52 protein-coding genes and 2 pseudogenes (1 of these 54 running past the window's edge) are annotated in these 57671 nt (G+C 44.2%); 27 read left to right on the top strand and 27 right to left on the bottom strand.

Annotation, left to right across the window (positions count from 1 at the left end):
- Positions 1-1692: the 3' portion of an efflux RND transporter permease subunit gene (locus LEP1GSC047_RS03560; RefSeq protein WP_010413788.1), read on the top strand. The gene continues 1413 nt to the left of window position 1, outside the view; 1692 of the gene's 3105 nt are visible here — the last part of the coding sequence; the start codon falls outside the window, past its left edge; it ends in the stop codon at positions 1690-1692.
- A gap of 49 nt (positions 1693-1741) precedes the next feature.
- Here LEP1GSC047_RS03560 and LEP1GSC047_RS03555 read toward each other — a convergent pair whose 3' ends face one another.
- The 8 genes from LEP1GSC047_RS03555 to LEP1GSC047_RS03515 form a co-directional block, all read right to left on the bottom strand.
- Entirely contained in the window at positions 1742-2686 is a 945-nt protein-coding gene (locus tag LEP1GSC047_RS03555) for a hypothetical protein (protein ID WP_010413786.1), read from the bottom strand.
- Positions 2687-2985: 299 nt separating this feature from the next.
- Positions 2986-3762 carry a hypothetical protein gene (locus LEP1GSC047_RS03545; RefSeq protein WP_010413782.1) on the bottom strand — a complete coding sequence of 259 codons (777 nt, stop codon included), beginning with the start codon at positions 3760-3762 and terminating at the stop codon, positions 2986-2988.
- Positions 3763-3874: 112 nt separating this feature from the next.
- The gene (locus LEP1GSC047_RS03540; RefSeq protein WP_039934046.1) at positions 3875-4831 is read right to left on the bottom strand and encodes a class I SAM-dependent methyltransferase; all 957 of its coding nucleotides are present in this window, start codon (positions 4829-4831) and stop codon (positions 3875-3877) included.
- 114 nt (positions 4832-4945) lie between these two features.
- Entirely contained in the window at positions 4946-5908 is a 963-nt protein-coding gene (locus tag LEP1GSC047_RS03535) for an alpha/beta fold hydrolase (RefSeq protein ID WP_010413778.1), read from the bottom strand.
- A 1-nt stretch (position 5909) separates the two neighbouring features.
- Positions 5910-6707: an SDR family NAD(P)-dependent oxidoreductase gene (locus tag LEP1GSC047_RS03530; RefSeq protein ID WP_010413776.1), complete on the bottom strand. Its 798-nt coding sequence runs from the start codon at positions 6705-6707 to the stop codon at positions 5910-5912.
- Positions 6704-7555, bottom strand: a complete 852-nt coding sequence (locus LEP1GSC047_RS03525) for a metal-dependent hydrolase (RefSeq protein WP_010413774.1) — start codon at positions 7553-7555, stop codon at positions 6704-6706. The genes LEP1GSC047_RS03530 and LEP1GSC047_RS03525 overlap by 4 nt, the downstream gene beginning before the upstream one ends.
- Before the next feature lie 64 nt (positions 7556-7619).
- Entirely contained in the window at positions 7620-8573 is a 954-nt protein-coding gene (locus LEP1GSC047_RS03520; RefSeq protein WP_010413772.1) for a M24 family metallopeptidase, read from the bottom strand.
- Positions 8574-8649: 76 nt separating this feature from the next.
- The gene (locus LEP1GSC047_RS03515; RefSeq protein WP_373364542.1) at positions 8650-9729 is read right to left on the bottom strand and encodes an AraC family transcriptional regulator; all 1080 of its coding nucleotides are present in this window, start codon (positions 9727-9729) and stop codon (positions 8650-8652) included.
- Positions 9730-9878: 149 nt separating this feature from the next.
- Between LEP1GSC047_RS03515 and LEP1GSC047_RS03510 the strand changes: the two genes are divergently transcribed.
- On the top strand, positions 9879-11159 hold the full coding sequence (locus LEP1GSC047_RS03510; protein ID WP_020988216.1) for a citrate/2-methylcitrate synthase: 1281 nt from the start codon (positions 9879-9881) through the stop codon (positions 11157-11159).
- A 61-nt stretch (positions 11160-11220) separates the two neighbouring features.
- Here LEP1GSC047_RS03510 and LEP1GSC047_RS03505 read toward each other — a convergent pair whose 3' ends face one another.
- Entirely contained in the window at positions 11221-12207 is a 987-nt protein-coding gene (locus LEP1GSC047_RS03505; RefSeq protein WP_010413767.1) for a cytochrome-c peroxidase, read from the bottom strand.
- A 362-nt stretch (positions 12208-12569) separates the two neighbouring features.
- Between LEP1GSC047_RS03505 and LEP1GSC047_RS03500 the strand changes: the two genes are divergently transcribed.
- From LEP1GSC047_RS03500 to LEP1GSC047_RS03470, 7 genes are all read left to right on the top strand, one after another.
- Positions 12570-13454: a tetratricopeptide repeat protein gene (locus tag LEP1GSC047_RS03500; protein ID WP_010413765.1), complete on the top strand. Its 885-nt coding sequence runs from the start codon at positions 12570-12572 to the stop codon at positions 13452-13454.
- Positions 13455-13494: 40 nt separating this feature from the next.
- The gene (locus LEP1GSC047_RS03495; RefSeq protein WP_010413762.1) at positions 13495-14451 is read left to right on the top strand and encodes a DNA-processing protein DprA; all 957 of its coding nucleotides are present in this window, start codon (positions 13495-13497) and stop codon (positions 14449-14451) included.
- 14 nt (positions 14452-14465) lie between these two features.
- Positions 14466-15968 (top strand): HTTM domain-containing protein, encoded by a 1503-nt coding sequence (locus LEP1GSC047_RS03490; protein WP_010413760.1) that lies wholly within the window; start codon positions 14466-14468, stop codon positions 15966-15968.
- Between the two features lie 337 nt (positions 15969-16305).
- The gene (locus tag LEP1GSC047_RS03485) at positions 16306-22095 is read left to right on the top strand and encodes a beta strand repeat-containing protein (RefSeq protein WP_010413758.1); all 5790 of its coding nucleotides are present in this window, start codon (positions 16306-16308) and stop codon (positions 22093-22095) included.
- Positions 22092-22469, top strand: a complete 378-nt coding sequence (locus LEP1GSC047_RS03480; RefSeq protein WP_010413756.1) for a Bor/Iss family lipoprotein — start codon at positions 22092-22094, stop codon at positions 22467-22469. Before LEP1GSC047_RS03485 ends, LEP1GSC047_RS03480 begins: the two co-directional genes overlap by 4 nt.
- A complete protein-coding gene (locus LEP1GSC047_RS03475) occupies positions 22457-22774 on the top strand; it encodes an LIC_10461 domain-containing protein (RefSeq protein ID WP_010413754.1) in 318 nt (105 codons plus the stop codon). The genes LEP1GSC047_RS03480 and LEP1GSC047_RS03475 overlap by 13 nt, the downstream gene beginning before the upstream one ends.
- 375 nt (positions 22775-23149) lie before the next feature.
- On the top strand, positions 23150-23737 hold the full coding sequence (locus tag LEP1GSC047_RS03470; RefSeq protein ID WP_010413752.1) for a DUF2179 domain-containing protein: 588 nt from the start codon (positions 23150-23152) through the stop codon (positions 23735-23737).
- 42 nt (positions 23738-23779) lie between these two features.
- Here the strand turns inward: LEP1GSC047_RS03470 and LEP1GSC047_RS03465 are convergent, their stop codons facing one another.
- Both LEP1GSC047_RS03465 and LEP1GSC047_RS03455 read right to left on the bottom strand, forming a co-directional pair.
- Positions 23780-24310 (bottom strand): SET domain-containing protein, encoded by a 531-nt coding sequence (locus LEP1GSC047_RS03465; RefSeq protein ID WP_010413750.1) that lies wholly within the window; start codon positions 24308-24310, stop codon positions 23780-23782.
- Between the two features lie 398 nt (positions 24311-24708).
- Complete coding sequence (locus LEP1GSC047_RS03455) at positions 24709-25281, bottom strand: hypothetical protein (RefSeq protein WP_010413745.1); 573 nt, start codon at positions 25279-25281, stop codon at positions 24709-24711.
- 422 nt (positions 25282-25703) lie between these two features.
- On the opposite strand from LEP1GSC047_RS03455, the gene LEP1GSC047_RS03450 reads away from it, so the two are divergent.
- A complete protein-coding gene (locus tag LEP1GSC047_RS03450) occupies positions 25704-26108 on the top strand; it encodes a GreA/GreB family elongation factor (protein ID WP_010413743.1) in 405 nt (134 codons plus the stop codon).
- 304 nt (positions 26109-26412) lie between these two features.
- Here the strand turns inward: LEP1GSC047_RS03450 and LEP1GSC047_RS03445 are convergent, their stop codons facing one another.
- From LEP1GSC047_RS03445 to LEP1GSC047_RS03435, 3 genes are all read right to left on the bottom strand, one after another.
- Positions 26413-26733: a HigA family addiction module antitoxin gene (locus LEP1GSC047_RS03445; RefSeq protein ID WP_010413741.1), complete on the bottom strand. Its 321-nt coding sequence runs from the start codon at positions 26731-26733 to the stop codon at positions 26413-26415.
- A gap of 9 nt (positions 26734-26742) precedes the next feature.
- Positions 26743-27024, bottom strand: coding sequence for a type II toxin-antitoxin system RelE/ParE family toxin (locus tag LEP1GSC047_RS03440; RefSeq protein WP_010413739.1), 282 nt, complete (start codon positions 27022-27024; stop codon positions 26743-26745).
- A gap of 401 nt (positions 27025-27425) precedes the next feature.
- Positions 27426-29663, bottom strand: a complete 2238-nt coding sequence (locus LEP1GSC047_RS03435) for a carbonic anhydrase (RefSeq protein WP_010413737.1) — start codon at positions 29661-29663, stop codon at positions 27426-27428.
- A gap of 210 nt (positions 29664-29873) precedes the next feature.
- On the opposite strand from LEP1GSC047_RS03435, the gene msrA reads away from it, so the two are divergent.
- A complete protein-coding gene (gene msrA / locus LEP1GSC047_RS03430; protein ID WP_373364543.1) occupies positions 29874-30449 on the top strand; it encodes a peptide-methionine (S)-S-oxide reductase MsrA in 576 nt (191 codons plus the stop codon).
- 33 nt (positions 30450-30482) lie between these two features.
- Here msrA and LEP1GSC047_RS03425 read toward each other — a convergent pair whose 3' ends face one another.
- Positions 30483-32396, bottom strand: coding sequence for a PAS domain S-box protein (locus LEP1GSC047_RS03425; RefSeq protein WP_010413732.1), 1914 nt, complete (start codon positions 32394-32396; stop codon positions 30483-30485).
- A 94-nt stretch (positions 32397-32490) separates the two neighbouring features.
- Entirely contained in the window at positions 32491-33552 is a 1062-nt protein-coding gene (locus LEP1GSC047_RS20775; RefSeq protein WP_010413730.1) for a PAS domain S-box protein, read from the bottom strand.
- 740 nt (positions 33553-34292) lie between these two features.
- On the opposite strand from LEP1GSC047_RS20775, the gene LEP1GSC047_RS03415 reads away from it, so the two are divergent.
- The 8 genes from LEP1GSC047_RS03415 to LEP1GSC047_RS03375 all read left to right on the top strand — a co-directional run bounded on the left by LEP1GSC047_RS03415 (position 34293) and on the right by LEP1GSC047_RS03375 (position 39287).
- A complete protein-coding gene (locus tag LEP1GSC047_RS03415) occupies positions 34293-34922 on the top strand; it encodes a glutathione S-transferase family protein (protein WP_010413728.1) in 630 nt (209 codons plus the stop codon).
- Positions 34923-35132: 210 nt separating this feature from the next.
- Positions 35133-35432 (top strand): nucleotidyltransferase family protein, encoded by a 300-nt coding sequence (locus tag LEP1GSC047_RS03410; protein WP_010413726.1) that lies wholly within the window; start codon positions 35133-35135, stop codon positions 35430-35432.
- Positions 35422-35772 (top strand): HepT-like ribonuclease domain-containing protein, encoded by a 351-nt coding sequence (locus tag LEP1GSC047_RS03405; RefSeq protein ID WP_010413724.1) that lies wholly within the window; start codon positions 35422-35424, stop codon positions 35770-35772. Before LEP1GSC047_RS03410 ends, LEP1GSC047_RS03405 begins: the two co-directional genes overlap by 11 nt.
- 629 nt (positions 35773-36401) lie before the next feature.
- Positions 36402-36680: a type II toxin-antitoxin system RelE/ParE family toxin gene (locus LEP1GSC047_RS03400; protein ID WP_308447606.1), complete on the top strand. Its 279-nt coding sequence runs from the start codon at positions 36402-36404 to the stop codon at positions 36678-36680.
- Positions 36680-36970, top strand: coding sequence for a helix-turn-helix transcriptional regulator (locus LEP1GSC047_RS03395; protein ID WP_010413718.1), 291 nt, complete (start codon positions 36680-36682; stop codon positions 36968-36970). The genes LEP1GSC047_RS03400 and LEP1GSC047_RS03395 overlap by 1 nt, the downstream gene beginning before the upstream one ends.
- A 293-nt stretch (positions 36971-37263) precedes the next feature.
- Positions 37264-37545, top strand: a complete 282-nt coding sequence (locus tag LEP1GSC047_RS03385) for a type II toxin-antitoxin system RelE/ParE family toxin (protein WP_020988203.1) — start codon at positions 37264-37266, stop codon at positions 37543-37545.
- Positions 37546-37556: 11 nt separating this feature from the next.
- Positions 37557-37859: a HigA family addiction module antitoxin gene (locus tag LEP1GSC047_RS03380; RefSeq protein ID WP_010413714.1), complete on the top strand. Its 303-nt coding sequence runs from the start codon at positions 37557-37559 to the stop codon at positions 37857-37859.
- A 357-nt stretch (positions 37860-38216) separates the two neighbouring features.
- The gene (locus tag LEP1GSC047_RS03375) at positions 38217-39287 is read left to right on the top strand and encodes a PA0069 family radical SAM protein (RefSeq protein WP_010413712.1); all 1071 of its coding nucleotides are present in this window, start codon (positions 38217-38219) and stop codon (positions 39285-39287) included.
- A gap of 103 nt (positions 39288-39390) precedes the next feature.
- Here LEP1GSC047_RS03375 and LEP1GSC047_RS03370 read toward each other — a convergent pair whose 3' ends face one another.
- Positions 39391-40590 (bottom strand): hypothetical protein, encoded by a 1200-nt coding sequence (locus tag LEP1GSC047_RS03370; protein ID WP_010413710.1) that lies wholly within the window; start codon positions 40588-40590, stop codon positions 39391-39393.
- 425 nt (positions 40591-41015) lie between these two features.
- Here LEP1GSC047_RS03370 and LEP1GSC047_RS03365 point away from each other — a divergent pair, with 425 nt between their 5' ends.
- The 3 genes from LEP1GSC047_RS03365 (at position 41016) to LEP1GSC047_RS03355 (ending at position 44454) form a co-directional block, all read left to right on the top strand.
- Complete coding sequence (locus LEP1GSC047_RS03365) at positions 41016-41846, top strand: hypothetical protein (protein WP_010413708.1); 831 nt, start codon at positions 41016-41018, stop codon at positions 41844-41846.
- A gap of 118 nt (positions 41847-41964) precedes the next feature.
- Positions 41965-42882: a hypothetical protein gene (locus LEP1GSC047_RS03360; protein ID WP_020988207.1), complete on the top strand. Its 918-nt coding sequence runs from the start codon at positions 41965-41967 to the stop codon at positions 42880-42882.
- A gap of 66 nt (positions 42883-42948) precedes the next feature.
- Positions 42949-44454 (top strand): sensor histidine kinase, encoded by a 1506-nt coding sequence (locus tag LEP1GSC047_RS03355; protein WP_238325515.1) that lies wholly within the window; start codon positions 42949-42951, stop codon positions 44452-44454.
- Here the strand turns inward: LEP1GSC047_RS03355 and LEP1GSC047_RS03350 are convergent.
- Both LEP1GSC047_RS03350 and LEP1GSC047_RS03345 read right to left on the bottom strand, forming a co-directional pair.
- Entirely contained in the window at positions 44451-45098 is a 648-nt protein-coding gene (locus LEP1GSC047_RS03350) for a DedA family protein (protein WP_010413702.1), read from the bottom strand. The genes LEP1GSC047_RS03355 and LEP1GSC047_RS03350 overlap by 4 nt on opposite strands.
- Before the next feature lie 41 nt (positions 45099-45139).
- Positions 45140-45487 (bottom strand): hypothetical protein, encoded by a 348-nt coding sequence (locus LEP1GSC047_RS03345; protein ID WP_010413700.1) that lies wholly within the window; start codon positions 45485-45487, stop codon positions 45140-45142.
- Between the two features lie 151 nt (positions 45488-45638).
- Here LEP1GSC047_RS03345 and LEP1GSC047_RS03340 point away from each other — a divergent pair, with 151 nt between their 5' ends.
- From LEP1GSC047_RS03340 to LEP1GSC047_RS21570, 4 genes are all read left to right on the top strand, one after another.
- The gene (locus tag LEP1GSC047_RS03340; RefSeq protein WP_010413698.1) at positions 45639-46499 is read left to right on the top strand and encodes a prohibitin family protein; all 861 of its coding nucleotides are present in this window, start codon (positions 45639-45641) and stop codon (positions 46497-46499) included.
- Between the two features lie 37 nt (positions 46500-46536).
- Positions 46537-47652, top strand: a complete 1116-nt coding sequence (locus LEP1GSC047_RS03335) for a serine hydrolase domain-containing protein (protein ID WP_020988213.1) — start codon at positions 46537-46539, stop codon at positions 47650-47652.
- Positions 47649-48017: a hypothetical protein gene (locus LEP1GSC047_RS03330; RefSeq protein WP_010413696.1), complete on the top strand. Its 369-nt coding sequence runs from the start codon at positions 47649-47651 to the stop codon at positions 48015-48017. The genes LEP1GSC047_RS03335 and LEP1GSC047_RS03330 overlap by 4 nt, the downstream gene beginning before the upstream one ends.
- A gap of 381 nt (positions 48018-48398) precedes the next feature.
- Complete coding sequence (locus LEP1GSC047_RS21570) at positions 48399-48536, top strand: hypothetical protein (protein ID WP_155825646.1); 138 nt, start codon at positions 48399-48401, stop codon at positions 48534-48536.
- A gap of 247 nt (positions 48537-48783) precedes the next feature.
- Here LEP1GSC047_RS21570 and LEP1GSC047_RS21565 read toward each other — a convergent pair whose 3' ends face one another.
- The 7 genes and pseudogenes from LEP1GSC047_RS21565 to LEP1GSC047_RS03285 all read right to left on the bottom strand — a co-directional run bounded on the left by LEP1GSC047_RS21565 (position 48784) and on the right by LEP1GSC047_RS03285 (position 55273).
- A complete protein-coding gene (locus tag LEP1GSC047_RS21565; protein ID WP_020988225.1) occupies positions 48784-48951 on the bottom strand; it encodes a hypothetical protein in 168 nt (55 codons plus the stop codon).
- Between the two features lie 884 nt (positions 48952-49835).
- Complete coding sequence (locus LEP1GSC047_RS03315; protein WP_010413692.1) at positions 49836-50450, bottom strand: DUF4352 domain-containing protein; 615 nt, start codon at positions 50448-50450, stop codon at positions 49836-49838.
- 282 nt (positions 50451-50732) lie between these two features.
- Positions 50733-52304, bottom strand: coding sequence for an IS66 family transposase (gene tnpC / locus LEP1GSC047_RS03310; protein ID WP_020988220.1), 1572 nt, complete (start codon positions 52302-52304; stop codon positions 50733-50735).
- Positions 52305-52345: 41 nt separating this feature from the next.
- Positions 52346-52696 (bottom strand): IS66 family insertion sequence element accessory protein TnpB, encoded by a 351-nt coding sequence (tnpB, locus tag LEP1GSC047_RS22465; protein WP_010410257.1) that lies wholly within the window; start codon positions 52694-52696, stop codon positions 52346-52348.
- Positions 52697-52698: 2 nt separating this feature from the next.
- Positions 52699-52962: an IS66 family insertion sequence element accessory protein TnpA gene (gene tnpA, locus LEP1GSC047_RS03300; protein ID WP_010410263.1), complete on the bottom strand. Its 264-nt coding sequence runs from the start codon at positions 52960-52962 to the stop codon at positions 52699-52701.
- A 768-nt stretch (positions 52963-53730) separates the two neighbouring features.
- Positions 53731-54532 (bottom strand): annotated as a pseudogene (locus LEP1GSC047_RS21560) (IS5 family transposase).
- Positions 54533-54811: 279 nt separating this feature from the next.
- Positions 54812-55273 carry a hypothetical protein gene (locus tag LEP1GSC047_RS03285; RefSeq protein WP_010413688.1) on the bottom strand — a complete coding sequence of 154 codons (462 nt, stop codon included), beginning with the start codon at positions 55271-55273 and terminating at the stop codon, positions 54812-54814.
- Positions 55274-55656: 383 nt separating this feature from the next.
- On the opposite strand from LEP1GSC047_RS03285, the pseudogene LEP1GSC047_RS03280 reads away from it, so the two are divergent.
- A pseudogene (locus LEP1GSC047_RS03280) lies at positions 55657-56133 on the top strand (transposase); the annotation flags it as partial.
- A gap of 58 nt (positions 56134-56191) precedes the next feature.
- Here the strand turns inward: LEP1GSC047_RS03280 and LEP1GSC047_RS03275 are convergent.
- Positions 56192-57397, bottom strand: coding sequence for an IS256 family transposase (locus LEP1GSC047_RS03275; protein WP_010420012.1), 1206 nt, complete (start codon positions 57395-57397; stop codon positions 56192-56194).
- Positions 57398-57671: the final 274 nt, after the last annotated feature.

The following is a 57671-nucleotide window of genomic DNA, read 5'->3' as shown; positions in this document are numbered from 1 at the left end:
CTGGTCGTCGCCCTGACCTTTTTGCCTACGTTGTCTAGGATCCTATTATCCCGAGAATCGAGATATTCACCCATAAAATTTCCGGACCTTACTAGGGGATTTTCCTCAAAGAAGGGGACAAGATTCGCGGGAATTTCCGCAAAAATCCGAATCGATCCTTACCAGGTATATTCTAATATTTTAATAAATTCCATTCGAAACAGAAAACGAATCCTTGTATTCGCTATCCCCGGATTGTTACTCCCTTTCCTTTTAGTTCCTTTTTTGCGCCAAGAATATGTGGATCCCCTCGATTCGGGAAAAATCAATGCCTCTGTAGAAGTGGAAACCGGCACCCATTTGGACGCGACGGATAGAATCGTCTCGAAAGTCGAACAGTTGATCGTCGCACACCCTGCAGTCGACAAGGTCTCCGCAAAAGTGGAGAAATGGCATGCGGATTTCTTAATCCAGCTAAAACCTCTTTCGGAAAGGAAAAATCAATCGTCCGCCGAATTAATAGAAGAATTGAAGTCGATCAGCGACAAAGCGGAGGATGCCTTCGTCTTCTACACCGAAGCCGGCGATGAAGATTCGTCCAAAGAAGTCGACGTCGAAATCATCGGCGATGACGGAGAGAAAATTAAGGAACTCGCGAAGGAATCCGCTCGAAAAATCGGGGAAATCCCAGGAATACAACAGGTAGCGCTTCGATTCAAGGAAGGAAAAGATCAAATCAGTTTATATTTAGATAAAGTAAAAGCTGCACGTTCCGGATTAAACGCAAACCAAATCGCCAATTATCTAAAAACGGGAGTAACTGGCAGTATCCCTACGAAATTTTATGATATAGACCGCGAAATCGATATAAAAGTCCGATTTGGAGAGGAGTATAGAGCCGACCAACGATCGATCTACGACTGGACTTTTCCTATTTACCGGGAGGAAAGCGTTTACAGGATTCCGATAACGGAAATTTCCGATGTAAAGGAGGAAAAAAGCGAATCCAAAATTTATCGAAAGAATAAGAGAAGAACGTACAGCGTCACCGCAAAATTGAGCGATATCGATACCGGAACGGCAGTCGGCAAAATGGAGGAAGCTCTAAATAAAATCCCCTTTCCGGAAAACTACCACTACGAAATTACGGGTAGCTACAAGAAACTAAAGGAAAGCAAAGGGGAATTAATCGCGATGATCGTAATATCGTTTATTATAATTTACTGCATCTTGGCCTCGCTATTCGAATCGTTTCTAGCTCCGGCAATCATTATTTTAAGCGTCCCTTTCGCGGTTTCGGGCGCGATTCTCGTCCTATTCCTATTCGGACAAAGCTTAAATATTTCCGTATATATAGGATTTGTAATGCTATCCGGCATAGTGGTCAACAATTCGATTCTATTGATCGAAACGTTTCTCTCTAAGCTATCGGACGGCAAAGCCCATGATTCGATGGAACAAATGATCGTAATTTCCTGCCTGGAGAGACTCCGGCCGATCTCGATCACCACTCTTACGACCGTGCTCGGCTTGCTCCCGGCCTTATTCGATTACGGAGACGGTAGTCAATTGTGGAAACCTCTTGCGGTGACGGTAATTGCCGGCTTAAGCGCCTCCTGCTTGCTCACCCTCCTCCTGATTCCGTTAGTCTTTTTTACATTTTACGATCTTTTTCTCGCTACTCATATCTCGGAGGTAATTCCGAGCCGCTGACATGAAAGACGAACTTTATCATGACCTCCCGGAAAACCTTCTATCAGTATTACGTTTTTATGTTTTTATGCTCTACGCTCGAAAAATTCACGATCGGCAATCTCATTGACGATAAACAATGCGCGTATTCTTTCAAATGCAGCTTCGCAGCCATCTGGGCGGCTTCATTTAAGTAAGAATTGGTCAAGTCGGAAACTTTTTGATCCAAATTGGATTCCTCGAACAAGGCGAATATTTCGACGCGAGCCCGTTTTCCCCAATCAAGCTGAACCTTCTCGGGAAGAAAATAAATCATCGATGAGACCGATCCGCTTTCGATATCTTTTCCCAAATCCCGATAATCCTCCAAGAGCCGCCATGCTATTCCGAAAGATTCGTACATTTTTAAAACTGATTCTGCCTGCGCCCTAGAAAGAAACGACCTGGCCAGCAAATAAGGTTGCAGAGACCAAATGGCCATCTGTGAACGAAATCGAGTTAAATAGTCCTCCAACGTATCGGCAAAACCGTTATCGCGGATCGAGCGAAAATATTTATCGATAAATTCCTCTCGCACGAGGGAAGCCTTATGAATTTCCTTATCGAATAGTCTACCCGCTTGGGAATATTTTTCCCAGGCCTGAGTCCGCAATTGAAGCAGAGTGCCCGATGTCCTTAAGGACTTATCGACTAAATGATCGTCAAGCGAATAGAGCAATAAAGCGGACGAATGGGATTGAATAAGCAGAGTCAACCAAGGATCGTCCCAGGAAAGATTATGAGCCCTCTCATTAATCCAATAGATAATCGTATAACACGGACCGTTATATTTATTAAAAAAATCGAAATTATTGGATATCGCGCATCCCGAATATTCCTTTAAAAAACGAAGAGTTTCCGTTCTCAATGAAGCGGGAAGTTCGTTGCATAGATTCAAAATCGCCCCGTTGAAAAGCTTATGAAAGCTTTCTTCTTCCATCGAGGCCTCGTACTTACCGAATTCCAATTTCAGCATATGTAGAATATATAGAAAAAATAGTATTTTACCATTTTTTTTCTGTAAAATTATATTTTTTTATATAATAATATGCGAAATATGTATTTTCATGCGCAAATTCATACTCTTCTCGTCTTCTTAATCGAAAGGGACTCGCCTGAACGAGAAAGAAAGTCGATTTTATCCGAGCGAAAGACCTTTTTGTCCACACGCCTTTTCGGAGAATCTAGTAGTAACTTTACTTCTAAATCCCTTCATGAAAAGAAAATCGGATCCGAATTCCGTAGCTACATTAAATATATTGAATTTTCTTTAAATTAAAAGGCGTATCCGAGCAAAATCTGAATCTGCGCTCCATATCCTGTTTGCCTATCTCGACCGACTTTATCAGGCTCCATCCAGTCGAGTTGGAATTGTCGCGGATCCCAATACGTGTTAGCGATATAGGCTCCTCGATGAGCCTGATAGGATTTGTTTAAGTAAAGTAAGAGATTGCCGCCGAAATGAACGAAGACCCCCGAAGCAAAGAAGTAACGGAACCCGGCTCCTCCGGAGATAAATCCTTTTTTCTGCAATACATTCCAGTCGTGATCTTGGGCCGCTCCGATCGGGACCCACATTACCGTCTTTCGTTGTTTTTCCGAAAACGTTTCCAAGCCAGCTCCTAGAGCAAAAAAATAAGGACTAGCGAAAGGAAACCATTCGAATTGCAATCCGATTTGCCTTTGCTTTTTTTCGTGATTGGTTAGAGTAAATTGCGCGGATAAATCCGATTGGACTCCGTTTAATTGCAGGTCGAACCTTTGGATCGTTCTTTGCTCCTGCCATAGTAATGTTAAGGCGAATCTTTGGGAGAGTTGGTGTCCTAAACCCAACCAATTAAAGCCGCTAGCACCGATTCCACCCAGAAAAAACTTACGACTTGCGCGTCTCTGAAGCTGGTCCTCTTCTCCGGCATTGGCCGAACGATCTCCGTTTAACGAAGCGGATTTTACGGAGGATTCGACCTTATCCTGGGCCGGAATCGAATCGTTTAGGGCCAAGGATAGAAGTATGTAAACGGAAATAAATAGGATCGATATGTTTGTTCTCATAATTCCGTCCGAATCGTGCCAATATTATTTATTTCCAAAGAAAGGTCAAGCGAGCTAAAAGATAAGTACAAGAAGTTGCTAAGCGAATCGAAAGGAGCCGAGATAAACAGGATTAGGATTTATCTTTCATCTTCCAGACAGATCGTACTCTTTCGTTTCGAAAATCCTCGGGGTGGGTTGCTTTCGTCAAATCCTGTACATCTTCCCAAAGTAAAGCGTTCCGATCCATCTTAAATTTCCGAAAGTTGGTCGAGAAATATAATATCGCATTCGGTTCGGAAAAATCCTTAAAGACTGCATTTAACAGAAAAGAATAATCTCGCTGCACGTCGAATATGTCCCTCATTTTCTTACTATTCGAAAAGGTGGGAGGATCTACTATAATGAGATCGTATTTTTCCCGTCTAGGATTTGACCGCTCTTTCCTGAGCCATTCGGTCACGTCTTCCCTCAGAAATTCGTGCTCGTCGGGATACATTCCGTTTAAGCGAAAATTTTCCTCCGACCAATCCAAATAAGTTTTTGATAGATCGATGCTTGTAACGCGCTTGGCACCGCCGTCGATTGCGTATACGGAAAAAGATCCCGTGTATGAATAAAGATTCAGAACCTTCTTATCCTTACTTTCCTTTCGAACCAAATCCCTAGTGATCCGGTGATCCAAGAAAAGGCCGGTGTCCAAGTAATCGCTCGGATTTACTTTGAATTTTAGCCCGCCTTCCCGTGCGATGATCGAAACGGCTCGGTCCCCCATTTTTTCATATTGAGCGCTTCCCTTTTTTTGCTCCCTTCGTTTCCAGAATAAATTATCGGGAGAAATATTGAGAATTTTTAAAATAGAGGATCGAATAAACGATCTCTCCTTTTCTCTATCCTCTTCGGAAAGTGGATATTCGTTCAGATATTCCGAGACTAAACAATAATCTTCGTAAATATCGACGGAAATAGGGACCTGGGGAATGTCTCGATCGTAGATACGGAAGCAGGTGATTTCCCGCCGCTTCGCCCATTTTTTCCAATGCTTGGACATACGAGATAAGCGATTGTCGAACATCTCCAGATGCTTCATACAGGACAGAATCGACGAACCCTTCCGAAAATCCAGCCCAATCGATCCGAAAATAACCGATTCAACCGGACATATAACTTCCTTCCCAACGACATTCTTTTTGTTCAAGTCCGCTTAGCCGGTTTCCCAAACAAATTCCTTAATCTTCTCCGTTATGAGTCCGGGCAAAACTCTTTGAATCCAATGATTCGAATTGAAGCGGAATTCACGATAAGAAGCGCAGACTTCCTTATGGAGTTTATAGGATTCGGGTCGAATCGCAAAATCATTGACCGGAATGAAAACCTGCACCGGAGGTTCTATATGCTCCGGAACCGGGAATTTTTCTCCACGCAATAACTCCCGATATAGATTCATCGGCCAAAGTGCTGAAGCAAGAATTTCTTCCTTCGTTTTGGAACGCAACGAATCGTCCTTAGGAACTCCACCTAAGTTCATCGCCATTTTCCAGAGAAATTTCGGAAATAATTTCCAGGATAACTCCGGTAGAAATGGAATCTGAAAGAAGATAATGTACCATGATTTACGGGCCTGAGTCAGCGCTTTCCAAATAGAAACGGGATTGATCGAAAAGAGCAATCGGAAGATGCTTTTTTTCGCCAAAATCGGATGCGGACCTCCCATCGCCGTGTAAGATTTTATAAATCGAGAATACCGTTTGTCGCCGACAAAGGCCCAGCAAATCAATGCTCCCCAATCGTGAGCGACCAAATGAACCGGTTTTTCATTGCCGAGAAATCGGATGACAGCCTCCAAATCCTCGAAAATTCGCCTGACATTATAGGATTTTTGTTCTTCGGGTTTAGAGGACTTTCCCGCTCCCCTGAGATCCAAAGCCGCCACGTTATACTCCTCGCATAACGCATCCAATTGATACGACCAGGTTCGATGATCATCGGGATAGCCGTGAACGAAAAGAATCGTTTGTCGGTTCGGCCTTTCCTTGCTACTATAATTGTACTTTAGAAAAATAGAAACTTTTCCGCTGTTAATCGAAGTTTCTTTAAAAGTATTATCTTTCGACGATTCGGAGGACTTCCCCCTTTTGGTAATTACGACGCTATCGACCCTATTCATATCACGAAAATTTTTGCCCAAGGCGCTCCATCGCCCTGATAAAACCGGGAGATAATCTCGTAAGGAATCGAATCATCTTCGAAGTGAATCCCGGAAACACATGCAGTTTTTTCTTCTCCATTCCTCTAACGATCGCTCTGACCACCATAACCGGACTGTCGACGATGGCGGGCGGTACCACTTTTTGTTTATCTCCGCCGAATTGTTCGGATTTTAGAATATTCGTATCCGCAAAGAAAGGATATACGTTCGTGGTGTAAACCCCATGTCGGCGATAACCGGAATCCAAGGCTTTACCTAAGGCTCGAATTCCGAATTTTGAAATGGAATAGTAAACCAGCTCTCCCGGCGCGGTAATACCGGCCACAGAGGATAGGTTTACGATATGACCGTACTTCCTATCCAACATCGCGGGAAGAAATAAGCGGCTCAGGTAAATGGGTGCGTAAAGATTAACGTCCAGTATTAATTTCCATTTGTCATTCGGTACATCCAAAAGGCGACCCATGAAAGCCAAACCTGCATTATTGATAAGAATATCCACCTTGGGGTCGATTTTCAACGCTTCCTTATGCGCTTTCACGCAACCTGCCTCGGTGCTTAAGTCGACGGCAAAACTTCCCAATATACGACCGCTGGCCTTCTTACCGTCAAGATAAGTCTCCGGTTTCGTATCCGGAGCTTTCATATCCGTTAGAATTAAATTCGCTCCTTTCTCCAAAAGTTGTTTCGTTAATTCTCTTCCGAAACCTCCGTTGGCCCCGGTAATTAATATGTGTTTTCCGTTTAGATTGCTCATGCAATTTCCTTATATCTATGTTCTGGCGATTGTAGAATAGCTTTACTAAGTTCCAAATTATCCTCTTGGTCGGGATGAAAGTTAGGTTTGAGGTATCTGAAAAAGGCGGCCAACCAATGAAAGAAGACCTTTTCTTCCGTGAACAAAAAACGAAAAGCATCTTTTCTAGTTTTCCATCTAAAAGTCAATCCGTCCTGCCTTAGTAGGATCTCCGCTCCGACGAAGGTCATCGGCCAAAATACCAAAGTAGCGGCGAGAAAACCTAGGACCCGACGGAAATAATTCCCGCTTACATCCAATAGAACATCGAAGGCGGCGGATTTATGCTCGATTTCTTCGGCGGCATGCCATTCCCAGAGTCGCCTCATTTCGGACTCGGCTCCGTCCAAGACCTTCATCTTCAAGCCGATGGTAGCTATTAAAGAAGTATAATGTTCCGCTCCGGCGGTAGCGGAAAGACAGGTCATTCGAGAGCCGAATCTTTCCAGAAATTTAAAGCAAAGAGCATTAAAGAAACCTATAAATCCGGAAATCCTATACCCTTGATCCTCCAATATTTTCCAGGTCTTCTTGTGTTCCCCTGCGTGCTGAGCTTCCTGTCCTATGAAAGCGGTCGCATTCCTAAGCACTCTTGGATCCTTTATTTTCGTCATAAACGTCTGAATACTTCGAATGAAGAATTTCTCTCCGTCCGGAAAGAATAAAGTCCATGTATTCATAATATGCGTTTTATAAGCGGATCCTTCCAGCCAGTGTTTACTCGTCCCTCCGTTCGAGAATTCGAATTTAGGCTTCCTGACGGGATAAAAATTGAAGTTCTTAGTTTGTAATGTGGATTTCTTTTTCATAATATTAGTACCTTTTTATTTTCTAATAAATGTATTTCGATTCTTCTTTTCGACATTCCTCCGATCAGGCGAGAGCGCCGTCGTAAAGCGCCTTCGCCTTACGTCCCGAATATTTCTTCTTAGTTTTTTCCCATTGCCGGACATGAGGTAGGGAATCATCCAACCAATAGGCGGTCGAATCCGTAACGACCAATATTTCCTCCCATTTCACTCCGAAGGATTGATCGGCCTGCGAACCCGAATATATCCTGCCGATATGCGGTTCCACCGCCCATAATCCCGGCTCCGCCGTAAATTCGGAAGTTTCCGACCAAAGAGGAGAAGAACTGGAACTCCAAGGAAGAAAACCCTTCACCATCTGGGGAAGCAAATAGGCAAAAGTTTGTAACGGAAATCCGAGGAATCTTCCACCAGGTAAATTATAAGCAGGCAACTTGCCGACTTTGTGCCCGAGAACTCCTTGCGGATAAACGGAATGGCAATTGGTATATCCTGTAGAACGAATTCGCTCGTCGACTTCCCGATAGATACCACCTAATGTCCGTTCGGCGAGAACCCCCCGTAAAATCGACTCGCGGTATTCTTCCAAAGCGGCCATCGCTCGATCATGTTCGGGATTTTCACCGAAGGAAAAAGAATATCCGATGTCCGCCGAACACCCTTTGAAGGACGGCGCGATGTCCAGAATCACGGCCATTCCTTCCTTTAATTTGCGCTTAGAAGGTTGGAACTCCCACCCAAAATGAGGCAGGACCCCTTCCCCTTTCCGGAGGCGGTGGAGGGAGAGCGGCCTTCTAAATCCTCGGAATGCGGTCCTATCTCCGAACCAGGCAAAGCCGTAATGAAAGAAGGAGGACCCGCCTTTGGCCCGGATATAGTCGTCTATTTTCCGCGCGGCCTCTTTTTCGGTGATTCCAGGATAGAGATCCTGACGAACGGACTCTACCGCGTCGTACGCCAAGGATTGAACCCTGCGATACTCCTCTAATTCCGATAAAGAATACTCTTCCCTGGACATTAGGACCTCCGCCTTTACTCGAATTCGAATAAAGCGGATTTATCCTAACAGATATGCGAAAAAGAATCGTCCGATCTTATGAAATGCGACCTTTTTTTCTCCATTCCTGAGGGGTCATTTCGGCGATTTTTAGAAATTGGGCGTTGAATGTGGATTTGGAATTAAAGCCGACCTCATAACCGATCGACAAAACCGTTCTGGCCTCATCCTCCAAAAGCAAATGCTTTGCTTCTTCGATTCTAAATCCGTTTACGAACTCGTTGAAATTCTTGCCGTATCTTTCGTTTAAAATCCTGGAAAGTTGGTGGGGGGAAAGAAGTAGCCTGGACGCGAGATCTTGGATTTTCAAAGCCTCTTCCCGATAAATTTTTTCCACCTCCATCAGCTCTTGCAATCGGGTCTGAACGGCATGCAAGTCGACCCCGGCTATCTGGGTTCGTTCATAGCGCTTTTGCTGTATTTCCGTTTTTAAGGAGATAAAGAAAGACGGGTACCGGGACGAGAAGATGAAAATCAATACGATCCCGAGAGTTTGAAAACTTGCACCGACCGCTAGTACGTCCGTGCTTTTTAGAAAATAGCCCAGCCAGCAAAGTTCGATCGTCGTGATAATTACGAGCAGGGACGTATAAACCAGAGAAGAAAGAGGAATTTCCGTCTCTCTCGAGACTCGTCGAAACAGAATCCAGAGAAGCAACGAATATGCAGTCTGATGTATAAACCCGAAGACCGCGACGAACGTTAGAAAATCGATTTTGTTCCCGTGGACCGCGTTGTAGATTCCCTCCTTTCTGAATTCTTCCGGAAGAAACAGGATCGCAAGACATTCTCCCAAAAGTAGAAATACTGCGGGAAGAAAGTGAGGCCCGATCGAGATTTCCCTGTCCAGCGCGAACTGAACCATATTTCTCGAGATTAACAAAAGAGCGGGTCCGATGGCCCAAACGGATGGGAAGAAGAAAATCCAGAGCCATGTCTTGTCCAGGGCTTCCGGAACGAGAGTCAGTCCGAGCCGACTCTCGACCGACGCCAAAAGCAGAGCCAAAAAAAACATGCCGCTTGGAAGTTTTGATTCCCTCTTTTTTGCCAGTTCCATTGTGGCTAACAAAAGCGAAAGTGCCGTTCCGAATGGGATCCAGAAATGAAGAAAAAACATCGGATTGAGTTTCAAAATTCGAGGCTCCGCAGCCCAGCGAGGAAAGGAGTAACCGTCCACCCCAGTTTTGTCCAGCCGAAAGGGAAAATTCACGAATCGATTCCCGAAGGAAGGTTGACTCTCTCAGCTATCCCTCTTTTCCTATCGGTATGAGCGACTTCGTGGAATTGAAAGTTGGGGACCAGGTGCACCGGATTCCGTTGATTACGGGAACGGACGGAAAGAAGGGAATCGATATTCGTGAACTACACGATAAAACGGGTCTTACTTCGTACGATCCTGGATTCTTCAATACCGCCTATGCGCAGAGTAAAATATCCCGACGAGATCCGAATACCGGGGATCTTCATTATCGCGGTTACGATGTTGCCGAATTAGTCCATTATTCCACCTTCGTGGAAACCAGTTACTTACTCATCTACGGCGAGCTTCCGGACGAAAAGCAATTAAAGGAATTTTCCACTAAGCTCTCCAAACATAGCTTAATCCATGAGGATATGATCAATCTCTTCGACGGATTTCCCGGAAAGGCCCACCCGCTCGCAATTTTATCCGTAATGGTCTCGTCTCTTTCCAGTTATTACCAGGACGAATACGAAGAATATTTGGACCGAGGAATCGATCAGGCAGCGAGACTCCTCGCGAAAATCCGTACGATCGCGGCATTTTCCTACAAGAAGATGATCGGCCAGCCTTTCGTATATCCGGTAGATAGACATCCGTATTGTACGAATTTTTTATATATGCTTTTTTCTCTCCCTTCGGTCAAGTACCAACCTTCCGAGGATCATGACCGTATTCTAAATCAATTATGGATTTTATACGCGGATCACGAGCAAAACGTTTCGAATACTACCGTGCAATTAATCGGCTCTACCCAAGCCAATATCTTTGCCTCGATTTCCTCCGCGATCAGCGCCCTATGGGGATCCAGGGAAGGCGGGCGACAAGTCGCGGCGGTCGAATTGATCGAAGATATCATCAAATCCAAACTTTCCGTTCCGGAATATTTCGAGCGATTCACCAAAGGCGAAGTGCATTTTCATTCCACCGGATTCGGGCACGATGCATACAAAGCCAAAAGCAAACGTTCCACCATCGCTCAAAAATTATTCTCCGACTTTTATAAACAGAAGAAGTTGGATCCGATTGCGGAAATCGCATTGCAAGTGGACGAGCATTTAAGTAAAGACTCCTTCTTTATACAAAAAAACTTATATCCGAATTTGGAATTCTACAGCGCCGTTCTGTTTCATAGTTTAGGAATTCCGAAAGAACTCTTTACCGCGATGCAGGCGATCGGGAAACTTCCGGGCTGGCTGGCACATTGGAGAGAGCAAAGACTTTCGGGTGATTATTCCAAGGTGCGTCCTCGCCAGATTTATACCGGTCATTCCCCCAGAAAATATAAGCAGATTTTAGAAAGATAAAAAAAAACCGGTCCTTGTTAAAAGGGCCGGCCTGAATAGGTTTCAATTCTGTAAGTTCGTGCTAGTTAGACCGATTTTTATCGGATAATGCTTTCAAGAAATTAACGATCGAACCGATTTCTTCGTTGGAAAGTTCCTTTCCTAGTTGAATAAACGCCATCTTCTTCACAGCTTCGTCCAAGGTCTTCACTTTTCCGTCATGAAAGTATGGCCCGGTTAATGCGACATTTCGTAAAGAAGGAACCTTAAACACGTAAAGGTCCGCTTGGTTTTTCGTTAAAGTAAATCTTCCTTTGTCTTCCACATTTTCATAGGGATGGACTTGTCCTAATTTTCGGAAAGAATTTCCGCCTAAAAGCGGACCGTTATGACATTGGATGCATCCGTTAGAAATAAATGCGTCTAATCCTTTTTGCTCTTCCGAACTTAAGGCTCGTGGGTTTCCGCTTTGGAACTCATCAAAACGATCTTTCGTGATCAGAGTTCTTTCGAATGCGGCAATCGCTTCGGCCAGATTGTCATACGTAATTTTCTTTTCCTGTTTCGGAAACGCTTTGGCGAATAATTCCACGTATTCCGGTATCTCCGAAAGTTTCTTTTCCACAGCCGCTTCGGAAGGCATTGCCATTTCTCCAGGATTTAGGATCGGTCCTTTAGCCTGAGCTTTTAAATCCGCGGCTCTTCCATCCCAAAATTGTGCCACATGAAATCCGGCATTCAAAGAAGTAGGAGAATTCCTATCCCCATTTTTGCCCAGTGCGCCCGGAGACGTGGGTAGATTATCGACTCCCGCTCCTTTTCCACTGACGTTATGACAAGAACTACAGGCTTGCGAATCGTTTATGGAGAGTTTCTTTTCGAAGTAGAGTTTTTCTCCGAGTTTCACCAATTCAGGCGTGTCATTTTGCGATCCGGGCATTTTTGCCGGAATCGTCCCGAAGTTTCTTTTTGCGTCTTCCATCAGTAATTTCGTCTTTTCGGACGGACCGCAGGCCAAAATTGCGAATAGAAGGAAACCAGTCATCGCGATAAGGCGTCTTTTCATCATCATTGCATCCCCTCAGATTAGAATGATTCTAATGTTTTAGACTTTTCGACGAAATTACGTTACTGCAAGCGTTTTTTCGCTAGCAGAAGACAGAAGACTGAGGACAAACGCGTTCGCTTTGCTCACGCTAGACAGAAGCTGCCCGATGTTAAAAAGGTTAGGAGGTAGAAGACAGATCTACTTGTAACACAGGAATCTTTCTTGAAAAACGTGGAATCTCCGCTCATCAATGTTCTGTCCTCAGTCTTCTGTCTTCCGTCCTCTGAAAGTCCTCTGTCTTCTGAAAAAATCCTTTCCTGTCTCGATTTTCCATAGACCAATGCGAGATTTCCTGACACCGTATTCCGTAAAATCCGATGAGTATGAAAAAATTAACTTTGAACCTCCTAACCTTATATTCTGCTCTTCTCATTGTAGGCTTCGTTTCCGCGTGCAAAAATTTAAGTAAATTCGCCTCCAAAAGCACGTATAAGCCTCCGACGGTCGAGGACTTGGACGCTTGGAAGCGGCGCTTAGCGATGGACGAAGCCGAAATCATCGAGTTAGAAAAGAAAATTCGAGAACTCGCTTCCAAGACCCGGTCGGCGGGAGCTCTGAGCTGGAAGATCGCGCAAGGATATATGAAAATCGGGGATTATGATCTTGCGGCCAAATATTATAATAAAGCTCTCAAGGAAGAATCGGAAGGAAAACGATCCGAAGTCGTCGGAGCCGATGTTCATTTCTTCGAATCCGCACTTCCGTATTTTGACAGAGCCCTATTGCAAATGCCTGTCGACCAGCAATTATTGTTCGAAACGGGTCTGGCTTATGCAAATGCATCTAAAGATCGAGGCTGGGAACCGGCGCGCAGACAGTCTGCAATCGAAATTTTTCAGGCTTTAACTCGCCAAGATCCTCGCGATTCGAGATTCCCGTTTCAACTGGCATTGATCTATTTCGATTCTTCCATGGTGGATTCCGCCTGGGAAGGAATCAGTGCCGGGTTTCACGACCAGGAAAAAGCGTTCGTAATTTTGGATTCGATTCTAAAAAAAGAACCCCGGAACATTCCTACAAGATTCGCGAAAGCCAATTTTTTGTACAGGCTCGGCCAATCCGAGGCGGCAAAGGACGAATACTTATACATTAAATCCACATTAGAAAGTCTTAAAAAAGACGGGTTCATCAAGGAAAGCCTGGAAGAGAACGATTCGTATCGAAACGTTCAGGAAGACTTAAAGAAACTTAGTGCGCAGGAAAAGTAATATTCTTTGATATTGATAAATCCTATCCGGCGTATTAAGAATGGATTTTCTGACTTTAACTTCCCCTAAAATTTATTCGTTCGTAACTCGCTCCAGGATCCTGTCCCTTTACTCGTCGCCGGAAGAGGTAACCGGGACGCTCATTAAAAAATTACCGATAAGCTTGAGGACGGATGCGGAAACGGACGCGAAACTATATCGATCCTCTTTAGAAAAACTGAATGCATTTATCGTTAGTTATTATGACATAATTTATCCCCCCTATCTTCGGGAAATCTACGATCCTCCTCCGAATTTGTTTTGTATCGGTGATCCTTCCGTTCTGGAAAGGAAGCTACTCGCGGTCGTAGGAACCCGCTCTCCTTCTCCGGTGACCCGCTTAGCGTGCGGAAATTTAACGTCCGCGATATCATCGTTAGGTTACCAAGGGATCGTCTCAGGACTCGCAATCGGCGTCGATGCTGCCGCGATGGAATGCGCTTTGGAAAATAATCTTTCCGTTCTCGGCGTGATGGGAACGGGACCGGACCGGGAATATCCGTACGAGAACAAAAATTTATATCGAAAAATGAAAACGACCGCAGGAGCTCTTGTCGTGACCGAGTATCCGCCCGGATTTCAAATCAGAAAATATGCGTTTCCGAGGAGAAACAGAATCATCACGGGTATCAGCGATTCTTTACTCGTTATGGAAGCGCCCGAAAAAAGCGGGGCGATCTCGTCCGCGTATAGTGCGGTCTCGCAGAATCGGGAAGTTTATATTTTCGACCACCCGGCTCAATTTTCCAATCAAGGCGGAAAAAAATTGTTATCGGATGGAGCGAATGAAATTCTTTTTCCACTTTTCTCCGGACAAAAAGAAAAGTTCTTTCATGCGAACGACATTTTACCTACTAATTTTCAGGACTTGCCGGCAACGCTGAGTCGCCTTGGAAAAGAGATGTTGGACGGCAATTGGATTGATTTAGGAAACGGGTTTCTAAGATCCGAAACATAGGCACCGCGGTACGGATGAAATCGAAGTCTTCATTACTCAATAGGATTCGAACGGAGCTATCGGGTAATTCTCCTGCATGGTCGCTTGGTTTATTCCGATTTGTCTTCGGAATTCTCTTGTCTTTCCTATCGGTAAGGTATCTTGCCTATGATTGGGTGGAAAAATATTTTTTACAGCCCGAATTTCACTTCAAATATTACGGATTCTCTTGGGTTCCGCTAGTACCGAGCTGGCTATTATATCCTCTCTTCTGGATATTGATTCTTGCGGGAATAGGAATCTCCCTAGGAATTCTCTATAGAATTTGTCTTATCATCTATCTGATCGGTTTTCTTTATTTCAATTTACTGGACGTATCCACTTATTTAAACCACTATTACCTAGTCGTCCTCCTGCTTTGGATTATGATCTGGGTTCCCGCGGATAGATGTCTATCTGTCTCCCATTTCTTGGAGACCTATAGAACCGGACGATGGGCAAATCCAAAGGTCCAAAATTGGTCGCTCTGGCTCTTGCGGTTTCAGATAGGTTGCGTTTATTTTTTCGGCGGACTTGCCAAGATTGTCCCGGATTGGCTTTTTCATGCCCAGCCTTTAAGAATCTGGTTGATTCGGAATACGGATTTTCCTGTGCTCGGAAAATTCTTCGCATATCCGATCGCGGGTTACGTTTTCAGTTATACCGGATTGTTATTCGACCTTTTTATTCCGTTCCTGCTTTTAAAGGTAAACTCCCGTATATGGGCGTATTGTCTCGCGATTATTTTTCACACGTTAACCTGGAAGCTTTTCCCGATCGGAATATTTCCTTGGATCATGTCGCTCTCAGCCACCCTATTCTTCTCCCCTTCCTGGCCGTTAAAGTTCAGAAACTTTCTGAAAAAAAGAGGGATCTTTCCCTACGGCGAACTCAGAAATCTCTTCCAGGTAGCTTGGCAAAAATTGCCGATTCGATTTCGCTTCGATTCGGCGGGATTCTTTCTAAAAGCGCTCCTTTTCCTGGAAAAACCGGATCTCTGGGGACGCAATCTATATTATAAATTTCCAAAGTATGATCCGAAAACGATTCATAGAATAGGAATATTGTTTTGGTCTACTTACATTCTTCTACAGATTCTTTTACCGGTAAGGCATTTTTTGTATCCGGGAAACCATCTTTGGACGGAGCAAGGATTTCGGTTCGCGTGGCATATCATGTTGATTCAGAAAAACGGAATCGCGTCTTTTCGGGTGACGAATTTAAGATCGGGAGAAGTTCACTTCGTTCTTCCCGAATCGCATCTCACCGAATTTCAAAAAACCATGATGAGCACCCAGCCGGATTTGGTTCTACAATTCGCCCATTATTTGGGGGAAAAAGAAAAACGGAGGACCGGGGACGATGTCGCAGTTTATGCCGACATAACCGTTTCTCTGAACGGAAAAAAAAGTAGAACGTTCATAGACCCTGCAAGAGATCTTATGAAAGTAAAAGAAGGATTCTCGAATAAAGATTGGATTCTTTCGGACGAGAAATAGATCCCCTCTTCCCTTTCGGAATTATGGAAAAATATTCCGAAGTCAAAATTTCTTAATTTGCCACATTTTGCTCCGCGCGCTTTTCGATGCTTCGTGAAATTTCGGCGCATCGAATCTCAATTCTAAAAAAGAAAATCGATCCCTATACTTAAGTGATGCTCGGATCGAGAATGTATGTCTCATCGAAAGAATATAAGAGAAAAATAACCTGATTTATTATACTGAACCGAATAATCCTTTTAATTTATTTTTTTGTGAAGTACTATGCATCGAAAAATCGTCCGATTAAATACTACGGAGTTAATTAGGGAGAAATTAATCCGAAAAGAGAAGTAGAATGTACCGCATAATCAAACATACGAAGCGAGCAAGCTTTCCGATCCTTTTATTTTTCCTGCTCGAAGGATGTGCCGCATGGCCCTTACTTACGGGCGCTGTCGGACTAGCAGCAGGAAAAACGGGAAGCGGACCTCTCTTTTTTTTGCCGGGGAGTGCGGCTTCTCAACCGGCCACGCTGAATAGAGTCGAAATCTCTTCCCCCTACTCCAGCCTCGCCAAAACGACCACGGCTCCTTTAAAAGCCACTGCGATTTATTCGGATAACACGAATGCGGATATAACCGGCGATGCAAATTGGTCCTCGGCGGATTCTTCCGTGATTAAAATGCTTTCGGGAGGAACGGCTCAAGGGATACAAGTCGGTTCTACCACGATAACCATCGAATACCAAGGCAAGACAGCCCAGATTCAACTTACCGTTTCTTCGGCACCGCTATCTTCTTTAACGATAACCTGCACCAATCAGAATTCGAATCTTCCCAAGGGAACCTCGCGACAATGTTCGCTTACGGGAAATTTTGCGGATGGAACGGCCCAGGATTTAACTCTCGATCCGAGCACTTCTTGGAGCGTTTCGAATTCTTCCGTCGCGACCGTCGATGCAAACGGATTAGTAAAAGGAGTTGCGGTCGGCTCGACTTCGATTCGCGCAGGATACCAAGGGCTTACGGCGAGCTTGCCGATATCGATCAGCCAAGCCTCTCTCGTCAGCATCTCGATCACACCGGTCAATTCCTCATTGCCATTAGGCAAAACCCAGCAATTTACGGCCACAGGAACCTATTCGGATAATTCCACTCAAAATATAACTTCACAAGTAACCTGGACCTCCTCCGATACTTCGATTGCTACGATCGGAAATTCATCCGGAAACCAGGGGTTTCTTTCCACCCAGGCTCAGGGCAGCGCTACGATTACGGCGGCTCTGGGCTCCGTCAGTAACCAAACTCAGATTACCGTTACGGCAGCTCTCCTGGAAAGCATTTCGATTACCCCTGCCAATCCTTCTATCGCTAAAGGTCGCACCCTCAATCTAGTTGCCACCGGGATATTTACGGATGGCAGTCGCTCCACGATCACTACGCAGGTGACCTGGTCCAGCGATAATACCGGCATCGTCTCCGTAGATAACGGCTCCGGCTTGGAAGGACGCGCAACCGCAGTGAACGTCGGAACGGCTAACGTAACTGCCGCGATTGGCGGAATTTCTTCAACCGTATCGTTTCAAGTAACCGCAGCAGTTTTGACTTCCATTCAAGTAACACCCGATGACACGTCGATTCCTCGAGGAACTTCGACAAACTTACTTGCATCGGGAATTTATTCGGACGGTACTTCGCAAAATATCAGCGATCAGGTTTCCTGGACGACCTCGAATACTTCAGTGCTACAATTAGGATCATTAAATGGCGTTCCGAAAAAAGGGGTTCTTTCTCCCAATAGCGGAAGTTTAGGCTCTGCGCGAATTACCGCAACATTAGGTAGCATCAGCGGATACGCTGACATTACGGTTACTTCCGCAAAGTTACTCTCGATTCAAGTGGATCCGACGGCTCCTAGTGTCGCCAAGGGATTAACGAAAAACTTTACGGCAACCGGAACCTACACCGATGCCACGACTCAGGATCTCACGACTCAGGTTACTTGGACTTCTTCAAATACGGGAATCGCGACGATCAGTAACGCCTCCGGCACCCAAGGAACGGCGACGGGGTTATCGATCGGAACTTCGAATATCACGGCTAGTCTTGGATCCGTAACCTCTCCTGCAAACACATTGACCGTTACGGCGGCAACTTTGCAAAGCATCACGATCAATCCGTCCCTACCGAGCATACCTAAAGGAAGAAGTCAAAATTTAACGGCAACCGGAACGTATTCGGACGGTAGCACTTCGGACCTTACGACTCAAGTGACTTGGACGAGCTCGGATTCGTCGATCGCAATAGTGGACAATACGAGCGGAAATCAAGGAAAGGCTTCGGGAGTTTCGCAGGGTAGTGTTTCGATCGGCGCCGCTTTCGGTTCCATTTCGGGCACGGTCACGCTCACCGTAACGAGCGCTGTACTAGATTCGATTCAGGTTTCCATTGTCGATACTTCGATCGCGAAAGGAACTTCTACCCAAGCGGAAGCTGTAGGAATTTACTCCGACGGGACTCATTCCAACATTAGCGACCAAGTCGTTTGGACTTCCTCTCAAACCTCGATCATTCAACTCGGTGTTCTCTTATCCGGACCTAAAAAACAACTTAACTCACCGAACAACGGTAGCCAAGGATCTTCAAGAATCACTGCCACTTTAAATTCCGTTAGCGGATATGCGGATCTTTCCGTGACCGCGCCTCGTCTGGTCTCGATTCAAGTGGATCCGACCAATCCCACGGTTGCGAACGGCTTGACCAAGAATTTCACCGCCACAGGAACCTATACGGACGGATCGGTACAGGATCTAACATCGCAAGTTACTTGGAGTTCCTCAAATACGAGCGTCGCTACGATCAGTAACGTCTCCGGCTCGCAAGGAACGGCAACCACCCTGCAAACCGGAACTTCGAATATTACCGCTCAATCGGGATCCGTCGTATCACCGATCAGCGTACTCACGGTCGGAGCTGCGACTTTAGTTAGCATTACGATCGCTCCTTCCCCGACGGTAAGTATTTCTAAAGGATTAACTCGGAATTTTACCGCAACCGGGCATTACTCGGACAACTCGACCCAGGACATAACGACTCAGGTAACTTGGTCCTCTTTTGATCAAACAAAGGCGACTATAAGTAACGCATCCGGCTCGCAAGGAACTGTAACGGCTTTATTGGAAGGGAGCACGCAAATTTCCGCGACGCTAAATTCGATCCAAAGTTCCGACACGGCAGTCACCGTAACGGCCGCAGTGCTTCAATCGATTCAAGTCACACCCGCAAACTCGAATCTTCCGAAAGGAAACACGACCGGCTTCACTGCAAACGGAGTGTACTCGGATGGAACTACCTTAGATCTGACGACGCAAGTCACTTGGAGTTCATCCAATACCGCCTCCGCAACAATTAGCAATGCCGGTGGGACACAAGGGACCGCAACTGCCGTGAACATAGGATCGACCACGATTTCCGCGCAATCGGGATCCACAACGGGATCAACCACCCTAACCGTGACCGCAGCCGTACTGGTTTCCATATCGGTTGCCCCGAACGGTTCATCCGTTTATACCGGATATACGAAAAACTTTACCGCAACCGGAACCTATTCCGATGCAAGCACACAGGATTTAACGACTCAAGCGGTTTGGGCCTCGTCCGACACTAGTAAAGCCACGATCAGCAATGCAAACGGAACCCAAGGTCAGGTCACAGGAGTAGCCGCAGGAACGGTAACGATATCGGCGACATTCGGAAGCGTCAGCGGAAATACGTCTCTTACCGTCGTATATCTGGATACTACGCCGCCGACCGTGTTAAATGCGGTATCTCTCAGCCCGACGACGGTGCGAGTCACGTATTCGGAATTGGTGAATGCGGCGCAAGCTACGACGGCTTCCAATTATAAACTGGCATTGACCTCTTCGGTCAGCGGATCTTGCTCTAACAATAGTAATTTTTCTTCGAGTTTAGCGATCAGCGTTTCGTCGGTAAGCGGAACCGGAGCCGTATATACGATTACGTTGTCCAGCTCTCAGGTTTCCGGAACAAGCTATACCTTGATCGTAAACAAATCCGGAGTTCAGGATTTATCGGCGATTCCGAATTCGCTCGCATGTCCGAATTACGGAGATTTTATCGGGCAGGAGCAGCTCAAGGTCAGCTCGGCCGCTTGCGCTTCGACCTCATCTGTCGTTCTCAATTTTTCCAAACCGGTACTTTCCGGAAACAACGCCTCGGGTTCCGCGGAATGTAGTAGCAGTACGGAATGTGCCAACCGCTATAAATTCGTCGGAACGACCGACCTAGGATCCATTTCTTCCGCGAAAATTCTAGACGGAACGGTATGCAACGGAACTCCCGCAGATTCCGCGAAAGTTTGCATTACTCACGCCTTACTCCAAACCGGATCTCAATATACGATCATAGCGGCCAATGCTCTCGACGGAGACGGATTCGATAACAGTACTTGGGGATCTGTGCGCAATGCCGGAAATTCCGAAAACGTCCAAGCCTCGCCGAGAGATAGGGCCACCTTCTCCGGATGCGGAACATCTCCGGTGAATTTTTCGGACGGTCCGATATCGGTAGATCCGAACGGATCCACGTTCGGATATCTAGCCGACTTTAATAGTAAGATTTACACCGGGCCGAATAACGGCGGAAACGGTGCACTGAGATTCGCGTATGACGGATCGGTCCCCGAATCGGTTCAATTTACGTTCGCACAAGATACGATTGTCCAAAACGCGGGTTCGGGAGACAATCCAAGGACCAGTACGAATTCCGCAACAAGTCGAGAAAATGGTATCGCTGTTCCTCCTTACGTTACCCTGGGACATTCGGGATGCACCATCAATGATGCAACTCTTACAAACGGATGCGGTCCTGATAACGAAAGCGGTCGCGGGGTATTTACGACCGGCACGTTAAGCGGATCGCCTTACATCTTCATCGCTGCGGCGAGAACCACTCCTGACGGAAGCGGAAACTATTATTTCGATTACTTATACTATTCTTCGGATACTTCCTCCAATCTCGGATTCAAATACATCGATATGTCGACGATTACGGGAACCGTGACCGCAGGAACTTCCGCAATTACGGTTCAAAACGATCGAGTCTTCCCCGGGTTTGCAAAACCGAATTATAATGGAACTTCGGGATTTAATGCACCTGATTTCGGTTTTATAAGTTTCAATTCCGCCGATTCCGGCACCGGTAATTGCACGGCAGGTTCCAATTGCGACGCCTATGATGGAAGCAAGGGCAGAAGGATCAGAATTGATTACATGCCGTATTTCGGCGGAGCTTCCAGTTCCGGAGGAAATAATGCCAGCCCGAACTGGGCCTATTATGTGGGAGTCGATTCCCTCTTCGTCTTCAATAACCGCATCTATGCCGCAAACGGCGGTCTGCATGCGGTCGGACATAACGGATCCATAATACGTTCCAATACCGCGGATCCCACTACGGCCTGTTCCTCACAGGATACATGCGCCAACTGGACCGAAATCGGACCTAGAACGAATAGCAAATGGCATAATAGCGCTACCAATAATTGGTTCTCTCTCGAACTCGCCAAATTCTACGATTTGATTCCGGCCGATCGTGCCTTCGCTCAGTTCGCCGAATTTAACGGAAATCTATATGTAACGCGGACCCTTTGCGTTCAGGGAACTCAAGCTACGGGCTTTAGAACCGGTCCTGGAACGGTCGCAGGCTGCACGGATGGAACCGACGGCAATCGAAAAGCACAGCTCTGGAAATGCGATCCTACGATCACGGGAAGTGCGACCGACTGCGATTCCGGAGATTGGAGTGTCGTTGCGGACGACGGAACAGGTTTCACAAATTTCGGAGATTCTACGAACCGCACGATCACCATGGTGGCCAAGAACGGTTCTTACTTATACGTAGGATTCGATAACTCATCGGGGATTCGAATCTATCGGACCAATACGACGAATCCGGGGAGCTCCTCCTCATCCTGGACTCAAGTGGCCGGGAACGGATTAACGGATTCTACCAACGTCCAACAGATATTCTCCGCCGTCTCCGTATCGGTAGGAGGTTTGAATTACCTGTATCTGAGCGTTGGCAAGAACAGTACACCGGTCCGTGTTTATAGGCAACAGAATCAATGAGAACCCGATCCTACAAAATGTTCGGCCTCGTCTGGCTACTGATTTTACTCGCGGGATCCTGTAGACATGCCATGGTCGTTTATCCCCCGATGACGCCGGAGGCTTGCTGGATTTCGATTACGTCGCGGGAATGCAAGAAAGCTATCGAACTCCGAAATGCCGGACAAAATCAAACGGGCGAGAAACACAGGATTATCCAGGACTATTACTTTTTCGGAATCTATCCGGGAGCGAGGGTTCTGGACACGGCAAAATTTTGTCCTAAGGGCCCGAAATCGGTTCATCAATATACGAGTTTTTGGAATGGGGTTTGGGAACAGCTAAGCTTTACCGTTTATTCGCCCCAGACAGTGGAGATAGAATGTTATCTTTAAAAAACTTTCTCTGTTTATTCACCGTAGCGGTACTTCTCTTTAATTGTCATTCCACTATCCTAGTTCACAAGGAAGCGGATTCGCCACCGGCCTCTTTGGCTAAGGACCCGCCCGAACCAGACCGGAAATTCCGCCAAGCGAGTTTTGTATTCGGAATTTACCCTTCTGGATCTCCGGCGGAAGTGTCTTGCACAAACTCGCATCCGGAAGTCCGGCTGGTGACCGGATTTATGGATTCCGTCATTCATTTTCTGATCGGACCGGTTTACACGACCAAGACCGTCGAAGTACGCTGTAAAAAATAACTGTCCTGTACAGAGGACAGACGACTGAGGACGGAAGACAGTAGCTGCTCGAAGTTGGAAAAGTTACAGAAGTAGAGGAAAAATCCACTATAACACAAGAATCTTTCTCCAGAACATGGAATCTCCGTTTATCAATGTTCTGTCCTCTGCAGAGGACAGAGGACTGAAGACAGACGCGCTCGCTTTGCTCACGCTAGACAGAAGCTGCTAGACGTTCGAAAGGTTATCGAAGTAGAGGAAAAATCCACTATAACACAAGAATCTTTCTCCAGAACATGGAATCTCCGTTTATCAATGTTCTGTCCTCAGTCCTCTGTCCTCTGTCCTCTGAATAGTACTGGCGCAACCGTTCGAATTCCATTTTACTAGAAAGGCATGCCACCCTGGGCTTTTGAATACCTGATTCTCCCGCTTTGCATTTATTTTGCCCGCGTCACTGATGTAAGCATCGGAACGGTACGAATCATATTGATTTCCCGGGAAAAGAAGGTTTTAGCTGCCATCCTCGGTTTTGTGGAAGTTCTCCTCTGGCTCATCGTAATAACTCAAATCATACGGAATCTCAGCAACGCGCTCTGCTATATTGCGTATGCGGGAGGATTTGCCACGGGGACGTATTTAGGAATGGTAGTGGAGGAAAAACTGGCGATCGGGCATTCCCTGCTCAGGATTATCGTTACCGGGAAAGGGGAAAAAATCGTGGAAAAACTCACCGAATCCGGCTTTAGAACCACCCGACTGGACGCGCAGGGATCCAAGGGACCCGTAACGGTCATTCTCTCTTTCTTACGGAGAAAAGAGGTGCCTTCCGTTTTAGAGATCTTGCGACAAACCTCCCCCGGCGCCTTTTATACGATCGAGAATGCACGTAAGACCAGCGATCCGGGGATTTGGAAGGAAGAGCCAGGGGGCGAATTTTTAGCCGGCCTCCTTTGGCGAAGGCAATCCAGAATCAGAAAGTAAATGCCCGGGAAGGAACTTAGCCCGGGCAAGGCACTAGGCCGGTTATGCCGGGACTTTTACCAGGAACTTTTTAATTTCTTTGTGCATGAATGCCGGAAAGTTCAGATGATACTCCGGTAGCAATAATTTCCAGTCGTCCTTACGAATGAATTTTCTGCAAGCTGCGGCTCCACAGCGACATTCGAAGGTTTGGTCAAAGTTCACGACGAAATTAGCGTAGTCGATGGTAAGCTCTTCTCCCGGTCTAATGTCCCGCTTAGCGATGATATTGTCGTTCTGATCATACCACATATTCGGGTCACAAGAATGGTTCATGAAGTTGGAATGGTTAATGACGAACTGGGGTCCGGTGGGACCGGTTACGAGGCCGAAGTCGACATCATATCCGTATTTCATGAAGATTTCCTTCTCGGATTCGGGTAATTCTTCCGCTTCGGAAACGGTCAGTACTTTCCAGCCGAACTCTTCATCCTCGATCCATTCGCTATAGCTGAAAAGGAGAGTCCCTGAAGCTATAGGTGACGAGGCGAAAATTCCGTTCTCCCCGAATTTGTTCGTGCGTCTTTCGATCATGCAAGATCAACCTGCTCTTCCCCCGGAAGGGGGCAAAATTTTAATCAGTCAAGACCGGGATCGAAAAAAGTTCAATTAAAAATATGAAATCCCCCCACCTAGAACCGGAAAAAGAGATTTCTTCTTTTTTCAGAAGGGCCGCGGAGCGGAAAAGGCGGTCGGAAAAAAATAAAGAGCCCTGAAGGAACGAAAAAACTCCGGATGATCGGACCGAATCCACAGGAAGTCCGACCGCAAAACCGAAAATAAAATTGCGAGAGGAAGGAACCACGAGACGAGGTCTCTCGTAGCGCTGCGACTACGAAAATAATCAGCGTGAACTAAGTCCGAATCCGTCCGTCAAGCTCGCCCTTGCCGACTTTCATCAAGGGCTCCTTCCTTTTTGCCCGCGAAAGCCCTCACTCCAAGCGTAACGAGGAAAGAACCTCGCTGGTCCACTCGATGGGCGAAGAAAAATTCTCTTCCTTTTTCAGAAGACGAAGTTTTCCGAATCCGACTTCGGCGACGAGGGAAGAGATCTCGAACAAGAACGTACGTCCGCTCGCTTCCGATAGATGGGAAGGATCTCTTCCGACCTCGATAAAACAAGTGAGCGGAAAGGAATTGTCCCAATCTTTTTCCAAACCTTCCAATTGATCGGAAAAATCTTTCCCTTCGGCATCGGACTTTAACCTTGTGGCATTCAAAAGTACCGGCAAGACTCTCGGAACGGTCTGGCCCAATTTTCCCTTCTTCACTTCCTTACAAAATGCTTCGGCCTGCACCAACGACTCGGCAAATCCCAATAAGATCGGAACGGATGGTCGCGAGAAGTCGGAGAGAAGCTTTCCCAGTTTTAACCCGTCTTCCAGACTCAGACTTCCTTTGGGCAGAATTAAGACCGGTTGCACATTTCTTTCCACGAGGCGGGTAAGCCACCGCAACAGGAACAAGGGTCGTCTCTTATCGAACGAGAATAAGGTAAGTAACATGGTTCGAACCTCTTCTAACAATACCTACTTTTTTGTATAGTGATATCACGTTTTCCCGTACAAAAATCGGACCCGCTCTTCCCCGCTTTTTATTTGAACGAATGCTCATTAAAACAAAACCCCCCGCCCGGGTCCTTTGCAAATTTTCCTTTAAACGACGATTCTCTCATGGTTTAGCGCTGTCGGGAAATAGCGCCAAGCGTCGTTGAATATTATAATTTATTAATTTACCCTTCAGACAATCCGTCGATTACGACACGGAATCCGTCCTAGGCTATAAAAGCATGATGTTTGCTATGTCTCTTCCTCACTCGTTTAAGCGAGCCAAGGCCTTAAAATTGAAAAATGCTTGAAGCTTATTCTCACTCTCTTAGATTTCGAACGTAACTTTTCCATACTGCAATCGGGAGGTGAGAAGTTCTATGAGCGCGAAACGGCTTGTAACGAAACCTGACCATCAAAAAATCCTTTCTACTTTAGAGAGTCAGGAACTCCCTCACCCAGTCCCACCTTACTTCATTCAAAGTTTAAAAAAAGAACTCTCCAAGGCCAAAAAGCTGGATCCTAAGGAAATCCCCCAGGATTTGATTACGATGAATTCGAAATTCGTTCTTCGGGATTTAGGAAATGCCGAAGCCTTTCAATTCACGCTGGTCTATCCCGAAGATTCGGAGGATCATACACCCGTCAACGGAAAAATCTCGGTGCTGTCCCCGTACGGAAGTGCGGTTTTGGGAGCGAGAGTAGGGGAAGTCGTTCGCTGGTTGATCAACGGAAATGAAAAATATCTGCGGGTACAGGAATTACTTTTTCAACCAGAGGACTGAAGACTGACGCGTTCGCTTTTTCAGAAGACAGAGGTCAGAAGACAGATGCATTCGCTTCGCTCATGCTAGACAGAAGCTGCGCTAGACGTTGGAAAAGTAATAGAGGCAGAGGAAAGATCTACTATAACACAAGAATCCTTCTCTAGAACGTAGGAGCTCCAACATAATTCATTTTTAAAAAAATTGTTTTCAGGGTAATAGGAATAATTCTCTGTCCTCTGTCCTCTGTCCTCTGTCCTCTGTCCTCTGTCCTCTGTCCTCTGTCCTCTGTCCTCTGTCCTCTGTCCTCTGAATACGCCTTGACTCAATTCTTGCTAAGCGCTAATTCCTTTCTCACCGGCTTGATCTTCCGATATTCCGATTTCTTTGTCTTAGTAAGTTCTTCTAAATCAAAAGCTCTCTGGTAATTCAGCCAAAAATCAGGACTCATGTTGAAGTATCTAGCAAGACGAATCGCTGTATCCGGGCTAATCGACTTCTTTCCATGAATGATCTGTGAGATTAAGCTTTCTGATACTCCAAGTTCCTTAGAAAGTCTGTACGCAGAAATGGACAACGGTTCCAAAAAGTCGTATTTTAATACATCGCCTGGATGAGGATTTTTTACCGTCTTTATCTTCTTCATTTCTTTACCTCAAGAGTGATAATCCACAATCTCTAAATTGCATGGACCATTCTTCTCCCATACGAAACAAATTCTAAATTGGTCATTTATCCGTATGGAATACTGTCCTTTTCTGTCTCCCTTTAAAGCCTCTAAGCGATTCCCGGGAGGACTGCGTAAATCGTTCAAATTACTAGCCGAATCTAAAGATCTTAACTTTCTTCGAGCAACATCTTCAAAAGCTTTGAATTCTTTCTCCGCATAGCCGTAAAAAAGGTTCTCGACTCTTTTATCCTTAAACGATTGGATCATCGCACTTATGCTTAGACTACATATACTTTACATATTGTAAAGTATATTAATCGGACCCATAATCCAAAATCGTAGATTTACCTAGCAGAGGACAGAAGACTGACGACAGACGCGTTCGCTTTGCTCACGCTAGACAGAAGCTGCTCGAGGTTGGAAAAGTTACAGAAATAGAGGAACGATCCGCTGTAACGCAGGAATCTTTCTCCAGAACATGGAATCTCCGCTCACCAATGTTCTGTCCTCTGCAGAAGACAGAGGACAGAAGACTGACGCGTTCGCTTTGCTCACGCTAGACAGAAGCTGCTAGACGTTGGAAAAGTAATAGAGGTAGAGGAAAGATCTACTATAACACAAGAATCTTCCTCTATAACATGGAATCTCCGCTCACCAATGTTCTGTCCTCAGTCTTCTGTCTTCTGTCCTCTGTATACGCCTAATTCCTTCTCGAGAAGCGTTCGGTATTCTATTTCTTTCAGATTTCCCGTGCTGAGATCGTACACCCAACCGTGAATTCGAGGGAAACCGTACTTTTTCAAAGCCGATTGGACAAGACTTGTCTTATATAAATTGATCACTTGTTCCGCGACATTCAATTCGATTAGTTTTCGTTCCCGCTCCTTTTCTCCTAAGGCGTCCAATTCATGGCGATGTTTTAAATAAATGTCCTTGATATGAGTGATCCAATTATCGATAAGCCCGGTGGATCGGCCCATTAGTGCGGCCTTTACTCCCCCGCATTCGTAATGCCCGCATACGATGATATGTTTTATATTTAAGACTTCGATCGCATACTGCACCACGCTGAATAAGCTGATATCGTCCACGGAAACTATATTAGCGATGTTGCGAGTAGTAAAAATCATTCCGGGATCGGTTTTGGTAATAACGTCGATCGGAACCCTCGAATCGCTGCATCCGATAAAAAGGATTTGCGGGGTTTGCCCCTCGGCTAGCTTAGAAAAGAACGCAGGATCCTGATCCATCCTTTCCTTGACCCATTCTTGATTATTATCAAGAAGCCTACGATAAGAACGATCCATTTCTTCCTTAAGTTCCCGTATATCATTGTTCATATTCGGAATGCCTCCTAGAATCACCGAAATATTCCGACTCGCGGCCTTGTTCCGAAATTCGTGAATGAGTTCCGAAACGTCTTGGTCTATATGTAAGGTGCGACTTCCGTCGATTTCCAGCGTAATCCCTGCCGGTTGCTGCTCCAATATTTCCAGAATTCTCGCCTTATGGAAAAATCCTAAATTTTCTCCCAATACGATTCTTCTGAATTTTCCGTGATCCTCGATTCTAATCACGGCGGTTCGGTGATCTTCGTACAGAACGAAGACCAACGAAAGTACGATCCCGCAAAACGTTCCGATAAGTAGATCGCTGAATAAAGTGGCGATTACGGTCCCTAAGAAAGGTAACCATTGAGAAATTCCACGCGAGAGCATCGTTCGAAAAATTTTCGGTCTCGCTAATTTGATTCCCGTCACCACTAAAATAGCCGCAAGAGAAGCCAAAGGAATCCGATTCATCAAAGTCGGAACTAGCAACACGCTAAGCGCGATTAGTACTCCTTGTAAAATGACCGATACTTTGGACTTAGCTCCCGAAGTGATATTTACCGAACCTCGAACGATCACGCTAGCAAGCGGAATCCCGCCTATCAATCCGCAGACGAAGTTTCCGACACCCTGTGCGAGTAATTCCCTGGACATCGGTGTCTTTCGGCCTTCTGTATCCAAGCGATCTAAGATTTCGATAGAAAGCAAGGATTCGACGGAGGCAGCTAAGGCGATCGTCAACCCCAAACTCCAAACACTCGGATTCCTCCACGCGGAAAAATTCGGATACGTGAACTGATCCAATACGTCGGAAGGATTTTTTAAGATAGGAATCTGGACCAAATGATCTTTTCCTAACGCGAATACCGGGTTAAATCCTTCTAAACACAAGTTCAAGAAAACACCGGTTCCGATAGCGATCAAGGAAGCGGGTAGAAATCGAAACTTTTCGGCGATTTTTTTCTCCCAGATAACGTAGGCGACCAAGGAAAGGAAACCGATAACGAATACGTTGCTTCGAAAATTTAAGAAAGAATGCAGTAATACCGTAAACGTATTTTTTTCGCTCGGCTCATGACTATCCTGGTACGTCTCATTAATATCCTGCCTCGTAAGATCGAATTCTTCCACTCCGAATTCTTCGATATCGTAACCCATCAAGTGCGGCAATTGCTTAATGATAAGAATAACTCCGATTGCCACAAGCATTCCCGTAACGACTGCGGAGGGAAAGTAAGCGGCTAGTTTTCCGGACCGGAATATTCCTAAAATAATTTGGATTGCGCCGGCGATAAGAAGAGACAATAAAAACGTTTCAAAATTTCCTAAATCACTGAGTCCTGATAAAACGATTCCTGTCAAACTTGCCGTGGGTCCGGAAACGCTAAACGAAGAGCCGCTTAGACTACCTACAATGATTCCGCCGATAAGGCCGCTGATGATTCCGGAAAAAAGAGGAGCACCCGATGCATGCGCGATCCCCAGACAAAGCGGAATTGCAACTAGAAATACCGCCAGCCCGGCAGGGGCATCAAAGAGAATATTCTTCCGAAAAATGTCTATCCTGGATCGCATTGTTTTCTAGTTCTGCAAAAAAATCGGAATTATAATTCCATAAACGCGTTCAACTGTAACGAATCGCGACGCGCTACGAATTCTAAAATGAATGCTAATGAATCGAACGCTTCCTAAAAAGCCAGGATTTTTTTAGACATTCGAACACCGAGGTGACTCTCTATGAAATTTCAAATCTTTCGAACGATATTACATTTATATTTGTACATCATGCTGCCGTTAGTCCTTATACCTCGAGAATTCCATGCAAAGGAAAACGCCAGACTAGAGACTGCGATTTTTGCCGGAGGTTGCTTTTGGTGCATGGAAGGCCCGTTCGAAAAACTTCCCGGCGTAATTTCGGTCGTCTCGGGATATTCCGGCGGGAAAGAGAAAAATCCTAGCTATGAAGACGTGGGATACGGTAGAACGGGTCACCGAGAATCGGTACTAGTCACCTATGATCCTAAAAAAATAAAATACGAGACCCTACTGGATACGTTTTGGAAACAAATCGACCCGACCGACAACGGCGGCCAGTTTGCCGACAGAGGAAACCAATATCGAACGGCAATATTCTATAAAAATGATATTCAAAGAAAATTGGCAGCCGCATCGAAGCAGGCCTTGATTTCTTCCGGAAAATTTTCCAAACCGATCGCGGTCGAATTACTACCTGCCGGAGAATTTTACCCTGCCGAAGAATATCATCAGGATTATTATAAGAAAAATCCGGAGCATTACAAGGCCTACCGAAAGGGATCGGGCCGAGAGGAATACCTTAAGAAAACCTGGGGTCAAAACTGAACCTGAGCCTTCGATTAAACGAAGTCCATGAATTCAAATAGGAGTTTTACAATCGATCGGAAGTTCGAAATAAAAGCGGGAGAACTTACCGGATTTTTCCGCGAGTCCGATGCTCCCGTGATGGCTTTCCACAATTTTCTTGCTGATGGCCAATCCGAGACCGGTTCCGCGGGATTCCTTGGCCGTAAAAAACGCATCGAATATCGTATTTCTAATAAATTGCGGGACACCTGGGCCGCTATCCCAAACTTCGAATCGAATTTTTTCCACAATACCCGATTCCCCTTTGATACCGACGACATCGATGCCCAAGAATTTATTCTCCGTCGCTTCGGTGCAAAGTGCGTCCTTTGCATTGAGTAACAGATTGAGCAAGACCTGCTTGATCTTCTGACTTTGGCACAAAATAAGAGGTAGGGATTCTCGTTCCTGCCCCTCCTCCACTTTGATTTTCTCGATCTGTAAAAGTGGAAACGCCAGAGTTAGGGCCTCGTCTCGGAGGCGGTACGGATCGACCCGCTCGAAGCTTGTCCCGTCTCCTTTCGCATACAATAATAAATCCTTAACCAGTCTGGATAAGCGATCCGCTTCGGACGAAATGATATCCACATATTTCAGAAGTTTAAGATCGACTAACGATTTGGCCAATAAATTGGAGTAACCTAGAACGATCGTAAGAGGGTTGTTGATCTCGTGAATCATTGCAGCCGCGATGAGCCCGATGGATTCTAATTTTTGGCTCCGGCGTAAAATCGATTCGTAAGAATCTTTTTCCGTCTCGATCATTTTTCGTTCGGTTTGATCCAATAAAAATCCTTCCAAATAATCCGGATTCTGCGAATGCGCAAATACCCGCAATGTTCCGTAAAAGGGAGAACCGTCTTTCTTCAGCAGACGCACTTCCTCCCCTTGTATTTTACCTGTTTCGCTTAATATTCCGTTCAGAGCGTTTCTCTGATCGCGATCCGCCAAAATATCGGCTACACGAATCAATGAGGAAGAAGAGTCGGGATCGTAGCCGAGCATTTTGAAGAATGCAGGATTCCCGTAGATGACTTGGCGATTATAAACCGCAAAAATACCTTCCAGCGCGTTATCCAATAAGGATCGAAGCCGCTCCGAAGTTACTCGCAAAGTTCGCTGCATTTCCATCTCTTCGGTTACGTCTTTCAAAATAGAAACGAAGGAAATGATCTTGCCTGTGGAATCTTTCGTGGAGGAAATCGTTTGATCGCAATGGAACAAATCCCCGTTCTTCTTTTTATTGATGACGGTTGCCCGAAACGTTTCCCCTTTCAAAATCGTTTCCCAAAGTCGTTTGTAAAAACTCTGGTCTTGTAATCCTGATTTTAATTGATTGGGCGAACTTCCTCGGATCTCGCCTAGACTATATCCCGTAAGCTTTTCGAAGGCCGGATTAACGAATTCGATATTGCCGTCCAGACTTGTGATAAAAACCGCGTCTGCGGTATCGTTTATAGCCGCCGCCAATTGAAGGTTATACGACTGCACCTTCTTACGATTCGTTTCATCAAAGAAGGAAAGTAAAATATGCGATGTTTGTCCATCCTCGGTTTTAATATGGTCGAATTTCAAGGACGCCGAAAACGAAACTCCGGACGCCGTAACGATTTCTAAATCCGGGAAACTTCCTCCTTCTTCTCCCGTAATTTTCTCCAGGAAGGTGTCCTCTTGAAACGGCATTCCGATTGTCCGAACGATTGTCCAGGGACATTCATAGAAATGGCGTCCGAGTAAATCCTTCGACGAGCCGCCTAACCATTGCAGCGCCCTAGCATTCGCGAACGTGATTCTCCCTTTGCCGTCTAAGAGAAAAATCGCTTCCTGTAATAAATTCAGGGTTCGATAATAGAAACTCTCGGTAGGCGTACTGTTTCCTATACCGGAAGAATCTTCGCTGGAAGATGCTCCGCCGAATAAAGTCATCGAAAGTTTCCTATCGTTAAAAATGACATTTTAACAGTATGATTGAGAATTGAGAAGAAATATCGTCCCTTAAGGGATAATATTTAAAGAAAAACTAGTCTCCCAGGAGACGGAATAGATAAATCGTTAACCGTTGCAATTTATCCCGTTCCGGCCCGGGAATGTCTTTTTCGAGATCGATCGTTTTTCGGTATATCGACTTCAGGTGATTTTTCATGGTCCCTTGGTGAATGCCAAGCTCTTCGCAAACGAGACTCTTATCTTTTCCGGATGCTATTCCGGCACATATTTCGGTTTCCTTTCTAGTCAGTTTGGTTTTTTCCCGAAGCATTCGTACTAGAGCGGCCTTGTCCAGGCCTTCGTATCTACGAAATATATCCGGAGGAGAAATCGGTTCCGTCCCGATTTCTACGGACCCTCGCAATTTTACCAAACCTCCCACTTCATTATTGGAAAGAATCATACTTAAGAAATTTGAAATCCTTCCTTCCTCGTCCTGAATCGGGGAAATAACCTGATTCCATTGTACATATTTTCCTGCGTGGTTTCGATTTAGAAAGCTGCCATGAAACTCTTTCCCGCTTAGAATCTTTTCCCAAAATTCATCGTAGAATTCCCGGGACGTTTGGCCGGACTGAAAGATTTTAGGAGTCTTTCCGATCAATTCGTCTTCTCTAAATCCCGAAACCGTCTCGAATTGCCGATTTACGGCTAGAATAACACCACTCTTGTCCGTTAGAAACATGGCGTTACGAGACTGTCGAAATGCCTTATAAATCGCCTCGTTGCGAACCGAAGCGCAGCCGGACCCGCCTTTCAAAAAAAGAAAAAAAGAGAGTCGTTTTTGGGAATTGGGCAGTAAAGGGGCGATCTGCAATACAGGAATTTCTTCCCCGACCTTTTTACGAAGATATACGTAGCCTCGCCATTCCCCTTCCCGTAAAACGGATGGGAAGACATCGGACGCAATGTACGCGCGATCCGAATCGGAGAAAAAATCCGAGAGTTTTTTTCCGAAGAATACGTCGCCCGAATGAAGTCCTAAAATTTCAAGCCCCTTGCCGCTGATATGCGCAATGTGGCCCTGCACGTCGCAGATCAATAGGATATCAGGCAAGGTTTCGTATTTTAGAACGTATTCCTTTAAATCTTCCAATCGCTCGATCCTTCAGCTCCCGGGAGGTTGCGGGAAACGATAATAAATGGACGTGAAATTTCCCGAGAAAATGAAGAGAGGGAAAACTCTCGCCTTCTTACACTACGTAGGACAAAGAATTTATGCAAAATCCAACAACTTTGGAGAATTTCCTGCGCAAGAAAAGCGTTTTAACTTGTTACTTTATACCTTTCAGAAGACAGAGGACTGAGGACAGACGCGCTCGCTTCGCTCGCGCTAGACAGAAGCTGCTAGATATGGGAAAGGTTACAGAAGTAGAGCTGGGATCTACGGGGATGTCAGCTATAGAGAAAGATTCTTATGCTAACACTGGATCTTTCTTCGGCCTTCCGTTCTCTGTGCCGGAGCTCCAACACAATTCATTTACACAAAATTGCTGACACCCTCTCGCACCTCGAAAATCCAGTAACACCTCGCTCCAGCATAATTCGTTTTCAGAGGACAGAGGTCAGAAGACAGACGCGTTCGCTTTGCTCACGCTAGACAGAAGCTGCTCAATGTTGGAAAGGCGCTAAGGTAGAGGAAAGATCTATCGCACAGGAGCTCCAACATAATTCGTTTTAAAAAAAAATTGTTGTCAGGGAAATAGTAATAATTATCTGTCATCTGCACGGAATCTCCGCTCACCAATGTTCTGTCCTCAGTCGTCTGTCTTCCGTCCTCTGAAAGTCCTCTGTATCTTTCTTGCCACCAAGCTTGGACGGACAAATCCTAACGGTATGAACGATCTCATTTTGGTTATTGGAAATAAGAATCTTTCCTCTTGGTCGTTTCGACCTTGGATACTCCTCAAACAGGCCGGCATTCAGTTTCAGGAAGTTTCCTTAAAACTCTATACTCCGGAATACGCCTCGGTAATCGATCAATACTCTCCTTCTAGAAAAGTACCCGTACTCCAGGATGGGGATTTATTGGTCTGGGATAGTTTAAGCATTAGCGAATATATCGCCGAAAAATTTCCTCAGCTCTGGCCTGGGGATCCTTCAATCAGAGCGAAAGCCAGATCCGTTTCGGCGGAGATGCATTCCGGTTTTGCGGGATTACGAAGCAATCTCAGTATGAATTTCACCGGAAGAATTAAAGGGAAGGAAATTCCTCCGGAAGCACAGAAAGATATCGATCGAATCATCCAAATCTGGACAGAAAACTTACAGTCGTTTGGCGGACCGTTTTTATTCGGAAAAGATTTTACCGTCGCAGATGCGTTTTATGCGCCGGTCGTTTCCAGATTTATCACGTACGGCGTAACTCTTCCGGATCTCGCTTCCCGATATGTTCGAACCATTTCCGAACTTTCCGCCTACAAAGAATGGGAAGCGGGAGCGGCAAAAGAATTACAGGGCGAGTAAGCTAAGCGAAATTGTGACAAAATTCTTTTTAATAAAAGCTATATCATAATCAGAAAGAGCATTTTTACAAAAAATATGTAAGTCATTTTTTGTTAGGAAGAAACTTGAGAGATCGACCCGTTTTGCAGAAACCCATTGAGTCTAGTCTTTAATTACCCTTGACAGAGGAAAATAGAGTATGTAAAATTACTTATCAAGCTTTCAGTAATTATGATTACTTCATCTCAAATTCAAGAGGTCCTCTATAGCCATAAGGAAGAATTATTTAAACTCGGTGTACAAAAGCTCTTCCTTTTCGGCTCTATCGCAAGGCGAGAAAACACTAAGGATAGTGATGTAGATATATTGGTTAGATTTAATTCCGGTCAAAAGAATTTTGACAACTTTATGGATTTGTCTTTTCGATTAGAAGATATTTTAAAAGTGCACGTAGATCTTTTAACAGAGGATTCTATTTCCGGTAGCGTAAGGGACTCAATATTGGCTGAGGCAGTGGATATTGAAATCTGACTTAGGTTACATCGGTCATATTAATGATGAAATTATTTTTTTACGGATGAAGTCAGCGAATTTAAATCATGAACAGTTTCTCTTGGATGAAGTTTCTAAAAGAGCTTTTGTAAGAAGTATAGAAATAATAGGCGAGGCCTCAGGTAAACTTTCAGATTTATTCAAAAAGAAATATTCCGAAGTAGATTGGAAGAAATTATCGGCTACGCGCAATCGCTTAATTCATGGCTACTTTGTCGTTGATTATGATATAGTTTGGGATTTGGTAGCGAACAAGATTCCGGCTTTAGAATCTCAAATTCATTTCATTATTGAACAAGAAAAGACTTTGTTCGATTAGTGGATTCCTAATTTGGCTAACTACGGCTCTGTCCCTCCCTAGTGGATCTTCCGCCACCCTCTTGGGCTTCGCCAAATTCCGATTTATCACTCGTCTTGCCTAGCGAGTCTCGTGTAAAGTACCTCGCACTCGAGCCAAGTCCTTCGGACACACGAAACTTCGGCAATGATCTTTCGAAATCCGGCACTTCGCAAAAAACCGTCGCACCGGCATTTCCTAGAAACCGATTCGGGAGTCTAGGACTGGACAAAACACATCCATCCTCATCGGAAAATGAATACTATATAAATTGATAGTTTACATATAAATAGCTAAATTGTATTCTTTTTCTCGAAAGTTTAGCTTCGAGACGGATGAAAAAGCAGCGAAATGGGAAGCGGGAGCGGCAAAAGAATTACAGGGCGAGTAAGCTAAGCGAAACATTTTCAAACCTCTTTTCGCGATGTGAAGAGGGCATCCGTCCATGCCCGCAATTTTAGCTTAACTTTAACAATTGACAATACACTATATATGATGTAAGCTGACTTGTGAGTCAAAAATGGACCGTAATATATTACGAAGACAAAGAAGGTAAGTGCCCGACTATTGAGTTCATTGACGGTCGATCCATTAATAACCAAGCTAAGATAATGGGTTTAATTAATTTGTTAGAAGAACGAGGTCCGAATTTACCAAGACCTTATGCAGATTTTTTGACAGAGGGTATTCATGAGTTGCGGCTTAAATTATCAGGAGATCAGGTTAGATTCTTATACTTTTTTATCTTTAGGCATTATATAATACTTACGCATGCATTTATAAAAAATGTTCAGAGAGTTCCGGTCAGTGAAATTAAAAGGGCAATAAAATGCCGTGAAGATTTTCTGTCACGTTATACCGAAGAGAAATTGAAGGAGGAGATTGAATGATGAAGAGCTTTAAATCGCATTTAAAAAGTAAAGTATCGAATCAAAAGTTCTTGGAGGCGTTTGATCAGGAAAAGCAGCTATTAGGGTTAGCTTTAAAGATTCAAGAATATAGAAATAAAAAAGGGTTAAGTCAGGCAGATCTTGCAAAAAGGGCTCATGTAACTCAGCAACAGGTAAGTAGATTAGAAACCGGGATAAATACGAATGTTAGCACATTTCTAAAAATTTGCCATGCGTTGGATTTAGATTTGTCCTTAAATGTTATCAAAAGCCGCAAAGTTTCAGTTTAAATTTACCTCCAGATTTTATATCCTGTAAAATCTGGGGAAGTATTTTCGGTGAGGCTTGAAAACTTCGCATAACTAAAAATTATCGCGGCGCTGCAGATCCCTTCATGACCCTCTTGGGCTTCGCCAAATTCCGCTTTGCCACTCCTCACGTCCGGCAGGCCTCGTGTAAAGTACCTCGCACTCGCGGAACTTCGCCAACCCTTGGTCGTTTTGCGGAATTGGACAAAACGTTCCTTTAAAAGTAAAAATATATCCGATTGACAGATATATCTGTGATGCAAACATATGGATTAATGATCAAATCTTTCGGAGATAAAGAAACTGAAAGGATCTTTCATCAAGAATTCTCAAAGAAAATACCTCCGGAAATACAGAGTAGGGCCTTAATCAAACTTCTCATCTTGGAAAATGCCGAAAAAGAAGAAGATTTAAAGAGTCCACCGGCGAATAGATTTGAACATTTAAAAGGGAACTTAAAGAATTATTGTTCCATCAGAATAAATGACCGGTGGAGAATTACATTTAAATTCTCCGATGGAAATTGCTTTGGTGTGTCCATAGTAGATTATCATTAAGGGGGCTTACTATGAAAGCCAAGAGAATTCCAACACCAACAGTCTCTCAAATCCTCAGAGAGGAGTTTTTGGATCCATTGGAAGTAACTCCATATAGACTGGCAAAAGAGCTGCATGTTTCGACCTCTACAGTATTAGAGATTTTGCACGATAAGCGTAAAATCACAGTGGATATGTCTTTGAGACTGGCTAAGTTTTTCGGAATGTCTGATAAATTTTGGATAAATCTTCAAAATGATTTAGAAATAAGAAAACAGAAAGAGAAGCTAAAGCTCAAATTGAAGAGTATTCAAACGCTGCAAAGAGCTGGCTGAGTTCATTGCCCAACTTCGCATAACTAAAAATTATCGCGGCGCTGCGGATCTTTCCGCGACCCTCTTGGGCTTCGCCAAATTCCGATTTATCACTCGTCTTGCCTAGCAAGTCTCGTGTAAAGTACCTCGCACTCGAGCCAAGTCCTTCGGATATGCGAAACTTCGGCAATGATCTTTCGAAATCCGGCACTTCGCAAAAAACCTTCGCACCGGCATTCCCTAGAACCGATTCGGGAGTCTAGGACTGGACAAAGCGAATCTATCTTCATCGAAAATGAATACTATACAAATTTATAGTTTACATATAAATAGCTGAATTGTATTCTTTTTCTCAAGACTTTAGCTTCGAGACGACGAATGAAAAAGCAACGAAGAGGTACGACTTCCGCGCCGGAAGGACGATTCGATTCAATCTCCCGAGAGATCTGGAAGGAAGATAGAGAAGAAGATGCAGTAAATCGGACGACTCAATTTTTTTCGGAAGATTCTAAATCGATTCTCACTCATAACGATTCTCCCGATATTCCGATAGATGCGAGCCTCAATCCCTATCGAGGTTGTGAGCATGGCTGCATCTATTGCTTTGCGCGTCCCAATCATGCATATGTGGATCTTTCCCCCGGAATCGATTTTGAGTCCAAAATTTTCGTAAAGAAGAACGTGGATCTTTTGCTGATCCATGAATTAAAAAAACGGAAGGGCCCGGTGGAAACGATTACCCTCGGAACTGCAACCGATCCGTATCAACCTGGGGAAAGAACCTATCGGAATACCAGAAAAATCCTGGAAGTCTTACTCAAATTCAGACAACCGACCGCCATCATTACCAAATCATCGTTAATTCTACGAGATATCGATATTTTGTCGGAAATGGGAAAATTAGGAATCCTGAAAGTATATGTTTCGGTAACTACCCTCGATAAAGAACTTTGGTCCGCTCTCGAACCTAGGGCCCCGGCTCCGGGAAAGAGATTGGATGCAATCCGCGGTTTATCAAAGGGGTCGGTACCGGTGGGGGCGATGTTCGCTCCCGTAATTCCTTTTTTAAACGATTCGGAAATGGAAACGATACTGGAAGAGGTAAAGCAAGCAGGCGCCTTGAGTGCCGGAATGGTTCTTCTTCGACTTCCCTACGAAGTATCCCAATTGTTCGTGGAATGGCTAGAAATCAATTACCCGTTAAAAAAGGAGAAGATCCTTCGCGTGTTGAGGGAAGCTCGTGGAGGCAAACTGTACGATTCCGATTTTAGCCAACGCATGACCGGAACGGGTACGTATGCGGAACTTTTACAAACTAGGTTCCGGTTGGCGATCAAACGCTTCGATCTAAACGAAAGGGCCTCCTTTCGCAAAGATTTGTTCCGAATTCCGGAGGAATACCAAGTTCGGCCGAGCAAAAACCAGGATTTATTGCCCGGACTTTTTTAGTATTCCTGTAACAGAAACGCGGTAGAATCCTCGGCACGAAAACGGTATCTAGCGCGAAAAGCGAACGATCGAAAATCTTACGGATTTTACCCGAAAGGCAAGATCATTTAATATGTTCCTGCAGTTGCTTGATTTGTTGTTCCTTCTCGGGTGATTGCCATGCTTTATAAGAGAAGGTGTTTTGATCGTACGTCCTGGTTACATAGTTTTCCTTATAAGGAGCGATTAATTCCTTATCCGGCTCGGTCGTTTTAGCCGCAAGAATCTTCCTCATGCCTTCGGCGCCTTGTCCGAACCATTCGGGATCGATGGGAAGATTCACTCGATGCCCTCGTAATTGAGAAAGCGCGTACGGCCCGTCAAAACCGCTCTCGCGAATCAGTTTGCCGAAGAATAGAAAATCGATTTCTTGTCTACCCCCGTTCAGCTTTCCGTCGAACGAAGCCCAAGCGATGGGTTCTCCACTTGCGGCATGAATCAAATTCGCTTCCAAATGATAGGTACCGGATCTGAAAACGTTTAATGCCGCACGAACGGAAAGGGAACCGTCGGAAGGAGAGTCGGAAAAATAACTGCTCCATTCCGCCGGTTGATTGGGTGAGGAAAAGAAGGAAGAAATGATTTTGCCTTCCTTCTTTTCCTTTCCGTAAACGAACTCCACTTCCAAAAACATATCCCCCCAATCTTTGGAGGTCGGTCGCCATTGAAACGTAAAAAGATTATCCTTCGCTTTTACGTCTCCATCCACCCCGTTATCGTTTCCGTCCGGACTAATAGCTCCGAATTTATTACCGTCAAATTCCCGCGTTAATTTCACGTTCCGAACGTCCAAGGGAACTCTTTGAAATTTATTATCGTAACATTCAAGAGTAATGTATATAGGATCACGGGTTCCGATCGCCGCCCATTGCAATGGTTGCAGTTTGCAGGAATATCCGTTGGGTTGTTTGTCCGTGGGTTTGTCCGCCATCGGTATCGCAGGCACACCTATGAAGAACGGATTCAATAGATCTTCATTATATTTTGTTAATGGTCTGGAATTCGGAGGATACTCCGACCATTCAAGATAGTCTTTTAAAATCTTTTCGGGAGGAATACTCTCATCCAAACTTTGAAAATAACCCGAATCGGATGTTCCGGAAGTGGACGGGGATCCCCCCTTGGCCATAAATTCCGCTCTTTCTTTTTTCTCTTTTTCGGTAAGAAAGAATCCTTCTTCCTTCCCCTCTTCCCATAATACAAAAAGAATCAATAAGCTCACGAGTAGCATTCCTACATAGATCCAATTTTTTTTATTCTTCATGAATTAATTTTTCCTTCCGCTCTCGGCCTAACTGTTTGTGCAGAGACCTCTTTCCGCTCAACCGTTTTATTTTGTCGAAGGACGCCGGTGAATTTAGTAATCCTTACGGATTAATTTTGCTCAGGAGCGGAAACAAGCGGGTGTCTTCTCCGGAAAATATAAGTGAAATATCATTGAAGACCGAACTTTAAAGTAAAACAATTGTTACAAATAATACCGAACGGAGTACGCAAATTGTAACGACCGATATGCATAAATTTTTTATAATTATTTTTGAACGCTCTCTATTTATTTTACATTCTAACCGTTATGTTAAAAAACTCTCCAATCACTTGACGCATAGCACAACATAGTACATAGTAGTACAACGTGAAATTCACGAACTTTCGTTCAGGAATTTCTCAAAAGATCGGAGAATAGTGAAGATGAAAAATTGGAAGAGTATGGGATTGGGGTTAGCTTTCGCATTGTTGTTTGCTGGTTCCCTTTCGGCACAAACATATACAATATTCGTGCACGGAAAATCGAGCTCAAATCACAACGGCGTCGGCCCAACTGACGTGAATAATTACTGGGGAACCGCTCCTAATTCGGTATCCGGAGCGAAGATCTTCGTCGGATATGACGGAACGAGCGACCCTAGAACCTATGGCACAGCCAGAGCCCAAACCAACCTGACTACCGGCTTAAACACGTATTGCAAAGGATCCAATTCCTGCAAAATCGTGTGCCACAGTGCAGGCTGTTATGCGACGGAGTATTGGCTTTCCAATCTCGGAGCGACTACCTCAAGCAGAGGCTATAATATCACGAAAGTGACTGCTTTAGCTTCGGCATCGGGTGGATCCGAATTGGCTTCCGCGCTGAACGGAATCACGTTCGGCTTCGGTGGAAATGCTATGGATAAATCCTTAATCGTAGGAACTGCTCGGGGTGCATACAACCATAACGTCACCGCAGGAGTGACTCTGTACCAAGTTCCAGGTTATAAAGGATTTTCGGGAATTCAAGGCGCTTCTTCTTGGATTCTTCCGGGTAACGACGATGGAGCCGTTGCATTCCATTCTTCTTGCGCATACAACAAGGCCGGCGGTTTAAGCGTATGCCAATCCTCCGTAACCCAGAGCGAAGGTATTTGGCCGTTCAATTCGAACGTAACTTATACCCAATTTCAGGGCCACACGAGAGCTCCTTCTGTGGGATCCGGAGGATTATATCTGGATCACATAGAGTTGGAAGGCGAAGGCTGGCGTTAATCTGACGCGATAGTTCGTCGTACGGATGTGCGGCGAACTTATTTATCTTAAAAATACATAAACTTCTTCCACCGAAGAGAAACGTTCTTAAAATATCGGCATGAACGGAACAACTCGATTGATACGGAAGAATCTAATTCAAATAACCTGCCTCTTATCAACTTTCCTTTTTGCCTCTTGTTCTCGCATGCTTTGGCGACCTGCCGGACTCGCGATCGAACGCGGATGGTCCGAAACCGGAAAGGAACTAGTACAAACCGAAGTCACTTACGAAGAACGTTTTTCCTGGAATCCTTTAGCCGGAACGAGCCAAAAACGGAATTATAAAACTAAATTCAGAATATACGATTTAACCGGCACTCCGGACCCCAAGGGAGAATCTCCCATTTATAATTATGAAGCGGCTCACTGGACATTACCCGGATCCGTTTATTATCATTCCTCGACTGCAAGGCTTTTTTGGATCCAGGGAGTAAACGATGAATATGGGGGAAATACTCGAACCCCGTCCGTTTGGTCTCCTCATGGATTCAGATCCTTCGAGCCGAAGCAGTTCTTAAGCAATGAACAAACTATATTACGTTTTGTACCTTCTCCGGATGGAGGAACGGCGGCCTTATTGATCGGCAAAGTCGACGAAAGTTTGGAGATCGTATCTCCGAAATTGATCCTCGCCGATACGAACGGACAATCCTCCTCTTTGGATAAAGGTTATTCCGAGAATCTTTTATCCGAATGGAAGGAAATACCCACATACCAACTTCGATGGTCCGCCGATTCCTCCTCGATCTACCTTCGTCTGGGTGAACATGTCGTGAAGATAACTCGAAGAGACGGAAAATTAGTAAAGGCGAACGAATTCCCCCGCTGCTTTTTTCCTCCTACAAATTTCGGTCCGGTCGGGATTAGTCCGGCCGGGACAGGAGGAGATTCATCGAAGGCCAGGGAACTTGAACCTGCTCCTTTTAGAAATTATTCCGATCGGCCTATGGTGAAATATACCGATCGGATCAGGGACTGCAGTCTCACGAAATAAAGATTTCTTCCGAATGGAATTGTTTGAGAGTACTATCTGTCTAATGAACAATCAATGGAACCCGTCGTGACTCAAACAAAAGAACAGAGAAATCCGATCACTTCAGTTCCCTTGTCGATTTTTGAGTCGGCCAAAGAAGCGATCGTAATTTCCGATCCCGACGGGTTGATACTCTATGCGAACTCGGCTTTTTTCAGATTCTACGGCATCGACAAAAAAGACGCTCTCGGAAAATCGATAAGTATCTTCTTACCCGAGGTCGCTCGTGAATTCGCGTTAATCAAATATAAGGATGCCTTTAGATCCTACCCGGACATCGTACAGGTGGAGGCCGAAGCGATTCGAGGCGACGGTAAACTGACGCGAGTCGATTCTCGAATCGGTTTCATAACGCAGGGAGGTCGAAGAGTGGCAATGATATCGTACGTGTCTCCCTTAATTTCCGACTCGCCCGATGCGATCGGAGAAGCGGAGCCATTAATCGACGTCGTTACGGATAAGCTGACGGCAAACTCGATGCTGGTGGAAAGCATGAGTAAGCTGAACGAAGCCAAGGATGCATTGAAGAAGAATTTCGAGATGTTCCGTCTTGCATTAAAAAATTCGAAAGTAATGTTCTTTTCACAAGATATCGAATTACGCTATACATGGGTGTTTTATCCGAACCTCGGAGATTCCGAAGAAAAGATTATCGGGAAAAGCGAATACGATATTTTCCCGGCAGAGACCGCGTACCGGATTACCGAATTAAAAGAGAGAGTAATCAAGACCGGGAAACCCTTTCGCGGCGAGATAATTCTTCCGTACCAAGGCGAAGACACGAATTTCGATTTAACGGTAGAACCGTTAAAGCTTCCTGATGGAACCGTCAAAGGTATCACTACGGCAGCGATCGACATCACCGATCAAAAGCAAATCCAAAAGGAATTGGAGAGAATGATCGGCGAAAAAGAAGTGATGCTCCGAGAGATACACCATCGCGTGAAAAATAACTTAGCCATTATTCAAAGCCTTTTCGAGTTTTCAAAAATGAGATTATCCGAGGAGGAAAACGGAGCCTCGCTCCTTCCGATCTTCGAGGATTGTCAAAATAGAATCCGATCGATGGCCCTAATTCATGAAAACTTATATTCTGCACGCAGTCTAGGTTCCATTTCGCTCAGGGAATATATAGGACAATTAACGGAAAACGTTAAGTCCTCGATTCTCTTCGACCAGGACAAGATCGAAGTAATATGCGACTTGCAGGAAGTCCCGCTTGACATCGACCGGACGATTCACCTCGGTATGGCTTTTAACGAACTGCTTACGAATTGCTTCAGACACGCCTTCCCCAAACGAGCCGGCATCATTCGAATATCGTTAACATCGAATCGCAAACAAGCCGAACTCAAGATAGAGGATGACGGACAAGGCTTCGATCCGGATAGAAAGAAAAGGACTTCCCTAGGATTGAATCTCGTGGAGGCAATGGCGAAAAAAATTTCAGGAAGCCTCGAATCTTCCGGAACTCTCGGGAAAGGATCCGTTTTCAGAATCCTCTTTCCCCTGGAGAAACCCGAATTGTTTTAAGGCAGCCTGCCTTTTCTTCTTTCCTTAATGTATTCGACGACTGCCGGTAAAATCGAAACGATGATAATTCCGATGATCACTAACTTGAAATTTCTCTGGATAAACGGAAGATTTCCGAATAAATAACCCCCGATACTGAAAATCAGAATCCAGGCAATTCCGCCGACGATATTATATATGATAAATTTAGAATAGGTCATCTTTCCGATACCCGCGACGAACGGCGCGAATGTTCGAACGATCGGAATAAAGCGAGCGATGATGATCGTTTTTCCGCCGTATACTTCGTAGAACCGGTGGGCTTTTTCCAGATGCTTTTTATTTAGGAACGGAATTTTTTCCCGGGCCAGGATTTTTTCCCCTGCCAGATTGCCGATCGTGTAATTGACCGTGTCTCCTAGGATCGCCGCGATAATGAGGAGAAGGATGACCGTAATCAAGTCCAAAGAACCTCTCGAAGCGAAGGCGCCGACGGCAAAAAGTAAACTATCTCCGGGAAGGAAAGGCGTTACGACCAAACCGGTTTCACAAAAGACAATAAGAAAAAGAATCAAATAAACCCAAATGCCGTAAAACTGGATTAACATATCCAGATGGTGTTCCAAATGAAGAAAGAAATCCAAAATAAATTTAATAGTCTCCAAAAACGGCCTCCTCAGTCAGGATCAAAGGCTCTTCGGAGATGTCAAACGTCTTCAACTTCGCTTCCGGGAAAGAGAGAATACGTCTCCCCACCCTTCCGAAATATTTTCGTAGGATAATTCAATCGAATCTTCTCGGAAGAGACGCCTTTTTTATCGGGTCGAATTCTTGCATCGAATTCGACGTTATCCCCCGCAGCTAGTCGAAGATTTCGGAACCGCAAAGAGTAATAGAAATCTTGCGCCGAAATAATTTTCCTACCTGACACTAGCAATCGAATGTCTCTTATCAAAATTCGGGATTGTTCCGGATTCCTATGGGTAAGAACGGATGCGACAGTACCGCTAAATCTAGTCCGAATTTTCGGTAGGTTTTCCGACTCTTTCTTCAAATTCTTCTTCCGTTCTGCGACTAAGAAGCGATCCTTTCCTCTCTTAGGACAATCGTTTTTTGTGCGCGGGACCTCCCTATCCGGTTATTAGGAACATTCCCTCCGAGATTCAGGTCCAATATTATAAGTCCGGCTTTTTAGGAGCTTTCCAATGCAAACCAACCTTAATCCTAACAAATTGTTACGGGTAAAAAAGACCGCCTTCGTGACACTTCTACTCTCGATCCTTGCCAGTTACGGATGCTTTACGAATATTCGTCCGGGAGAGGCCGGACTCCGCTGGCATCCTCTCACATCAGGATTGCAAAAGGACCTTCTGACAAACGCCCTGTATTTGTACGCTCCTTGGAACGATATCTATCTTTATCCGATCCAGTGGACCTCCTACAAAGAGAAAGTAGACGTGCTGACTAGAGATGATCTTACCATCAACGTGGTGGCGGCGGTCATTCTGAGGCCGGTCGCATCCGAAATTTATAATCTGCAAATCGAGATCGGACCCGATTATTACGAAAAAGTAGTTCGTCCGCAATTTAGGACCTCGGTAAGAAACGCTTTATCCGCTTATAGTATGATTCGGATATCCAAGGAAACTCCGAAAGTTTCCCAGGATATCCGGCAGGCGTTAAGCGAAAAATTGAGAGGTAAGCATATAGAGATCGACGACGTAATCATCGATGATATCGAATATAGTCGACCGATTTTGACCGCGATCGAAGGGAAATTGACGAAAGAGCAGGAACAAGAGCAGATGAAATTCGAGATCAACATCGCAAAAAAAGATGCGGAGATAACGATTATTCATGCCGAAGCCAAAGCGAAAGCCACCGTCATAGAAGCCGAAGGAAAAGCAAAGGCTCAGAAATTGATCGCCTCTCAGTTGACGAAACAGTATCTGCAATTGAAAGCGTTCGAAAATCCGAACTCGAAACTTATGATCGTACCTTCCGGAAAAGACAGTTTGCCGTTGATATTGAATACGCCTCAGGAAAATGCGAAATCCGAAGAATAGATCGCGTGCATTCTATCGTTCTATTCGATTCAACATCATGAATTCAAAGGTCCTTTTTTCCTTACTTGCGATGATCGTTTTATTTAGCGCGCATTGCGGTAGAGCGTACGAATTTCCGTCGTATAATATAGTATATTCTAAAAATTTAAATCTTCAAGCAGCGGCGACGGAAGCCGTTCGCAGTATCCCGGAGGAAGCTCATGGTAGAATCCAAACGAATGCGATCTACGTTTTATCGAACGGCGAGGCGGTTTTGGAAGCGTACGGTAACGGCTTCGATCCTAAACATCTGCAACCTCTTTGGTCGATTTCCAAATTTCTGTTAAATGCAGTCTCCGGTATGGCCGTTCTGGAAGGGAAACTGGATCTCTCGTCGCCCGTCGCCGTTTATCTGCCCGAATTGGAATCCGCACTGCCCAAAACCCTTACCGTAAAGGATCTCCTTTATCATGCAAGCGGCGGCGATTGGAAAGAAGGATACGAATGGAATCCGTTTAAATCGGATGTCCTAGCAATGCTTTACGGAATCGGAAAAGACGATCACGCCGCCTACGTATCGACGAAATCTTTTCGACCCGGCTTATCCGTAAAATATTCCAGCGGGGATTCCAACCTTCTCTCGGCTGTGCTCGCCTCTATCTATAAAAGAGAAGGAGGATTTCCGAAAGTATTCTTCGAAAGAATGGAGGTCAAAGAATATGTTTGGGAAACCGATTCCAAAGGAGTTCCGGTCGGTTCTTCGTACGCGTATCTTACGCCGAAAGATTTGGCAAAGATAGGAGAACTCTACATTCACCGCGGACTTTATAAAGGAAAACGAATCTTCTCCGAAACTTGGCCGCGAGAAACCTCAGGTCCGTTCCCGAACGAAACTGCACTTCCGTTTCCGCTATCGTACCTCCCGATCCCGTCAATGGGCGGCCATCTTTACTCGAATCGGAAGAGGGGAACTCCTGAAATTCCGGTTTTCGAATTTCTATCCGGAAATTCCATCTTCGGATCGGGACATTGGGGACAATCCTTGATCATTGATCCTGATCGGAAATTGGTGATCGTTAGATTCGGAAACGACCGCCTAGGTAGATTTCCGATGAAAGATTTTGCCAAGAAAATCCTTCTCGCGGTCTCGGAATCCGAGGAAAGCACTCCATGAGACCCAAGCTTTTCGGATTTCATAAATCGAAGAGGATCCGGAAAGTCCTTTATAGTTTCCTTATAGGAATTGCAATCCTGCCGGTCATCCTATATCTGTTAATTGTATTTCGCTTAATACCGGGCGAATTGGCCCAGATACAGGCTAGATTTGCCGCAAAGGAAGGATGCTCCTGTCTCTTTGTCGTAAAAGGCACCGACGAATATTGCAAACGATATGCGACCGTTTTTTATCCCCCCGATGAATGGGACAAAACCGAAAATTCCTTAAGCGTATCTTTCTTAATGACAGACAGACAGTTCAAAGCTAGCGCGAGATTCCTTGGGTTGCCTGAGGGCTGTCTTCTTCAGAGGACAGAGGACTGAAGACAGATGCGTTCGCTTTCAGAAGACAGAGGTCAGAGGACGGAAGACAGTAGCTGCCTAGATGTTGGAAAAGTAATAGAGGCAGAGGAAAGATCTATTGCAACATAGGAATCTTTCTATAGAACACGGAAACCCCCCTAACACATCGAAAATCCAGTAACACCTCTCTCCAACATAATTCGTTTTTAAAAAAATTGTTGTCAGGGTAATAGAAATAATTATCTGTCCTCTGACTCAACCGGTTACGAAAAAAATCGGAAAAATCATAACACCTTTTTCGACAAACTACTTAAAATTCCGAATCCGAAATCGGAATCGGTATGGGCGGTTCCTTGAAATTTTTTGCGTCATACATACTATCAATGGTTAATGGTAAGCGACATGAAGATTACACCCAATGCGAGGAAACCGAAAGCGACGATCTGGAAAAGAATGTTCGTCGCGGTTTGGAATAAATTGCCTCACGGTTTTAGAATGAGAATCATCGGGGATTCGCAATCCTCCGATCTTGAGTTTTAAGAGTCGGATTGATTCAAACATCTTCAATCCGATAATTTCCGAAATTCAGGCCCGGCGCTCTTCCCTACTCTTTCAAAATAAAACGATATTCAAAATAGCTTCGACGGAAACTTCTCTTTCAGTAAAGCGCCTTCCGGTTTTCAAACGGCCTGGAGAGATAGCCAGGAGATATTCCATTTTTTTAAAATCCCCGGGTCTTAAATCCTTTTGCAAATACTCTTTAGTCTCTTAAAGATAAAAGAAAAAATTATTTCTTTTGGACAGTATAAACGATGGATTTCAAAGGATTGAGATCCGGCTTCTTGTCGATGAACTTCACGCTCAAAATAACTGTAGGAGAAAATTCTTTCTTTCCCTCTATTTTATCCTTCTTCAAAACTGGCACCGCTATCGAAAAGGCTTGATCTTTATCCACAAAAGATCCGGTTTTAGAGTGCCGACTACGGAATTATCTCCAAATTTCTGCAATTCCGAAGCCGGATCATATTGATATAGTAAACGTGCCGTCGCGTGGCATTCAAAGTCGCAAATTGTGGAGTTGCATTATAGGAACCTATGCCCGCCTGACGTTGGCAGGCCTTCTCCTACTCGAAATAACCGGCAAGGATAAGCGCATCTTTTTTTTTTAGAAATTCAGGTTTTAGAAATTTCGTTTTCTTTATTAGAGCCAATGGAAGTCTATTCGGACCGATAGAAAACCGAATGGCCGTCGGCAAATTTTCTATATTTCTCGATTTTTCCGGGGATCAATAAAAGCAAGTTATTTCCTTCATAGCTTATATCAGGGATACTAATGGAACAATTCGTACTTCCCGTCACTAACATCGGTTCGTTTTCACATAGCGCGAATTCGTAATTCGAATTTGCATTTTCGGGTTCAGAGGACTCCAGACCTCGGGAAGAGGAAGAAAAATTAGTTAAAACTAATATACTGCAGAACAAAAACAAACGCCTCATGGTGACTCCAAAAATAGAATTACGATTCTCACTATTTGAACTTACCTTTCTCCAACTCCGACGACTCTAGAGTAATTACATCCATTCGAGTTAGCTCAAATTTATTCGTATTTTAGTTATTAAAAGACTATAGTCCATTCCCGATCACAGTTCTGTGAAAATATTTAAGGACAATCGTGCGTCAAGATTGATCTTGCATCTAAAGGATATGGGAGGTTCCGATACCCTTCAGACAAGAGTCAGATTTTCAAAAAATCAAGCTGTCCTCGATGAAACATCAACCCTGAGGCGACTCCCGAGTTTGTATGCGCATGATTTCGGTTTCGTTTATTAAAGTTTAATTTATATTTTTTTTACGAGAAACCTCTTTGAAGTTCCGTTTTCCGGATTCCAGTAGATTTCCCCTTTCAGTTCGGCGGGAATTTTAAAAATCAAATTAGTAGTTTTCTTCGTCAGCGGGTTCATTTGCTCTAAAAACAGTCCCCATCCGTCTAATAGAAGCGTTTCAGATTTATCGAATTCGTATTGCTTGCCGTTAAAATCCACATAAATAATCCCTTCGCTTATTAAAGTACGACCTGTATTATCGGTATTTTTATATGTTACATTCATAACGAGATATTGATTTCCATCTTCTCTTTCCAGTCTAATGAACATATTACCGGTTTCTACCGATCGGGTCAAGTAAGCACCGTTTAACGTTATGTCGAAATAAGTCCCGGAAACGGTGGAACCGATCGACAATGGTATTTCTTGAGTCACCGAATTGGAATTTCCGGTGTCCATGTTTCCTTTTTTATCGGATCCGAATATTAGTATAATGGTAAATAAGGTAACCATTATACTAATTGCCCACCATTTTCCTTTCGAAGATTCAGCCGACGCATAGGTCGCGTAGATTCCGTAAAACGGGATGAAGTATTTCCATTTTGCTATTTCAATCTTTTGGTCTTCCATTTAAAATTTCTCCTAATTCCGAAATTATAACGAAGTCCCAAATAAATATATATAATGACAATATTCAATAATAATTTTTGTAGTTATGACAAAATATTAACCGTTATCGAATTATGCAGTTAACGAATGTCTTTTTTTGATTTTTGGAGGGCGGCTATCGCGGGTTATTCTACAGAGGACAGAGAACTGAGGACAGACACGTTCGCTTTGCTCACGCTATAGACAGAAGCTGCTCGATGTTGTGAAGGTTATAGAAGTAGAGGAGATATCGTAAGCGCTCAATTAAACCCATCCCATCGATTTTGAAAAAAGACTTTCAAAATCTTGTGTTAAATGGGAGGCAGGCACCCCTTCGAAAAGAGTACGAAGGACGGCATAGGGATCTTTTTTGTTAGCGATAGCGGTTTGAACGATAGAAAAAAAGAAAGTGCTGGCCTCAGCTCCGTCAGGGCTGCCTGAGAATAGCCAATTCTTTCGTCCGATTACGAAGGGTCGAATTCCATTTTCGACAAGATTGTTATCGATATAAAATTCTCCATGAGAAAGATAAATCGTCAATCGCTCCCATTCGTTTAAGGTATAACGAATTGCCTCGCCGATCGGACTCTTTGGAAGGACTTGAGAATAGGCGCTGTCTAAGAATGTTTTTAAATCATCCAAAATAGGTTTTGATTTTTCTTCCCTGATTTTTTGAATCTTTGAAAATAAACATAGAGAGTGAAGTTTTTGTTTTCGAATTTCTTTTTCGACCGCGTAGACTTCCCTGAGTCTTAAGGTGACATAGCCTGCAATACGATCTTCTTCCGACTGCCAGACCGAGTAAAATTTCCTTCTCGCGTGCGCGAAGCATCCTCCATGAAGCACTCCTTTCCAATTTCTAAAATTGGAATCATAGCTACTAAAAGCGTCGGTCTGAATACAACCCTGGTATCGATTCAAGAATTTCGGGATGAACTCCGCAGACCTTGTTTCTCTATAAAGATAAAGTAATACCGGTTTATCCGGATGACCTCCTCGAAACAGCCACATATACGACTTAGTCGTATTGGATCTGTTCGGTTCTTTCATTACTTGAAGCGTAGTTTCGTCTATCCCGATCAAAGATCCTTCGAGTAACTGTTGTTTTAAAATAGAAACGAATGGCTTGCACTTCTCATACACTTGTTTTGTCCAATTGCACATCGTTGAACGGGGCAATTCCAGACCCATTCTACGAAATATCTTCTCCATTCTGTAAAATGGAAGATGATCTACGAATTTACTCGTTAAGAGATACGCTACAAGCCCCGGCGTTGCAATACTTTGCGGTAGTAACTGCGGAGGAAGAGGGGCCGTCTTTATTACGCTTCCCGCTTCGTTTCTTTCGTCTCCATTACAATGTTTGCATGCGTATTTGTATCGGATGTGTTTTACAACAAATACCTTCTGAGGAATGATATCCAGCTTCTCGGATGTCTCTTCTCCGATCCGGCTAAGTTCTTGCCCGCAGTTACAGATCTTCTCCGATTCAGGGATATCATGAATGATTTCCTCTCTCGGTATATGATCCGGGATCGGCTTTCTACCAGGTTTTTTGCGAGTATGAGAATGGATTTCGACTTTCTCGTCCGCATGTCCATTGTATAACCCGGGAGAATCGTTTTGTGATTCTTCTATTTCGTTGAACAATTTTCCCTGTAGGATTTCGCTCGGGTCTATCTTCTCCGATTTGCTTCCATACAATTCTTTGCGATAGCCGAGAACGAGATTCTCCAAAGAACTAATCTTAGAACGAAGAGACGCATTATCTTTCTGTATATTATGCAATAATACTTTAAGCTCTTCGTTTTCCGCTAAAAGTTCCTCTCTAGACACTCTGCTTTTATATTTCTTGTCCTGCTTTCTTCAAGAACTTTTTATCGAAGGCCGGATACATCCATTAATCGATGCTCTTTTCTAAAATCTATACCCTTCAGTAGCCAGGATACTTCACGCCAACTTAAGTCCAACGCCGATTCCTCCGATTCAGGCCACGGAAACTTTCCCTTTTCGAGCCGCTTCTGCCATATGCAAAAGCCGTTTCCGTCCCAATACAGACATTTCAATCGATCTCGGCTCTTGCCACAGAACAAAAACAGATATTCCGAATACACATCCTTCGACATTTCTTTTTTCACTATAGTACTCAAACCGTTCCACGATTTCCTCATATCTGTCCTTCCCGGTCGGACATATACTCGCAGACTCTTCGGATCTCGAAATATCATTCCTATTTCCCTTGTATCGTTATGTTTATTTCTCCACTCCGGCTTATTTTTATTTCCACACCTTTACTCGCCTCTAAACTTCCTAAGTTTATTGGCACGAGCCTTTTCTCAGAGCCTGCCGTTTTCACTTTCTCTTTGCTATGACGAAGCCAATAACCTAACGTGCTTACGCTGATTCCCGACTCTTCGCAGTAAGCCTTCTGGCTCAAGCCGCTTTCTTGATATTCTGCTATATATTCTTCCCGACTCTTTCTTGCTTTGCTCATCTCATAAGTTTAACACGATTCGATCGATAGCTTACCCTGGGGTTAATTGAGCGCTTACGAGATATCTACTGTAATGCAGGAATTTTTCTCTAGAACATGGAATCTCCGCTCATCAATGTTCTGTCCTCAGTCCTCTGTCTTCTGTCCTCTGAAAGACAGATGCGCTCGCTTCGCTCGCGCTAGACAGAAGCTGCTCGATGTTGTGAAGGTTATAGAAGTAGAGGAGATATCTACTGTAATGCAGGAATTTTTCTCTAGAACATGGAATCTCCGCTCATCAATGTTCTGTCCTCAGTCCTCTGTCTTCTGTCCTCTGAAAGACAGACGCGTTCGCTTTGCTCACGCTATAGACAGAAGCTGCTCGATGTTGTGAAGGTTATAGAAGTAGAGGAGATATCTACTGTAATGCAGGAATTTTTCTCTAGAACATGGAATCTCCGCTCATCAATGTTCTGTCCTCAGTCCTCAGTCCTCTGTCCTCTGTCTTCTGTACGGTGGCCCCTTCACTTCGTGGCGGTCACGCTGCTCGGGGCTTCGCGTTCGCTCCGGTCTTAGCGACTTTTTCTCTTAACATAAACCGTTATCCTTAATCGCTGCGACTACTTCGCACCCTACGCATCGTTGCCGCTTGCAGAGGACAAAGGATTAGCGACACAAGTTGCACGATGCCTGAAAGGTTATGAAGTAGAGGAAGAATCTACTATAGCGTAAGAATCTTTCTCTAAAACGTAGGGGCTCCAGCAAAAAAATTAAGAGTTTGTCCCAAAACTACTCTAAAGCCATGCTCATACGGATGAGAGTAAAAACGATTTTGAGAGTAGCCAAATAATTATTCTCTTTAAATTCCCAGCATGTTTTAGCGGCTTTAATAGAATTAATCCAAGCGAAGGTTCGTTCCACAACCCATCGATACTTTTTTAAAGTAGGGAGATATTCAGGATTTATTGCATTTTTTTTATTCGGAATTCTATATCGAATCTTTCTTCTCCTTAGATCATTCCTAATCGGTTGTCCAATATAGGTTTTATCAAGGGAGAATATCTCGGGTCTCGGAAGCTTTCTATTTCTATAAACTCGAAAGTTATTTAATATTGAAGAAAGAAGTTTAGAATCGTGAATCGGAGATTTCGAGATCACAGACGGATTTGGAGCACTAATCTATCAGCGAGTATATGTCGTTTAACGCCTCTTTTACCGCGGTACGTCGGATTTGGTCCGGTGAAAAGCCCCCTTTTTAAGCCCTCGCTTTGCACCCACCAGCTGTCATTCTTTTCGTCCTAATCTTAATGGAATGTTCATAGAACTTTAAAGCTTCTTTATGAATTTTATCAAAAATTCCTGCTTTTCCCCATTCCTAAAATCTTCGATGAAGAGTCGATTTGCTGCCGAACATCGGAGGCATATACGTGCAAGGAACTCCTGTTTTAACTCGATAGAATATCGCAGCAAGCGCCGTTCTATCATCCAAGCGGGCCGGCCGGCCGTCGGTAATGATTCTTGTATCTTTAGGGAGTAACTCTTTTAGTTTGAACCATTGGAGTTCAGGTATATCTAGATGTCTAATTTCGATCTCATACTCTCTATATTATATATTTACAGATGTACGTACGAGCAAGCTTTGGGACAGGCTTTATATAAAAACGCTTGGAGAATCCGAGCGTTTGTGATATAGAGCCAAGTTCCTCTGTCCTTTTCGAGTTGAATCTCCCTCTTCTTCCAAGAATAGCTATTAATAAACGAAAAAATATCTTTCCGAATCTCTTGTATCCATGGCGTAGCGAGCACAACTATCAAGAGATAACCTAATTCGGTAAATTGAAGGAGATAGACAAAGAATTTTGAATATCCCTTACCGTCGACCTCTCTTACAAGCCTTCAAAGTCCTTTCGTCGACTAATTCCGGTAGCTTATCAAATACAGTAAATTTAAGGTAGCTTAGACGTTCGGTTGTCTTGAGTGTAAGAACGTACGTGTCTTGCCCGCAATCTGCCAAGTCTTCGATTTTATCGAATTTGTCTTTGTCTGAGTCTAAAATTGGAGAATACTTCTGAACAAAAGGTATGTCCTCGTTTCCAAGCTTGGCTCCAAAGTAATATCGGTAACCGCCAAAGGCACTTTTGGGACGCTTTAGGATAATGTAGGAAAGGGATTTACCGGAATTGACGGTTGTTCCGCCGCTACCCTTTGTATATTCCAGCGTATCCTCAAATTTAGTAGTTTTCATAACTAAATTACCAAGGTAGAGAACCGCTCCCAAAAGAACTAGAATAACGATTAGTAAAAACTGTTGAAGAAGTTTCATTTCCAGCATCCAATTAACGTTTTTGTCTACACTTAGTCAATTCCCTTTCAAAGCGGCGCTAACAACTTGATCAGCCAATTAGATTTCAAATAATAGCCTAGCTCTGTTTTAGGGAACACTTTTAAGCTATTATTTTATTCGAATTCCGAGGAGTCATAAATCCAAAGAAGGAGCGATACCAAAGAATGCAGAGGTAGCTTCTGATGCTATAAATATTCCATTTTGCTTTTAAGCGCTGGAACCGCGCACGAAGAAAGACACTACCACAACCTTGTCCCATGAATTCCCTTTTTTACTCATCTTCATCATCCTCATCCTCATTTTTTCAGCGAAAAGGTGTCTGTATTTTCGCAACAAGGTTATATATTTGAAAAAACAAAAGGAATCTATTTTTGCATTTCGAATTATCCCTCCTGTTAAACGGCGTCTTACTTCTTTACTTCTTATTCTCTTTAAAATCCGAATCCCGGAATGAACTGCAAGTTCTCTTACTTAAATCCCAGCTGACGGCATACAAACGGAAAACAAAACAATTTCATACAAGACCCTTCGAAAGAATCAAAATCGTGTTACTTTCCTACGTCCTTAAAAATTGGCAGGATTTAATGATCATCGTTTCGCCGGAAACCGTTCTTAAATGGCGGAAAGAAAAGTTCAAAATCTTTTGGGCCATGCTCTCTAAAAGAAAGAAACCCGGAAGGCCCAATATTCCTTGGAATACGATTAAACTGATCAGAAAAGTCGCTAAAGAAAACTATATTTGGGGAGCTACGAAACTTCATGGACTACTTCATAAATTAGGGTATGATATCTCTGAACGCACCGTCTCTAAATATATTCCGAAACGACCACCGAATCCAAGGAAACGACCGATAGTGTCCTTAAAGTTTCGCACAATTTAAATTTTAAGCAAGGCTCTGAATACCGTCAAGCCGTGAGCTTTGAAATTTTTAACTCTTTTAACTTCTCCATGTCAACATACTTTTTAGTTCCCCACTTAGTAGAGGCAACATGCCTTAACCTTGCAGTAGCTAACATGAGAGCGGACTTACCATCCGGAAAAGCTCCTACAACTTTCGTTCTTCTCTTGATCTCTTTGATGATCCGCTCTAAAGGATTATTCGTTCGTATCTTTCTCCAATGCTCGGAAGGAAAGTCCATATAGGCTAAAGTTTCCTCAATTCCATCAGAAACTACCTTAGCCGCTTCTTTTAATTTCATTTCCGTTAGTCGTTCTACGACGAATTTGGCTTTCTTCAAAGACTCATCTTTGTTCTCTTGAGCATGGATTGCTTTCAGCATTTGAGATATAACTTTGAAAGAACCTCTTGGAGCTTTGCCGAATACATTCCTGTAGAAATGAACGATACATCTTTGCCACTTGGATTCAGGAAAGAAGTAAGGGATCGATTCCACTAAACCTAGACACTTATCAGAGATCATTAAATTCACTCCTTTGAGCCCTCTATCCTTCAGGTGCTTTAAGAAAGCTTGCCAACTTTCCTTGTCTTCTCTCGCTCCTTCCATCGAGCCTAAAACCTCTCTGTAGCCTTCTGAATTGACTCCTATGGCTACCAGAATCGCTACGTTGCGGACTTCACCACCCCAGGATTTCTTGAGATAGAGGCCATCCAAATAAACGTAAGGATATTCATCGGTAAGTTGACGGCTTCTCCATTCGTCGATCTGAACAAAGACTTTCTGATTTAATTTGCTAATCGTTGAAGGAGAAACTTTCGTTCCCCAGAGCGTCTCCGTGATATCCTCGACCCTCCGGACTGATACTCCGGCTAAATACATTTCCATAAGAGCTTCTTCTACAGAACTCTCTCGACGTTTGTATCTTTCGATGATCGCAGACTCGAACGGAATTGTTCTAAGTTTAGGAACTTTTAACTTTACTTTTCCGGCTTTTGTTTCGAAGTTTCTATTATAAGATCCGGCTCGGGTATCTACTCGATCTGGATTTCTTTCATACTTCGAGGCTTGGCAGAGTTTATCTGCCTCCTCATCTAAAAGAGCATTCAGCGTTTCTTCGACTGAACCTCTTACGAGTTCACTCAAGTCCTTCTTGAGTTGGGTCTCATCCACTTGGATTACTTTCAGGTGGCTTTTATCTTCTTCTGCCCTCATGGGGGGTTCTCCTCTTCTTGAAATTTGTTTGCTTACAATCTCAATCGGTTAGGAGAGCCTTTCTTTTTATCTATAAATGTGCGAAATATTTAGAACGTTATCCTTTTTGAAAATTCCTCAAACTCTTGCTGCCAATCTACATTTGTTCTTTTCATTAAAAATAGCTTAGCAGGATTTTAAGATTCGCGAAAGGTGTGCTTGATTAGGCGCTTACCGTTATGTTACTTAGGTAAATACTGGAAAACCGAATCCTTATTATCATTACCAATATCTC

The sequence above is a fragment of the Leptospira inadai serovar Lyme str. 10 genome (assembly GCF_000243675.2).
Lineage (GTDB): Bacteria > Spirochaetota > Leptospiria > Leptospirales > Leptospiraceae > Leptospira_B > Leptospira_B inadai.
The sequence above is the reverse complement of the archived record's forward strand: the minus strand, read 5'-3'. Positions and strand labels throughout refer to the sequence as shown.

What these genes read in the sequence shown, in the direction of transcription:
- LEP1GSC047_RS03555 (WP_010413786.1), bottom strand. Translation starts at nt 2,686, where the DNA reads ATGCTGAAATTGGAATTCGGTAAGTACGAGGCCTCGATGGAAGAAGAA.
- LEP1GSC047_RS03545 (WP_010413782.1), bottom strand. Translation starts at nt 3,762, where the DNA reads ATGAGAACAAACATATCGATCCTATTTATTTCCGTTTACATACTTCTA.
- LEP1GSC047_RS03540 (WP_039934046.1), bottom strand. Translation starts at nt 4,831, where the DNA reads ATGAAGCATCTGGAGATGTTCGACAATCGCTTATCTCGTATGTCCAAG.
- LEP1GSC047_RS03535 (WP_010413778.1), bottom strand. Translation starts at nt 5,908, where the DNA reads ATGAATAGGGTCGATAGCGTCGTAATTACCAAAAGGGGGAAGTCCTCC.
- LEP1GSC047_RS03530 (WP_010413776.1), bottom strand. Translation starts at nt 6,707, where the DNA reads ATGAGCAATCTAAACGGAAAACACATATTAATTACCGGGGCCAACGGA.
- LEP1GSC047_RS03525 (WP_010413774.1), bottom strand. Translation starts at nt 7,555, where the DNA reads ATGAAAAAGAAATCCACATTACAAACTAAGAACTTCAATTTTTATCCC.
- LEP1GSC047_RS03520 (WP_010413772.1), bottom strand. Translation starts at nt 8,573, where the DNA reads ATGTCCAGGGAAGAGTATTCTTTATCGGAATTAGAGGAGTATCGCAGG.
- LEP1GSC047_RS03515 (WP_373364542.1), bottom strand. Translation starts at nt 9,729, where the DNA reads ATGTTTTTTCTTCATTTCTGGATCCCATTCGGAACGGCACTTTCGCTT.
- LEP1GSC047_RS03510 (WP_020988216.1), top strand. Translation starts at nt 9,879, where the DNA reads ATGAGCGACTTCGTGGAATTGAAAGTTGGGGACCAGGTGCACCGGATT.
- LEP1GSC047_RS03505 (WP_010413767.1), bottom strand. Translation starts at nt 12,207, where the DNA reads ATGATGAAAAGACGCCTTATCGCGATGACTGGTTTCCTTCTATTCGCA.
- LEP1GSC047_RS03500 (WP_010413765.1), top strand. Translation starts at nt 12,570, where the DNA reads ATGAAAAAATTAACTTTGAACCTCCTAACCTTATATTCTGCTCTTCTC.
- LEP1GSC047_RS03495 (WP_010413762.1), top strand. Translation starts at nt 13,495, where the DNA reads ATGGATTTTCTGACTTTAACTTCCCCTAAAATTTATTCGTTCGTAACT.
- LEP1GSC047_RS03490 (WP_010413760.1), top strand. Translation starts at nt 14,466, where the DNA reads ATGAAATCGAAGTCTTCATTACTCAATAGGATTCGAACGGAGCTATCG.
- LEP1GSC047_RS03485 (WP_010413758.1), top strand. Translation starts at nt 16,306, where the DNA reads ATGTACCGCATAATCAAACATACGAAGCGAGCAAGCTTTCCGATCCTT.
- LEP1GSC047_RS03480 (WP_010413756.1), top strand. Translation starts at nt 22,092, where the DNA reads ATGAGAACCCGATCCTACAAAATGTTCGGCCTCGTCTGGCTACTGATT.
- LEP1GSC047_RS03475 (WP_010413754.1), top strand. Translation starts at nt 22,457, where the DNA reads ATGTTATCTTTAAAAAACTTTCTCTGTTTATTCACCGTAGCGGTACTT.
- LEP1GSC047_RS03470 (WP_010413752.1), top strand. Translation starts at nt 23,150, where the DNA reads ATGCCACCCTGGGCTTTTGAATACCTGATTCTCCCGCTTTGCATTTAT.
- LEP1GSC047_RS03465 (WP_010413750.1), bottom strand. Translation starts at nt 24,310, where the DNA reads ATGATCGAAAGACGCACGAACAAATTCGGGGAGAACGGAATTTTCGCC.
- LEP1GSC047_RS03455 (WP_010413745.1), bottom strand. Translation starts at nt 25,281, where the DNA reads ATGTTACTTACCTTATTCTCGTTCGATAAGAGACGACCCTTGTTCCTG.
- LEP1GSC047_RS03450 (WP_010413743.1), top strand. Translation starts at nt 25,704, where the DNA reads ATGAGCGCGAAACGGCTTGTAACGAAACCTGACCATCAAAAAATCCTT.
- LEP1GSC047_RS03445 (WP_010413741.1), bottom strand. Translation starts at nt 26,733, where the DNA reads ATGAAGAAGATAAAGACGGTAAAAAATCCTCATCCAGGCGATGTATTA.
- LEP1GSC047_RS03440 (WP_010413739.1), bottom strand. Translation starts at nt 27,024, where the DNA reads ATGATCCAATCGTTTAAGGATAAAAGAGTCGAGAACCTTTTTTACGGC.
- LEP1GSC047_RS03435 (WP_010413737.1), bottom strand. Translation starts at nt 29,663, where the DNA reads ATGCGATCCAGGATAGACATTTTTCGGAAGAATATTCTCTTTGATGCC.
- msrA (WP_373364543.1), top strand. Translation starts at nt 29,874, where the DNA reads ATGCTGCCGTTAGTCCTTATACCTCGAGAATTCCATGCAAAGGAAAAC.
- LEP1GSC047_RS03425 (WP_010413732.1), bottom strand. Translation starts at nt 32,396, where the DNA reads ATGACTTTATTCGGCGGAGCATCTTCCAGCGAAGATTCTTCCGGTATA.
- LEP1GSC047_RS03415 (WP_010413728.1), top strand. Translation starts at nt 34,293, where the DNA reads ATGAACGATCTCATTTTGGTTATTGGAAATAAGAATCTTTCCTCTTGG.
- LEP1GSC047_RS03410 (WP_010413726.1), top strand. Translation starts at nt 35,133, where the DNA reads ATGATTACTTCATCTCAAATTCAAGAGGTCCTCTATAGCCATAAGGAA.
- LEP1GSC047_RS03400 (WP_308447606.1), top strand. Translation starts at nt 36,402, where the DNA reads ATGGGTTTAATTAATTTGTTAGAAGAACGAGGTCCGAATTTACCAAGA.
- LEP1GSC047_RS03395 (WP_010413718.1), top strand. Translation starts at nt 36,680, where the DNA reads ATGAAGAGCTTTAAATCGCATTTAAAAAGTAAAGTATCGAATCAAAAG.
- LEP1GSC047_RS03385 (WP_020988203.1), top strand. Translation starts at nt 37,264, where the DNA reads ATGATCAAATCTTTCGGAGATAAAGAAACTGAAAGGATCTTTCATCAA.
- LEP1GSC047_RS03380 (WP_010413714.1), top strand. Translation starts at nt 37,557, where the DNA reads ATGAAAGCCAAGAGAATTCCAACACCAACAGTCTCTCAAATCCTCAGA.
- LEP1GSC047_RS03375 (WP_010413712.1), top strand. Translation starts at nt 38,217, where the DNA reads ATGAAAAAGCAACGAAGAGGTACGACTTCCGCGCCGGAAGGACGATTC.
- LEP1GSC047_RS03370 (WP_010413710.1), bottom strand. Translation starts at nt 40,590, where the DNA reads ATGAAGAATAAAAAAAATTGGATCTATGTAGGAATGCTACTCGTGAGC.
- LEP1GSC047_RS03365 (WP_010413708.1), top strand. Translation starts at nt 41,016, where the DNA reads ATGAAAAATTGGAAGAGTATGGGATTGGGGTTAGCTTTCGCATTGTTG.
- LEP1GSC047_RS03340 (WP_010413698.1), top strand. Translation starts at nt 45,639, where the DNA reads ATGCAAACCAACCTTAATCCTAACAAATTGTTACGGGTAAAAAAGACC.
- LEP1GSC047_RS03335 (WP_020988213.1), top strand. Translation starts at nt 46,537, where the DNA reads ATGAATTCAAAGGTCCTTTTTTCCTTACTTGCGATGATCGTTTTATTT.
- LEP1GSC047_RS03330 (WP_010413696.1), top strand. Translation starts at nt 47,649, where the DNA reads ATGAGACCCAAGCTTTTCGGATTTCATAAATCGAAGAGGATCCGGAAA.
- LEP1GSC047_RS21570 (WP_155825646.1), top strand. Translation starts at nt 48,399, where the DNA reads ATGAAGATTACACCCAATGCGAGGAAACCGAAAGCGACGATCTGGAAA.
- LEP1GSC047_RS03315 (WP_010413692.1), bottom strand. Translation starts at nt 50,450, where the DNA reads ATGGAAGACCAAAAGATTGAAATAGCAAAATGGAAATACTTCATCCCG.
- tnpB (WP_010410257.1), bottom strand. Translation starts at nt 52,696, where the DNA reads ATGATATTTCGAGATCCGAAGAGTCTGCGAGTATATGTCCGACCGGGA.
- tnpA (WP_010410263.1), bottom strand. Translation starts at nt 52,962, where the DNA reads ATGAGCAAAGCAAGAAAGAGTCGGGAAGAATATATAGCAGAATATCAA.
- LEP1GSC047_RS03285 (WP_010413688.1), bottom strand. Translation starts at nt 55,273, where the DNA reads ATGCTGGAAATGAAACTTCTTCAACAGTTTTTACTAATCGTTATTCTA.
- LEP1GSC047_RS03275 (WP_010420012.1), bottom strand. Translation starts at nt 57,397, where the DNA reads ATGAGGGCAGAAGAAGATAAAAGCCACCTGAAAGTAATCCAAGTGGAT.